The organism is Escherichia sp. KTE52, from assembly GCF_000408325.1.
GTDB classification, from domain to species: Bacteria; Pseudomonadota; Gammaproteobacteria; order Enterobacterales; family Enterobacteriaceae; genus Escherichia; species Escherichia marmotae.
The window spans coordinates 1,599,313-1,656,327 of record NZ_KE138680.1; the positions used below are offsets into that span (position 1 = coordinate 1,599,313).

The window sequence follows — 57,015 nt, forward strand, 5'->3', positions numbered from 1 at the left end:
AAATCGTTGATACCGATCCAGGTCTGAAAGGTGATACCGCAGGTACTGGCGGCAAACCAGCTACCCTGTCCACTGGCGCTGTGGTTAAAGTTCCGCTGTTCGTACAGATTGGCGAAGTTATCAAAGTGGATACCCGCTCTGGTGAATACGTATCTCGCGTGAAGTAATACGGTTGTGGTGCGGCCTGCTGGCTGCACCATCACTTTTCAGGTCAGAGATGATGAAACGCCTTATCCTTCTTGTTTTGCTTGCCAGTACGCTGCTCACGGGCTGTAACACCGCTCGCGGTTTCGGTGAAGATATCAAACATCTCGGCAATTCCATTTCCCGCGCTGCCAGCTAATTTCCTCTTCACTTCCGAAAAATCATCAGATTCCCGTCATTTTTGGTGATGTTGTCTATTATTAATTTGCTATAGGCAAACACAAATAACATTACCTAAAAGGAAGATATTATGGTGAAGAAGACAATTGCAGCGATCTTTTCTGTTCTGGTGCTTTCAACAGTATTAACTGCCTGCAACACCACGCGTGGCGTTGGTGAAGACATCTCTGATGGCGGTAACGCGATTTCTGGCGCAGCGACGAAAGCGCAGCAATAAGCAATAACGGTACGACAGGTTTGTCGTGCCGTTTGTTTTTCCCGGCGGTAATCACTGCTGTAACCGTTGAAATTTCCTCTTAAATCGGCAAAATGCTTCTTTCACTATCAGCTTTGCGGGACGACCCGCAAACGCATCGTTTCACCGGGGACGGCCCCATTTCTCCGGAGTATTATATGTCCTGGATTATCCTGTTTATTGCTGGTTTGCTGGAAGTCGTCTGGGCGGTAGGCCTGAAATACACCCACGGTTTTAGTCGTCTGACGCCAAGCGTAATTACCGTGACGGCGATGATTGTCAGTATGGCGTTGCTCGCCTGGGCAATGAAATCGCTACCGGTAGGTACAGCTTATGCTGTCTGGACGGGGATTGGCGCAGTCGGGGCGGCGATCACCGGTATTGTGCTGCTCGGTGAGTCTGCTAGTCCGATGCGCCTGGCGAGTCTGGCGTTAATCGTACTGGGGATAGTTGGTCTGAAACTCAGCACCCATTAACTGCCGGGTTGCTGTACCCAGATAAACTTACTGACATCAAATCCTTCCCGGGTTGCGACCGCCAGCATCTCCTGTTTAACTTCGCTAGAAATAGTTGGCGTGCGGGAGAGTATCCACAGGTAGTCGCGATCCGGGCCGCAAACCAGCGCGTGGCGATACTCCCGGTCGAGCGCAATGACGTTATAGCCGCCATAGAAAGGGCCAAAGAATGACACTTTCAGCGCTGCGCGATGCGGATCTCCGGTAAAGTACGCTTTCCCTTCGCTCTGTTGCCACATCTCCCTGTCCGGATTATAGCCTTTGTTGATGACATTCAATCCACCATCATCCCGCAGGCTATATGTCGCGGTGACTTTCTCCAGTCCGCGTTCAAAGCGGTGATCAAAACGGGCAATCTCATACCAGGTGCCAAGATAGCGCTTAGCGTCGAAATTATTCACTACGGTCACGCCACGCGGCGGCGTAGGTGAACTACAGGCAACGACAAGAAATGCTGCTGTCGCTGCGGCAACAAGAGGGAGCAGGCGCATAGATGTTTCCTTACTGGTTTTTTTCTAAGTGTAGATGACAGCAAGGAAAAGCGGAGAAAAGGCCCGTAAATTCGGGCCATCTTCGTTGTTATTGCAAAGCGTTGAGGATCTGCCAGGCGGCGGCGACTCTCACCGGGTTTGGATAGTTTTTGTTAGCCAGCATCACAATACCCAACTCTTTTTCTGGGATAAATGCGACATAGCTACCAAATCCGCCGGTCGCCCCTGTTTTATGTACCCATGATGTGCGCACAGCAGGAGCAGGGGGCGTAATCGCTTTTACTGGTCGTGCTGCCAGTGCAATTTTATTGTCGCTGCCATTAATGATGCTGTCAGGATTTACCGGCCAGTCCAGCATTTCCCAGCCCAGGCCTTGATACATATCGCCAATTTTCCAGTAGCGAGATTGCGCCAGTTGGATACCTTGCTGAAGTGTTTTGTCATTGATATTACGAGGATCTATATTGCTTTGTAGCCAGCGGGCCATGTCTTCAATCGTCGATTTCACACCGTAAGCTTCAGCATCTAACGCCCCTGGCGAAACATGCACCGCCTTACCTTCGCGATATCCCCAGGCGTAATTCTTTTCTTCTGCAGGCGGCACATTAATCCACGTATGGGTGAGTTTGAGTGGCTGGAAGACACGGGTATCCATTGCCTGTTCAAAGCTCAAACCAGACGGCTTCACAGCTAGCGAGCCGAATAAACCGATACTGGAGTTGGCATACAGACGTTGTGTTCCTGGCGTCCAGTCAGGCTGCCAGTTTTGATAGAAGCGCAGCAAGTCGCTTGAGGATTTAACGTCATCCGGCACTTGCAATGGCAGGCCGCCAGCGGTGTAGGTTGCGAGATGTAATAGCGTGATCCCGTTCCACTGTTTAGCGGTAAGTTCAGGCCAGTATTTTGTGACGGGATCGCTTAGATTTATTTCCCCTCGAGCAATAGCGTCGCCACCAAGTACGCCCGTAAATGTTTTGCTGACCGAGCCTAACTCAAACAACGTTTGCTGCGTGACGGGCTGCTTTTTATCTACGTCCGCATAGCCCCAGGTAAAGTAATAAGGTTTGCCCTGGTAAATCACTGCAACGGCCATGCCCGGGATTTTTTGTTGTTCTATAAGCGGAGTCATTGTGCGATGCACAATATCGTTGAGCTGTTGGGGGGCGGCAAGTGCGGAGCAAGAGGCGGTAATCAGTAAGGCGCAGAGCGTCATTTTGAGCATAAGGTCTGGTTCCCATACAAAACGGCCCGCCATAGGCGGGCCGGATTTACATTGGCGATGCGTTAGATTGTAACGACACCAATCAGCGTGACAACTGTCAGGATAGCAGCCAGACCGTAGAAAACCCATTTGCCCGCAGGCACGTGGATTTTCAGATCGTGCATCGCGTGGTGCATACGGTGTAAACCACACCACAGCGGCAGAACGATCATCAGGAACAGGAATACGCGACCAATGAAGCTCTGCGCGAACGCCAGAACGCGTTCGTAGCTCAGAGCATCACCCGGAAACAGTCCCAGCGGCAGCATAATGCCGACCAGCAGGATCATTACCGGTGCAATGATTGCGCTCCACATACCACCGGCCCCGAAAAGGCCCCAGAATACCGGTTCGTCAGAACGCTTTGGATTTGGATTAATCATCTCAGGCTCCTTACCAGTACAAGGCTACAAACAGGATTACGATGGTGGCAACCACGGTTACCGCCCAGAGACTTTTGATAATTGGCTCTGGTCCCATTTTTTCGTCTTTTACAATGATATTGGCCGCTTTCGGTGCCAGTTCAAACCAGGTTTTGGTGTGCAGCAGAGCTGCCGCCAGAGTGATCAGGTTAATGATCACGATAACCGGGTTTTGTAAAAAGTCGACGAATCCCGCCCAGGCTTCCGGGCCATTTTTCAGGGCAAACAGCCCGAAAATCAGTTCAATGCTGAACCACACAGCCGGAACCGCCGTGCCTTCGCGCAGCATGTAAAAGCGATAAAACGGCAATTTTTTCCACCAGGTGGACGTCATTGGCCGTACATACGGTTTACGTTTAGTCGTCATGTTGCACTCCTTAGCGTGGTTTCAGGGTCGCGATAAGAAAGTCTTTCGAACTTTCTACTTTGCCCTGCTGAATGGCCGCAGCCGGATCGACGTGTTTCGGGCAGACTTCGGAGCAGTAGCCCACGAAAGTACAGCTCCATACGCCGTTCTGGCTGTTCAACTGCGCCATACGCTCCTTCTTACCGTGGTCGCGGCTATCTTCGTTATAACGATGCGCCAGCGTAATGGCAGCCGGACCGATGAACTCTGGGTTCAGGCCAAACTGCGGGCACGCGGCGTAGCACAGACCACAGTTGATGCAACCGGAGAACTGATGATACTTCGCCATCTGCGCCGGGGTCTGGATATTAGTACCCTGATCCGCGGTGCGGGAGTTGCCAATGATGTATGGTTTGATCGCTTCCAGACTTTCGATGAAGTGGGTCATATCGACGACCAGATCGCGTTCGATCGGGAAGTTAGCTAGCGCTTCAACCTTCATACCGTCGGTGTAGTCACGCAGGAAGGTTTTACATGCCAGTTTCGGCACGTTGTTGACCATCATGCCGCAGGAACCACAAATCGCCATACGGCAGGACCAGCGGTAGCTCAGATCCGGTGCCAGGTTGTCTTTGATATAGCCCAGCGCATCCAGTAATGAGGTGGTTGCGTCATAAGGTACTTCATAAAATGCGCTATGCGGTGCGGTATCGACTTCCGGGTTATAGCGCACCACCTCGATTTTCAGGTTCTTCATCTCAGCCATTCGCCTTCTCCTTCTTATTGGCTGCTTCCGCCTTATCGGCTGCATCCGCTTCGCCACCGTAAACGCGTTTAGCTGGCGGCAGCGTAGTAATCTTCACGTCGCTGTACTCCAGGCGAGTAGTGCCATCAGCATCGCGGAAGGCGAGGGTGTGTTTGAGGAAGTTGACGTCGTCACGCTCGGTGCAACCTTCGTCCAGACGCTGGTGCGCGCCGCGAGACTCTTTACGCGCCATTGCGGAGTGCGCCATACATTCGGCAACGTTCAGACCGTGACCCAGCTCGATGGTGTAGAGCAGGTCGGTGTTGAACACGCTGGAGGTGTCGGTGATGCGCACGCGCTTGAAGCGTTCTTGCAGCTCCGCCAGTTTGTCGATGGTTTTCTGCATCAGTTCCGGCGTACGGTAGATACCGCAGCCTTCTTCCATGGCCATGCCCATTTCGTCGCGGATCTTCGCCCAGTTTTCGCCGCCGTCCTGGTTAACCAGATCTTTCAGACGCTGTTCAACGGCAGTAGCCTGTGCATTGATTGCCGCATCGTTGCCATTACCAGCGGTAGATGCGCGCTCCATAGCTTGCTCACCGGCCAGACGACCGAAGACCACCAGTTCTGCCAGTGAGTTGGATCCCAGACGGTTTGCACCGTGCAGACCTACAGAGGAACATTCACCGACGGCGAACAGACCCTTAATACGGGTTTCGCAGTTCTGATCGGTTTCGATACCGCCCATGGTGTAGTGCGCGGTCGGACGTACCGGAATCGGTTCTTTAACCGGATCGACGCCAACGTATGCTTTTGCCAGTTCGCAGATAAACGGCAGACGTTCGTGCAGTTTTTTCTCACCCAGGTGACGCAGGTCGAGGTATACCACATCGCCGCGTGGTGTGGAGATGGTGTTGCCTTTACGCCATTCGTGCCAGAAGGCCTGAGAAACTTTGTCGCGCGGACCCAGTTCCATATATTTGTTTTTCGGCTCGCCCAGCGGAGTTTCCGGGCCCATGCCGTAATCTTGCAGATAACGGTAGCCATTTTTGTTGACCAGAATACCGCCTTCACCGCGGCAACCTTCGGTCATCAGGATACCGGAACCCGGCAGACCGGTCGGGTGATATTGAACGAATTCCATGTCACGCAGCGGAACGCCGTGGCTCAGTGCCATGCCCATACCGTCGCCAGTAACAATGCCGCCGTTGGTGTTGTAGCGATATACGCGACCCGCGCCGCCGGTAGCCATAACCACCGCATTAGCACGGATTTGCACCAGCGTACCTTCCATCATGTTCATTGCCACCAGGCCGCGAACGTGACCATCATCGACCAGAATATCCAGCACGAAGTGTTCATCAAAACGCTGGATCTGCGGGAATTGCAGAGAGGTCTGGAACAGCGTGTGCAGCATATGGAAGCCTGTCTTATCGGCGGCGAACCAGGTACGCTCGATTTTCATACCGCCGAAGCGACGTACGTTGACGCTACCATCCGGGCGACGGCTCCATGGGCATCCCCACAGTTCCAGTTGAGTCATTTCAGTTGGGCAGTGGTGGACGAAATAATCCACGACATCCTGCTCACACAACCAGTCGCCACCCGCTACTGTATCGTGAAAGTGATATTCGAAGCTGTCATGATCCTGCGCGACAGCGGCGGAGCCCCCTTCTGCGGCAACGGTATGGCTGCGCATCGGGTATACTTTTGAGATTAGTGCGATTTTTGCATTTGGATTTGCCTGCGCGGCAGCAATTGCAGCACGTAATCCCGCGCCACCGGCACCTACAATGGCAAGATCGGCTTGAAAGGTTTGCACGACATTCCTCCAGATTGTTTTTATCCCGCAGCACCGTACTTCAGGGTAAGTGTCTGAAAGCTACGGTCTGCGAACGCTATTCCACTGCTCCTTTATAGGTACAACAGTATAGTCTGATGGATAAGTCTGAAATTTGACGAGATCGATTTTTTTAGCGTGCCGGGAGGCTAAATTATCACTGAAGATGATTAATTTAATTACTAAACCATCATATTGCGGTTTTTTTAGTCACAGCCCACCGTTGATTGATTTCTGCGTAAAATTTGTCTCGCCGTCGCGTTGCGAGTAGACTTCGTGCCCTTGTCAAAAACTGGAGATTTTACTATGAGCGAAACGGCATCCTGGCAGCCGAGCGCATCCATTCCTAACTTATTAAAACGCGCGGCGATTATGGCGGAGATCCGTCGTTTCTTTGCCGATCGTGGAGTGCTGGAGGTGGAGACGCCTTGTATGAGCCAGGCGACGGTAACCGATATTCATTTGGTCCCGTTTGAGACACGTTTCGTAGGCCCCGGGCACTCGCAGGGGATGAATCTCTGGTTAATGACCAGCCCGGAATACCACATGAAACGCCTGCTGGTTGCCGGTTGTGGTCCGGTATTCCAGTTGTGCCGCAGCTTCCGTAATGAAGAGATGGGACGTTATCACAACCCTGAGTTCACTATGCTGGAGTGGTATCGACCGCATTATGATATGTATCGGTTGATGAATGAGGTGGACGACCTCTTGCAACAGGTGCTGGACTGCCCGGCGGCAGAAAGCCTTTCTTATCAACAAGCTTTCTTGCGTTATCTGGAAATAGACCCGCTTTCTGCTGACAAAACGCAACTGCGAGAAGTCGCGGCGAAACTGGACTTGAGTAACGTTGCAGACACCGAAGAAGACCGCGACACGTTGCTGCAACTGCTGTTTACCTTTGGCGTGGAACCGAACATTGGTAAAGAAAAACCAACGTTTGTGTACCATTTCCCGGCCAGCCAGGCATCACTGGCACAAATTAGTACGGAAGATCATCGGGTCGCGGAACGCTTCGAGGTCTACTACAAAGGTATTGAGCTGGCGAATGGTTTCCATGAATTGACGGACGCTCGTGAACAGCAACAACGCTTTGAGCAGGATAACCGTAAACGTGCGGCGCGTGGTTTACCACAACATCCTATCGACCAGAACCTGATTGACGCCCTGGAAGTTGGTATGCCTGACTGTTCCGGCGTGGCGTTAGGTGTTGACCGCCTGGTGATGCTGGCATTGGGCGCTGAGACACTGGCGGAAGTCATTGCCTTTAGTGTCGACCGGGCATAATTCTGAAAAGCTAGCTCAATCGCAACACAGAATGGCGTAGCTGACGCCATTCTGTAGCAGATGTTTTCATTTTCCCGCTAAAGCGCACAATTTAAGACTGGATGTTTGCTATCATCCAGGTATCAATTCTGTATTAGTTTTATTGTTGCCTGCCAATCGGTGGGTAGTGCAGTTAATTGGCGCGTTTAATATATGCGCTGAAATGAAGGATGATTCCATGCCTCACACGATAAAAAAGATGAGTCTAATTGGGCTCATATTGATGATCTTTACTTCAGTATTCGGTTTTGCGAATAGCCCATCGGCTTATTATTTAATGGGTTATAGTGCGATTCCATTTTATATATTTTCTGCATTATTATTCTTTATTCCATTCGCCTTAATGATGGCTGAAATGGGGGCGGCCTATCGCAAAGAAGAGGGCGGTATCTATTCCTGGATGAATAATAGCGTTGGGCCACGTTTTGCTTTCATCGGCACCTTTATGTGGTTTTCCTCTTATATCATCTGGATGGTGAGTACTTCCGCTAAAGTTTGGGTGCCGTTCTCAACATTCCTCTATGGTAGCGACATGACTCAGCACTGGAGTATTGCCGGGCTGGAGCCTACGCAGGTTGTTGGTCTGTTGGCTGTCGCATGGATGGTTCTGGTTACCGTCGTCGCCTCAAAAGGGATTAATAAAATAGCCCGTATTACTGCGGTAGGTGGTATAGCAGTAATGTGTCTTAATTTAGTATTACTGTTAGTGAGCGTTGCTATTTTGTTATTAAATGGTGGTCATTTCGCACAGGATATTAATTTTGTGGTATCTCCAAATCCGGGATATCAGTCCGGTCTGGCGATGTTATCTTTTGTCGTATTTGCTATTTTCGCTTACGGTGGAATTGAAGCTGTTGGCGGTCTGGTTGATAAAACGGAAAATCCTGAAAAGAATTTTGCTAAAGGTATTGTTTTTGCCGCTATTGTTATTTCGATTGGTTATTCCCTGGCAATATTCTTATGGGGCGTCAGCACTAACTGGCAGCAGGTATTAAGTAATGGTTCGGTTAACCTTGGCAATATTACTTATGTACTGATGAAGAGCCTTGGGATGACGCTGGGTAATGCACTGCATTTGTCGCCCGAAGCATCATTGTCGCTGGGGGTATGGTTTGCGCGTATTACCGGACTTTCGATGTTCCTCGCTTACACGGGGGCGTTCTTTACGCTTTGCTACTCGCCGTTGAAAGCAATCATCCAGGGGACGCCGAAAGCATTGTGGCCGGAACCAATGACGCGTCTGAACGCGATGGGAATGCCGTCTATTGCGATGTGGATGCAGTGCGGGTTGGTTACTGTCTTCATCCTGCTGGTTTCGTTTGGCGGCGGCACCGCATCGGCGTTCTTTAACAAGCTGACGCTGATGGCGAATGTCTCCATGACCATTCCGTATCTGTTCCTTGCCCTGGCATTCCCGTTCTTTAAAGCGCGTCAGGATCTCGACAGACCGTTTGTTATTTTCAAAACGCACATGTCAGCAATGATTGCCACAGTGGTTGTCGTATTGGTGGTGACGTTTGCTAACGTCTTTACCATCATCCAGCCAGTAGTCGAAGCCGGAGACTGGGATAGCACATTGTGGATGATTGGCGGCCCTGTCTTCTTCTCGCTGTTAGCAATGGCGATTTACCAGAACTATTGCGGCCGCATGGCGAATAAGCCTGAGTTAACCTTAGATTGATTGTATGCAATAACAACTCATCGCCAGCCCGGCGATGAGTTGTCTGAAAAGGAAGATGTCATGGATGGCACGGGGCGGGGCCCGCTGATAACCGAAGATCAAATCAGAGCACTGCAATTTTCTGCTGGGGATGTAGCGGAAATAGAGCAGACTATTCTCTCTTTTTTCGATGCCTGCCATACCCGTAAAATAGCGATGGTGGTCGGCAATACCATTAATACCCTCAAAGATCGAGACCGGAATCGGTGGCGAAACCTGTCGGATATTTATTGCGCTTACCTTATCAGGTTCCTGGTTTTTCGTGGCGAATTGGTCGGATACGGTGATTTGTTCAGAATGCGTTTTAGCGAAATGAAACTGTCGGTTGAAACATCATGAGTGCACATCAGTTTATTTTATGCTGCATTTGGTTCTTCGTATCTGTTCTCTGGATTCTGATACTGTCCACGCTGGACAAAGAATGGATGATTGATGGACGTGGGATTAACAACATCTGCGATGTGTTGGAGCATCTGGAAAATGACGATACTCGCGATGTCGGTGTGATAATGACGTTGCCACTGTTTTTCCCTTTTCTTTGGTTCACGCAGTGGCGAAAAAAACGCGGCTGGTTTATGTACGCCACCGCACTGGCGATCTTCGGCTACTGGCTATGGCAGTTTTTCCTGCGCTATCAGTTTTGTTGGTGATTGAAACTGCCAGAGTCGCCTCCGGCAGTTTCTCACGTTACAAGCTTCCTGCCTGACGCCCTTTACCCGCAGACGTTAATGTTCTGCCCGTTTGTTTACCGTTCAGACTTTCCAGACGCATCTGGAACGGCGGGAATGGCATATCGATACCGTGGGCGTGGAAGCCCGCCAGAATTAACTGGTGGATCTCGTGGCGCAGCGGCATACGGTGACCCATTTCCGCGGCGTAAATACGCAACTCGAAAATCTGAATCCCCTGTTGTAGATCGACCAGGAAGACTTCCGGTGCCGGGTTGTCGATGACCAACGAGCAGCGACGCGCTGCGGTTAGCAAGATTTCCGTCACTTCTTCACTGTTGGCATCGGCAGGAGCCGGAATCGTCAACACCACGCGCGTGACCGAGTCAGAAAGCGACCAGTTGATAAACTGCTCAGTAATGAACGCTTTGTTCGGCACAATAATCTCTTTGCGATCCCAGTCGCTGATAGTGGTGGCGCGGGTGTTAATTTTCGTCACACTGCCAGTAAGATCGCGAATTGTCACCGTATCGCCAATGCGAATCGGTTTTTCGAACAGGATAATCAGACCAGAGATAAAGTTGGCGAAAATCTCCTGCAAACCAAAACCGAGACCAACACCGAGTGCAGCGACCAGCCACTGCAATTTCGACCACTCAATACCAATCATCGAGAAGCCGACCAGCCCGCCAATCAGCATCAGCAGATATTTGGTGATGGTGGTGATGGCGTAACCTGTACCTGGCGTTAAATCAAGGTGCTGCAAAATCGCCAGTTCCAGCAGCGCGGGCAGGTTGCGCACTAGTTGCGTGGTGATGATAAACACCAGAATGGCAATCAGCACTGCACCGAGAGTAATCGGTTCCAGACTTTCCACGCCCTGCACTGTGGAGGTGACATCCCACAGCGAAATATTTTCGAGGAAGCCAAAAGCGGAATGAATTTCTGACCACAGCACGATGACTGAAAGAAGGGCGATCAGCATCAGGATTGAACGCACCAGCCGCAAGGATTGTGCACTGATAGCATCGAGATCGACTTCGCTTTCATCCACTTCAATCGCCCCTTCCGGGCTACTGTGATGATGCGCTTCTTCTTCGCCACGCGCGCGTTGTGCCAGCATTTCAGCACGGCGATGCTTCGCCCGGTCAAACGCCAACCTGCGGCGTTGGATCAGCATCCAGCGGCGGATAACGTGATAAATCACCAGTAACAGGAACCAGATGGCGACCGATGTTTCCAGCCTTGCTAGCAGAGCCTGCGCTGTTGCCAGATAACCCACGGCTGCGGCGAGAATAGCGACCAGTGGCGCGCCAATCATCATGTTCCACAGCATATGGTTGGCAATGTTGTCACCACTGCCTTCTTTGTTAAGATACAGCGGGATCCCGGCTTTTTTCAGGCTGAGCGTGACCACTGCCAGTGCACCGCAAATGAGGATAAAGCAAAGACGTCCCAGTGAGCCGGAAAACTCGCGGTCGTCGAGATTATCAAACATCATCAGCGCCATAATCAGTGGCACGATAAGCCCAATGCTCATCAGGTAGTAGCGCATACCACGGGAAACACGTTCGCGCGGCCAGCCGAAATGGGCGATAAACAAGCCGTTCGGGCGAGCAAAGGTGGCGCAAATCATCACCACCCACAGCAGTGGCACGGTGGCCGTTACACCATCGCCAATCGCTACCGCCAGCGGATAAGGCCACGCCTCGCGCAAGCCGTAACCCAGCGTCATCCACAGCACTGGTAGCGGCGAAGCGACGAGGATCGACCAGAAAAGCGTCCGTAACGTCAGCCAGAAATGATCCTGAGTGACTTTGCCGACTTTAGCCGCCGAACGTTCAAGAAAACGGGTGAAATAGCGGCGCGAGTAAATGCTGCAACCGACCAGAATCAACGCGCCAAACAGCGGTAAAATAGTCTCTTTGCTGGTCAGCATCATCATGGTGGCTTTACCTAACTGACTGAAGGTGTCCAGCGAGATCAGACGACGCAGATCCTGGGCGATTTCCAACGGCCAGGCGATGGTCATCGGGCGCACATCAGAGGTCCAGAACAGATAGCGGTGTGTCGCTTCGTTGACCTCTTTCAGCGCATCTTCCAGTTGCCCGTTGGAAACTTTCAGCTTGGTTAGCTCAAGCAGTAGCGTGTCGCCGCCCTGGAGTAATGAGTTAAGCAACTCGCGCTGAGTACGCAATTGAGCTTCGAGTATCCGGTTTTGCTCGGCAGTCAGCGGCTGGCCGTCGGCCTGAAGGATCTGTCGCAGTTGTGGCTGTTTATTGAGGAGATCTTCATAATGCAACCGTTGCACGCGCAACTGAGCCATTTCGGTATCAAGCTGTTGCGGTTTCGGCATTTCCGGCAGGCGTGCCACCTGCGCCCGCAGTGCTTCACCGAGCAAGTTTGATGAACCCAGCCATTGCGACTGTTCACGCAGCGTATTCAGCGCCTGCCGGACTTGCAACGTCTGGCTGGCAGCCTGACGCTGCTGTGAGGCGACGAGATCCATCCGCTGCGCTTGCTGATTCAACGCTGCCGATAGTTCACGGTTAATTTTGAATTGAGCAACGATATCTTCCGGCAAATCGGCACTGCTTTCTGCCAGTAATTCAGTGCTTTCCAGCGCCCGCTCTGCCTCAAGCTGGCGTTGGCTGTTCAACTGGTTGCGCAGGGCCTGCAAATACGCATCCAGTTGCTGACTCTCTTTTTCTGCCAGTGCCGAGCGCAGACGAGCCAGTTCCTGACGGTTATTGGCAGAAAGTTGCGCCAGCTCGAGTTCATCGACCAATGATTTCAAACGTGCGGAGTCGGCCTGCAACGCGAAATTTTGTGCCTGATTAAGCGGACTATTTCCCGTGAGTGTCCCCAGTCGGCGCTCAATTTCATTCAACTGGCGGCGGGCGTCAGTTTGCTGTTGTGGTAATTGATTAAGCGAATCCGCAATCTCGCGGGCGCGTTCCTGCTCTTGCTGGGCCTGACGGCTTTTATCCAGCAACTGACTGCTGACCTGGAGTATTTCCTGATTCAGCGCGTCGGTAGACATCCCCGGCGACACGCTGCGCGGCTCATCACGCATATTGTTTAACTGTGCGCGCAGAGTAGCGGAGAGTTTCGGGTAGTTATCAATGATTTCTTGATATTGCTTGATGCGCTCAAGGGAACCTTTACGTTCCTCAAGCGCATTTAAGGCAGACTGGAGCGCCTCTACGACTTCCGGCTGCGCGGGTTTCGCCGCTTTTGCCTGCTCCAGTTCCTGGGTGATTTGTTTACTATCGGGGGCCGTCGCGGCGTACGCCCCCCAACTGAGGCACCAGGCCATCAGAAAAGTGATAATCAGGCGCACGTCAGCGTTTCCTTTGATGGATTAGACCAGGTCTTTTTTGTCGTCAACCAATGGGCTGGCGTCGTGTTCTGCCTCGATCTCTTCAGCAGGAAGCGGAGCCGGTTCAGTTTCTGGCGTAACAAAGGTTTCGGTAGATACAGCCAGCGGCTGACCAATCTTAGTGACAGAAAGGCTTGCCAGTTGCTCAACCAGATTCACTTTACCCGGCGCAAACAGGTTGATAACAGTAGATCCGAGTTTAAAGCGCCCCATTTCCTGGCCTTTCAGTAGCGCCACAGAATCGTCGTTTTCCCCGGCAGGCCAGGTCCAGCGTTTGATGATGCCTTCGCGCGGTGGCGTAATGGTGCCTGCCCAGACAGTTTCAATGCTGCCAACAATTGTCGCACCGACCAGAATCTGTGCCATCGGGCCGAATTCGGTATCGAAGAGACAGATTACGCGTTCGTTACGGGCAAACAGATTTGGCACGTTCTGGGCTGTGAGATGATTCACCGAGAAGAGATCGCCCGGCACGTAGATCATCTCACGCAGGATACCGTTGCACGGCATATGTACGCGGTGGTAGTCACGCGGGGAGAGGTAAGTGGTCACAAACGTACCGTTGCGGAAGAGATCCGCCATCAGGTAGTTACCCGCCAGCAGGGCTTCAAGACTGTAGTTGTGGCCTTTGGCTTGCAGGATTTTATCTTCTTCGATTTTACCTAACTGGCTGATAACACCATCGGCAGGCATGACCAGAACATTCGGGTCGGTATCGATCGGGCGTACATCGTCACGCAGCGGACGGACAAAAAATTCGTTAAAGGTACGGTAGCTGGCGGTGTCCGGTTTCTGCGCCTCTTTCATGTCGACCTTGTAGTATTTAACGAACAGATCGATAACCAGTTTTGTCAGCCATCCTGCCCGCTTGCTTGCACCCCAACCCGCCAGGCGAGTAAGCCATAGTTTCGGCAGAATATACTGTAGCGAAAGTTTGAATGAATTTAACAAGGTAGCCTCCAGGCCATTGTTTTGTCGTTCCTGATCCGGCGTACATGCCGGATCCTGAAAAAAAGGGGACGATTCTAACGACGGTTAGCTTAATTGTCAGTCATCCGTATCAGAAAAGTTTTTACGCGTTTTTACCTGCGCCATGCTTTCCAGAATACGGTGATAGTTTTCGAAACGAGTTTCCGCGATTTTCCCATCTTCAACCGCTTCACGGATAGCGCAGCCCGGATCGGTATCGTGTTTGCAATCGCGATACTTACACAGGCCTAAGTAATCATGAAATTCGACAAAGCCTTGAGTGATTTGTTCCGGTGCCAGGTGCCAGAGACCAAATTCACGCACGCCAGGGGAATCAATCACATCACCGCCGTGCGGGAAGTGATACAGCCGTGCGGCGGTGGTGGTGTGTTGACCCAGACCAGAGTTGTCCGAAACATCGTTGGTCAGGATCTCTTTTTGCAGCCCCAGCAACGCGTTCAGCAGACTGGATTTACCGACGCCAGACTGCCCGGCAAAGATGCTGATCCGCCCGGTCAACGCCTCTTCCAGCGGTTTCAGGCCATCCTGAGTATGGCTGGAAACCATTAATACGCGATAACCAATGTTGCGGTAAATATCCATCTGCTCGTTGACAAATGCCATACCGTCATCGTCCAGCAGGTCGATCTTGTTGAGCACAATAATCGGCTCAATCTGCAAGGTTTCGCAGGCCACCAGGTAACGGTCGATAATATTGAGCGACAGCTCCGGCAAAATGGCGGAGACAATGACGATCTGGTCGATGTTGGCGGCAATGGGCTTCACGCCGTCGTAAAAATCCGGGCGCGTCAACACCGAGGTGCGCTCATGCACCGCTTCAACGATCCCTTTGACATTAATACCTTCCGCCGCCGGTTTGCCCGGACGCCAGACAACGCGATCGCCAGTCACCAGCGAACGGATGGTGCGGCGAATATTGCAGCGGTGAACTTCGCCATCGGCGGATTCCACATCAGCATGCATGCCAAAACGGCTGATGACGATACCTTCATCAGACTCGCCAAACAGATTGTCGTCGTAGTCGGGCTTCTCCTTAGACGTTTTAAGACGACGCTGGTGATTGGCGTTCACACGGCGCTGCTGGCCTTTGGAGAGTTTATTTTTACTCAATCGTACTGACTCCTGGTCGCCCCTGATGGGCAAAACATCTATGATACACGCAATTGCGAATCAATATAGTCACTGTGAATGGGTGGAAAATAGCATGAGTGCCAATGAAAACAACCTGATTTGGATCGATCTTGAGATGACCGGTCTGGATCCCGAGCGCGATCGCATTATTGAGATTGCCACGCTGGTGACCGATGCCAACCTGAATATTCTGGCAGAAGGGCCGACCATTGCAGTACACCAGTCTGATGAACAGTTAGCGTTGATGGATGACTGGAACGTGCGCACTCATACCGCCAGTGGGCTGGTGGAGCGTGTGAAGGCGAGCACGATGGGCGATCGGGAAGCGGAACTGGCGACGCTCGAGTTCTTAAAACAGTGGGTGCCAGCAGGAAAATCACCGATCTGCGGTAACAGTATTGGTCAGGATCGTCGCTTCCTGTTCAAATACATGCCGGAACTGGAGTCGTACTTCCACTACCGCTATCTCGATGTCAGCACGCTGAAAGAGCTGGCGCGCCGTTGGAAGCCGGAAATTCTTGATGGTTTTACCAAACAGGGGACGCATCAGGCGATGGATGATATCCGTGAATCGGTGGCGGAACTGGCTTACTACCGCGAGCACTTCATCAAGATGTAAAATTTTTCCTGGTCACGTAACCGCCGAAATCCACTTGCGGCGGCGTGATTTTGACGCTAAATTGAACGTCTTGCCGATAATTTCAGCACTTGAGATAAAAACTCAAAAAATTTTTTTTAGGGGGGTTGCAGAGGGAAAGATTTCTCGTATAATGCGCCTCCCGTAACGACGCAGAAATGCGAAATTACGAAAGCAAAAATTAAGTAGTACGCGGGAATAGCTCAGTTGGTAGAGCACGACCTTGCCAAGGTCGGGGTCGCGAGTTCGAGTCTCGTTTCCCGCTCCAAATTCTCCTCTCAATAAAATATCCACAGCGACGCGATGCGTTATTGCTGGTTTTTGTTATCTCTGACAAACTCTTGTAAACAGAGTTATCCACAGTGTCGGGCTGTAATCTTAATTTCAGGAAAACTTCGCACGGTGAATAGTAATTTTTTAACGTGTTGATATTTAAGTTGAAAAATAAGGTTTTGATTTGTCGTATTGATCACTTGACGATTTTTTCTGGCTTGAATTGCAATGTGTTTTTAATTTTATTCACAAGCTGTGGATGAATCAGGCGTCACGTGGTAAGCCTTTTTCTATCACGCGAACCAGACGCTGTTTTTTCGGTAGTTGCACCTCGACCACGCAGGCATTTCGTCGCTCGATTTGCTGCGCAATCGCCCACTCTATGTGTTCATCGAGAAGTGGGTGTTCACCTTTCCGACTGTTCAGTGCCGCCAGAATCGCTTCATCCCAGGGCGCATTTCCTAGTGCTACGGCGATATTTCGCAGCCAGCGTAAGTGACCAATCCGCCTAATCGCTGATCCTTCCGTGACTTTTAAAAACTTCTCTTCGCTCCAGGCAAAAAGCTCAATGAGCTCCGGCGCATGTAACGGTTTACGCGGGCTGAAATCATCTTCAGTTGTCAGTTGTGAATAGCGATTCCACGGGCAGATAAGCTGACAATCATCGCAACCGTAAATACGGTTTCCCATTAATGGCCGTAGTTCTTCCGGGATTGCTCCTTCCAGTTCAATGGTGAGATAAGAGATACAGCGGCGAGCATCGACGGTATATGGTTCCACGATGGCTCCGGTCGGGCAAATCGTCATGCAGGCAACGCATTTACCACATCCTTCCTCAACCGGTTGATCCACAGGTAGCGGAATATCAACCAGCAGTTCGCCTAAAAAGAAGAACGAACCAGCTTCGCGATTAAGAATAAGTGAGTGCTTACCTGTCCAGCCAAGACCTGCTTTTTCAGCTAACGGACGCTCAAGAATAGGCGCAGAGTCGACAAACGGTCTAAAATTCAGCGAAACACAATGTTGCTGAATCATCTCGCCCAGCTTTTTGAGTCGGTTGCGCAGAAGTTTGTGATAGTCACGGCCCAGCGCATAACGGCTAACATAGCCGAGTTTGGGATTTTTCAGCGTGCTGGCAAATGCGGCGTTGGCAGGAAGATAATTCATCCGCACGCTGATCACGCGCAGTGTACCGGGCAATAACTCGTGGGGGCGGGCGCGCAGCATACCGTGACGCGCCATCCAGTCCATTTCGCCATGGTATTGTTTGTCCAGCCATGCTTGCAGTTTTGGCTCGGACTCGCTGAGATCGGTATCGGTAATACCTACTTGCTGAAAGCCCAGTTCCAGCCCCCACTGTTTAATTTTTTGCGCTAACTGATTGAGATCGAGGGGCTCTGACATGACGGACCATACAATGAAGAAAAACCCCGTAAGTATACCACACACCGTCTGGCACGCCGACGATATCCGCCGTGGCGAACGCGAGGCGGCGGATGCGCTGGGGCTAACGCTCTATGAACTGATGCTTCGTGCGGGGGAAGCCGCGTTTCAGGTGTGTCGTACAGCTTATCCTGACGCCCGTCATTGGCTGGTGCTGTGCGGTCATGGCAATAACGGTGGCGATGGGTATGTGGTCGCGCGGCGGGCAAAAGCCATCGGCATTGAGGTCACGCTGCTGGCCCAGGAGAGCGACAAACCGTTGCCAGAAGAGGCCGCACAAGCGCGCGATGCATGGTTAAACGCGGGAGGCGAGATTCATGCTTCGAATATTGTCTGGCCTGAGTCGGTGGATCTGATAGTTGATGCGCTGCTCGGCACCGGATTGCAGCAAGCGCCCCGTGAACCCATCAGTAAATTAATCGATCATGCCAATACTCATCCTGCGCCGATTGTGGCAGTTGATATTCCTTCCGGCCTGTTAGCACAAACCGGAGCCACGCCAGGTGCGGTGATCAACGCCTCTCACACCGTGACCTTTATTGCCCTGAAACCAGGCTTGCTAACCGGGAAAGCGCGGGATGTAACCGGGGATCTGCATTTTGACTCGCTGGGGCTGGATAGGTGGCTGGCAACTCAGGAGGCGAAAATTCAGCGCTTTTCCGCATCGCAACTTTCTCACTGGCTGAACCCGCGTCGCCCGACATCACATAAAGGCGATCACGGGCGACTGGTGATTATCGGTGGCGATCACGGCACGGCGGGCGCGATCCGTATGGCGGGCGAAGCGGCGCTGCGTGCTGGCGCTGGTTTGGTCAGAGTGCTGACGCGCAGTGAAAACATTGCGCCGTTGCTGACCGCGCGCCCGGAATTGATGGTATACGAACTGACTGCGGAATCCTTAGCTGATAGCCTGGAATGGGCCGATGTGGTGGTGATTGGCCCTGGTCTGGGTCAGCAAGAGTGGGGGAAAAAAGCCCTACAAAAAGTCGAGAATTTTCGCAAACCGATGTTGTGGGATGCTGATGCATTGAACCTGCTGGCAATCAATCCCGATAAGCGTCACAATCGCGTGATCACGCCGCATCCTGGCGAGGCTGCACGGTTGTTGGGCTGTTCCGTGGCTGAAATTGAAAGTGACCGCTTACATTACGCACAACGTCTGGTACAACGTTATGGTGGTGTAGCGGTGCTGAAAGGTGCCGGAACCGTGGTCGCTGCACATCCTGATGCGTTAGGTATTGTTGACGCCGGAAATGCAGGTATGGCCAGTGGCGGCATGGGCGATGTGCTCTCTGGTATTATTGGCGCATTGTTAGGGCAGAAACTGGCGCCGTATGATGCTGCCTGTGCCGGTTGTGTTGCGCACGGTGCGGCGGCCGATGTGCTGGCAGCGCGTTTTGGTACGCGCGGGATGCTGGCAACCGATCTCTTTTCCACGCTACAGCGTATTGTTAACCCGGAAGTGACTGATAAAAACCATGATGAATCGAGTAATTCCGCTCCCTGACGAGCAGGCAACATTAGACCTGGGCGAACGGGTAGCTAAAGCCTGCGATGGCGCTACCGTAATCTATCTGTATGGCGATTTAGGGGCAGGTAAAACCACCTTCAGCCGGGGTTTTTTACAAGCTCTGGGCCATCAGGGTAATGTCAAAAGCCCCACCTATACGCTGGTCGAACCCTATACGCTCGACAAATTAATGGTTTATCACTTTGATTTGTACCGCCTTGCCGATCCCGAGGAGCTGGAGTTTATGGGGATCCGCGATTATTTTGCCCACGATGCCATCTGCCTGGTGGAATGGCCACAACAAGGTACAGGTGTTCTTCCTGACCCGGATGTCGAAATACACATTGATTATCAGGCACAAGGCCGTGAGGCGCGCGTGAGTGCTGTTTCCTCTGCGGGTGAATTGTTGCTGGCGCGTTTAGCCGGTTAACCTTTAAAAGGTGGCGGGATGATGTATCGCATCAAAAATTGGTTGGTGGCGGCATTGGTGCTGTTGTGCGCACAGGCTGGTGCCGCTACGCTCTCTGATATTCAGGTTTCTAATGGCAGTGAGCAGGCGCGGATAACGTTGAGTTTTATTGGCGATCCTGATTATGCCTTTAGCCATCAAAGCAAACGCACTGTGGCGCTGGATATTAAACAAACCGGTGTAATTCAGGGGCTACCGTTGTTGTTCAGTGGCAATAATTTGGTAAAAGCTATTCGCTCTGGCACGCCAAAAGATGCGCAAACGCTGCGGTTGGTGGTCGATCTTACCGAAAACGGTAAAACCGAAGCGGTGAAGCGGCAGAATGGTAGCAATTACACAGTCGTCTTTACGATTAACGCCGATGCACCGCCACCGCCCCCTCCGCCGCCTGTGGTTGCTAAACGCGTTGAAACACCTACGGTTGTCGCACCGCGCGTAAGTGAACCTGCGCGCAATCCGTTTAAAACTGAAAGCAACCGTACAACAGGTGTCATCAGCAGCAATACGGTAACGCGTCCGGCAGCGCGCGCGACGGCTAACACTGGCGATAAAATTGTCATCGCCATTGATGCCGGGCACGGCGGTCAGGACCCTGGCGCTATCGGCCCTGGCGGTACGCGGGAGAAAAATGTCACCATCGCCATCGCGCGTAAATTGCGTACTTTGCTCAATGCCGATCCGATGTTTAAGGGGGTTTTAACCCGTGACGGGGATTACTTTATTTCGGTGATGGGGCGTAGTGACGTCGCACGTAAGCAAAACGCCAATTTCCTCGTGTCGATTCACGCCGATGCCGCACCGAACCGCAGTGCCACCGGCGCTTCTGTATGGGTGCTCTCGAACCGTCGCGCAAACAGTGAAATGGCAAGCTGGCTGGAACAGCACGAGAAACAGTCAGAGTTGCTGGGCGGTGCTGGTGATGTGCTGGCAAACAGCCAGTCGGATCCGTACTTAAGCCAGGCTGTGCTGGATTTACAGTTCGGTCATTCCCAGCGGGTAGGGTATGATGTGGCGACCAGTATGATCAGCCAGTTACAACGCATTGGCGAAATTCATAAACGTCGACCAGAACACGCCAGCCTTGGCGTTCTGCGTTCGCCGGATATCCCGTCAGTACTGGTCGAAACCGGTTTTATCAGCAATAACAGCGAAGAGCGTTTGCTGGCGAGCGACGATTATCAACAGCAGTTGGCAGAAGCCATTTACAACGGCCTGCGCAATTATTTCCTTGCGCATCCGATGCAGTCTGCGCCGCAGGGCGCAACTGCGCAGACAGCCAGTACTGCCACGACGTCAGATCGCACGCTGCCAAACTAAGGATTATTGATGCCAATTCAGGTCTTACCGCCACAACTGGCGAACCAGATTGCCGCAGGTGAGGTGGTCGAGCGACCTGCGTCGGTAGTCAAAGAACTGGTGGAAAACAGCCTCGATGCGGGGGCGACGCGCATTGATATTGATATCGAACGTGGTGGGGCGAAACTTATCCGCATTCGTGATAACGGCTGCGGTATCAAAAAAGATGAACTGGCGCTGGCGCTGGCGCGTCATGCCACCAGTAAAATCGCCTCTCTGGACGATCTCGAAGCCATTATCAGCCTGGGCTTTCGCGGTGAGGCATTGGCGAGTATCAGTTCGGTTTCCCGCCTGACACTCACTTCGCGCACCGCGGAACAGCAGGAAGCCTGGCAGGCTTATGCCGAAGGGCGTGATATGGATGTGACGGTTAAACCTGCTGCCCATCCGGTGGGAACGACGCTGGAAGTGTTGGATCTGTTCTACAACACCCCGGCGCGGCGCAAATTCATGCGCACCGAGAAAACGGAATTTAACCATATTGATGAGATTATCCGGCGTATTGCACTGGCGCGTTTCGATGTGACCATCAACCTGTCACATAACGGCAAAATCATGCGCCAGTACCGCGCGGTGCCGGAAGGCGGGCAAAAAGAGCGCCGTTTAGGGGCGATTTGTGGCACCGCTTTTCTCGAACATGCGCTGGCGATTGAATGGCAGCACGGTGACCTCACGCTGCACGGCTGGGTCGTAGATCCGACTCATACCACGCCCGCGCTGGCAGAAATTCAGTATTGCTACGTGAATGGGCGCATGATGCGCGATCGCCTGATCAATCACGCGATCCGCCAGGCCTGCGAAGATAAACTGGGGGCCGACCAACAACCGGCGTTTGTGTTGTATCTTGAGATCGACCCGCATCAGGTGGATGTTAACGTGCACCCTGCCAAACACGAAGTGCGTTTTCATCAGTCGCGCCTGGTGCATGATTTTATCTATCAGGGCGTGTTAAGCGTGCTGCAACAGCAACTGGAAACGCCTTTGCCGTTGGAGGGTAACGCTCAGCCAGCACCGCGTCCTGTACCAGAAAACCGCGTGGCAGCAGGGCGTAATCATTTCGCTGAACCGGCAGTTCGTGAGCCAGCAGCCCAGCGCTACTCTCCTGCTCCAGCAACAGGCAGCCGCCAGGCCGCTCCGTGGCCGAACGCACAGCCAGGCTACCAGAAACAGCAAGGCGAAGTGTATCGCCAGCTTTTGCAAACGCCTGCGCCAATGCACAAACCAAAAGCGTCAGAACCGCAGGAACTTACGCTGGCAGCGAATGGTCAAAGCTTTGGTCGGGTGCTGACTATCGTCCATTCTGACTGTGCGCTGCTGGAACGCGACGGCAAAATTTCACTTTTAGCCCTGCCGGTAGCGGAACGCTGGTTGCGTCAGGTGCAACTGACGCCGGGTGAATCGCCAGTTTGCGCCCAGCCGTTGCTTATTCCGTTGCGGCTAAAAGTCTCTGGCGAAGAAAAATCGGCATTAGAAAAAGCGCAGTCTGCACTGGCAGAGTTAGGCATTGAATATCAGTCCGATGCGCAGCATGTGACCATCAGGGCCGTGCCTTTACCCTTACGCCAACAAAATTTACAAATCTTGATTCCTGAACTGATAGGCTACCTGGCAAAGCAGTCCGTATTCGAACATGGCAATATTGCGCAGTGGATTGCACGAAATCTGACGAGCGAACATGCACAGTGGTCAATGGCACAAGCCATTACCCTACTGGCGGACGTAGAACGGTTATGTCCTCAGCTTGTGAAAACGCCGCCGGGTGGTCTGTTACAATCTGTTGATTTACATCCGGCGATAAAAGCCCTGAAAGATGAGTGATATCAGTAAGGCGAGCCTGCCTAAGGCAATTTTTTTGATGGGGCCAACGGCCTCCGGTAAAACGGCGCTGGCTATTGAGCTGCGTAAAATTTTACCAGTAGAGTTGATAAGCGTTGATTCTGCCCTTATTTACAAAGGGATGGATATCGGGACGGCGAAGCCGAACGCTGAAGAGTTACTCGCCGCGCCGCACCGATTGCTGGATATTCGCGATCCGTCGCAGGCTTATTCGGCTGCTGATTTTCGCCGCGATGCGCTGGCGGAAATGGCCGATATCACCGCGGCGGGGCGGATCCCGCTGTTGGTAGGCGGTACGATGTTGTATTTCAAGGCGTTACTGGAAGGGTTGTCGCCGCTACCGTCGGCGGACCCGGAAGTACGGGCCAGAATTGAGCAACAGGCGGCAGAGCAAGGTTGGGAGTCATTGCACCGTCAACTTCAGGAGATCGATCCGGTTGCGGCAGCAAGGATTCATCCAAATGATCCACAAAGGCTTTCCCGGGCACTGGAAGTTTTTTTCATTTCGGGTAAAACTTTAACGGAACTGACGCAAACGTCAGGAGACGCTCTACCGTATCAGGTGCATCAGTTCGCCATCGCCCCGGCGAGCCGTGAACTGCTCCATCAACGAATTGAGCAGCGTTTTCATCAGATGTTGGCTTCAGGTTTTGAAGCAGAAGTCCGGGCGCTTTTTGCCCGAGGAGATTTGCATACGGATTTGCCTTCCATTCGTTGCGTGGGTTATCGCCAGATGTGGTCTTACCTTGAAGGCGAAATCTCATACGATGAAATGGTTTATCGAGGTGTTTGCGCCACGAGACAGTTGGCGAAGCGGCAAATAACCTGGCTGCGTGGTTGGGAAGGGGTTCACTGGCTTGACAGTGAAAAACCAGAACAGGCGCGTGACGAAGTATTACAGGTTGTTGGTGCTATCGCAGGCTGAATGTGTACAATTGAGACGTATCGTGCGCAATTTTTTCAGAATCGAAAGGTTCAAAGTACAAATAAGCATATAAGGAAAAGAGAGAATGGCTAAGGGGCAATCTTTACAAGATCCGTTCCTGAACGCACTGCGTCGGGAACGTGTTCCAGTTTCTATTTATTTGGTGAATGGTATTAAGCTGCAAGGACAAATCGAGTCTTTTGATCAGTTCGTGATCCTGTTGAAAAACACGGTCAGCCAGATGGTTTATAAGCACGCGATTTCTACTGTTGTCCCGTCTCGCCCGGTTTCTCATCACAGTAACAACGCCGGTGGCAGTACCAGCAGTAACTACCATCATGGTAGCAGCGCGCAGAATACTTCCGCGCAACAGGACAGCGAAGAAACCGAATAAGGTTTTGGGCTGTTTTTTTACACGGGGAGCCAGCGATCCTGCGTTCCCCGCTGATCTATTTAGAGGGTTATACGCTTGTTTGACCGTTATGATGCTGGTGAGCAGGCGGTGCTGGTACACATCTATTTTACGCAAGACAAAGATATGGAAGACCTCCAGGAGTTTGAATCTCTGGTCTCTTCCGCCGGTGTCGAAGCATTGCAGGTGATTACCGGTAGCCGTAAAGCGCCGCACCCAAAGTATTTTGTTGGTGAAGGTAAAGCCGTTGAAATTGCGGAAGCCGTAAAAGCGACGGGTGCTTCGGTCGTTCTTTTTGACCATGCACTGAGTCCGGCGCAGGAGCGTAACCTGGAGCGTTTGTGCGAATGTCGTGTTATCGACCGCACTGGTCTTATTTTAGATATTTTCGCCCAACGTGCACGTACTCATGAGGGTAAGTTGCAGGTTGAGCTGGCGCAGTTGCGCCATCTGGCCACGCGCCTGGTGCGTGGTTGGACCCACCTTGAAAGACAGAAAGGCGGGATCGGTTTGCGTGGGCCGGGCGAAACCCAGCTCGAAACCGACCGTCGTTTGTTGCGTAATCGCATTGTGCAGATACAGTCGCGCCTGGAAAAAGTTGAAAAGCAGCGTGAGCAGGGGCGGCAATCGCGCATCAAAGCTGACGTTCCTACAGTTTCGCTGGTGGGATATACCAACGCCGGTAAATCTACCCTTTTCAATCGCATCACCGAAGCACGGGTTTATGCGGCAGACCAGTTGTTTGCCACCCTCGACCCTACGTTGCGGCGTATTGACGTCGCGGATGTCGGTGAAACCGTACTGGCGGATACCGTAGGGTTCATTCGCCACTTGCCGCACGATCTGGTGGCGGCGTTTAAAGCCACGTTGCAAGAGACGCGGCAAGCCACATTGCTGCTGCACGTCATTGATGCGGCAGATGTGCGCGTACAGGAGAACATCGAAGCGGTGAATACGGTTCTTGAAGAGATCGATGCTCACGAGATCCCAACCCTGCTGGTGATGAACAAGATCGATATGCTGGACGATTTCGAACCGCGTATTGATCGAGATGAAGAGAACAAACCGATTCGTGTCTGGCTTTCCGCGCAGACCGGAGCGGGGATACCACAGCTTTTTCAGGCTTTGACGGAGCGGCTTTCCGGTGAGGTGGCGCAGCATACATTGCGTTTGCCGCCGCAGGAAGGGCGTCTGAGAAGCCGTTTTTATCAGCTTCAGGCAATAGAAAAAGAGTGGATGGAGGAGGACGGCAGCGTAAGTCTGCAAGTTCGTATGCCGATCATTGACTGGCGTCGCCTCTGTAAACAAGAACCGGCGTTGATCGATTACCTGATCTAACCGGCAAAGCGTCTGAAGCGTGGAGTCATATCCTCTGGCGTCGAAAGACAACAGGGATCACCGCATAACAAATATGGAGCACAAACATGGCGTGGAATCAGCCCGGTAATAACGGACAAGACCGCGACCCGTGGGGAAGCAGCAAACCTGGCGGCAACTCTGAGGGAAATGGAAACAAAGGCGGTCGTGATCAAGGGCCACCTGATTTAGATGATATCTTCCGCAAACTGAGCAAAAAGCTCGGTGGACTGGGCGGCGGCAAAGGCACTGGATCTGGCGGTGGTAGTTCATCGCAAGGTCCGCGCCCGCAGCTTGGCGGTCGTGTCGTTACCATCGCAGCGGCAGCGATTGTCATTATCTGGGCGGCCAGTGGTTTCTACACCATTAAAGAAGCCGAACGTGGCGTGGTAACACGCTTTGGTAAATTCAGCCATCTGGTTGAGCCGGGTCTGAACTGGAAACCGACGTTTATCGACGAAGTCAAACCGGTGAACGTAGAAGCCGTGCGTGAACTGGCTGCTTCCGGTGTGATGCTGACGTCGGACGAAAACGTGGTGCGCGTTGAGATGAACGTGCAGTACCGCGTAACCAATCCGGAAAAATACCTGTATAGCGTGACCAGCCCGGATGACAGTCTGCGTCAGGCTACCGACAGCGCCCTGCGTGGAGTTATCGGTAAATACACCATGGACCGCATTCTGACGGAAGGTCGTACTGTGATTCGTAGCGATACCCAGCGCGAACTGGAAGAGACGATTCGTCCGTATGACATGGGTATCACGCTGCTGGACGTCAACTTCCAGGCCGCTCGTCCGCCGGAAGAAGTAAAAGCCGCGTTTGACGATGCGATTGCTGCGCGTGAAAACGAACAGCAATACATTCGTGAAGCAGAGGCGTATACCAACGAAGTTCAGCCGCGTGCGAACGGTCAGGCGCAACGTATCCTCGAAGAGGCGCGTGCGTACAAGGCTCAGACTATCCTGGAAGCCCAGGGTGAAGTGGCGCGCTTTGCTAAACTTCTGCCGGAATATAAAGCCGCGCCGGAAATTACTCGCGAGCGTCTGTATATCGAGACGATGGAAAAAGTGTTGGGTAACACCCGCAAAGTGCTGGTTAACGATAAAGGTGGCAACCTGATGGTTCTGCCGTTAGACCAGATGCTGAAAGGCGGCAACGCGCCTGCGGCGAAGAGCGACAACGGTGCCAGCAACTTGCTGCGTCTGCCGCCAGCCTCTTCCTCCACAACCAGTGGAGCAAGCAACACGTCGTCCACCAGTCAGGGCGATATTATGGACCAACGCCGCGCCAACGCGCAGCGTAACGACTACCAGCGTCAGGGGGAATAACGATGCGTAAGTCAGTTATCGCGATTATCATCATCGTGCTGGTAGTGCTTTACATGTCTGTCTTTGTCGTCAAAGAAGGTGAGCGCGGTATTACGCTGCGTTTTGGTAAGGTACTGCGTGACGATGACAACAAACCTCTGGTTTATGAACCGGGTCTGCATTTCAAGATACCGTTCATTGAAACGGTGAAAATGCTCGACGCGCGTATTCAGACCATGGACAACCAGGCAGACCGCTTTGTGACCAAAGAGAAGAAAGACCTGATCGTCGACTCTTACATCAAATGGCGCATCAGCGATTTCAGCCGTTACTACCTGGCAACGGGCGGCGGCGATATTTCGCAAGCAGAAGTGCTGCTGAAACGTAAGTTCTCTGACCGTCTGCGTTCTGAAATTGGTCGTCTGGATGTGAAAGACATCGTCACTGATTCTCGTGGTCGTCTGACCCTTGAAGTGCGTGACGCGCTGAACTCTGGTTCTGCGGGGACGGAAGATGAAGTGTCTACGCCTGCGGCAGATAACGCTATCGCAGAAGCCGCTGAACGTGTAACGGCTGAGACGAAGGGCAAAGTTCCGGTCATCAACCCGAACAGTATGGCGGCGCTGGGTATTGAAGTTGTCGATGTGCGTATTAAGCAGATCAACCTGCCGACCGAAGTGTCTGAAGCGATCTACAACCGTATGCGCGCCGAGCGTGAAGCGGTAGCGCGTCGTCATCGTTCGCAAGGTCAGGAAGAAGCGGAAAAACTGCGTGCGACTGCTGACTATGAAGTCACCAGAACGCTGGCAGAAGCAGAGCGTCAGGGCCGTATCATGCGCGGTGAAGGCGATGCCGAAGCGGCTAAACTGTTTGCTGATGCATTCAGCAAGGACCCAGACTTCTACGCGTTCATCCGTAGCCTGCGTGCCTACGAGAATAGCTTCTCCGGTAATCAGGACGTGATGGTCATGAGCCCGGACAGCGATTTCTTCCGCTATATGAAGACGCCGAGCTCCGCGACGCGTTAAGATAACGACCGCGGTACAGGTAAATAAAGCCACCGCATCCTCAGGGATGCCGGTGGTTTTCTTTTTCTATAAGGACAATGAATGAATTCGACAATCTGGCTGGCGCTTGCTCTGGTTTTGGTGCTGGAAGGTTTAGGGCCGATGCTTTACCCACAGGCGTGGAAGAAGATGATCTCCGCGATGACCAATTTACCCGATAATATTTTACGCCGTTTTGGCGGTGGACTTGTGGTTGCGGGCGTTGTGGTCTACTACATGTTGAGGAAAACGATTGGCTGAGCAAAAAATAGACTGACTAAGGTCATTTTTGGATGCAAAAAGTGCTGTAACTCTGAAAAAGCGATGGTAGAATCCATTTTTAAGCAAACGGTGATTTTGAAAAATGGGTAACAACGTCGTCGTACTGGGCACCCAATGGGGTGACGAAGGTAAAGGTAAGATCGTCGATCTTCTGACTGAACGGGCTAAATATGTTGTACGCTACCAGGGCGGTCACAACGCAGGCCATACTCTCGTAATCAACGGTGAAAAAACCGTTCTCCATCTTATTCCATCAGGTATTCTTCGCGAGAATGTAACCAGCATCATCGGTAACGGTGTTGTGCTGTCTCCGGCAGCGCTGATGAAAGAGATGAAAGAACTGGAAGACCGTGGCATCCCCGTTCGTGAGCGTCTGCTGTTGTCTGAAGCATGTCCGCTGATCCTTGATTATCACGTGGCGCTGGATAACGCACGTGAGAAAGCGCGTGGTGCGAAAGCGATCGGCACCACGGGTCGTGGTATCGGGCCGGCCTACGAAGATAAAGTAGCACGTCGCGGTTTGCGTGTTGGCGACCTTTTCGACAAAGAAACCTTCGCTGAAAAACTGAAAGAAGTGATGGAATATCACAACTTCCAGTTGGTTAACTACTACAAAGTTGAAGCGGTTGATTACCAGAAAGTTCTGGATGATGTGATGGCTGTTGCCGACATCCTGACTTCTATGGTGGTTGACGTTTCTGACCTGCTCGACCAGGCGCGTCAGCGTGGCGATTTCGTCATGTTCGAAGGTGCGCAGGGTACGCTGCTGGATATCGACCACGGTACTTATCCGTACGTAACTTCTTCCAACACCACTGCAGGTGGCGTGGCGACCGGTTCCGGCCTGGGCCCGCGTTATGTTGATTACGTTCTGGGTATCCTCAAAGCTTACTCCACTCGTGTAGGTGCAGGTCCGTTCCCGACCGAGCTGTTTGATGAAACTGGCGAGTTCCTCTGCAAGCAGGGTAACGAATTTGGCGCGACAACGGGTCGTCGCCGTCGTACCGGCTGGTTGGACACCGTTGCTGTTCGTCGTGCGGTACAGTTGAACTCTCTGTCTGGCTTCTGCCTGACCAAACTGGACGTTCTGGACGGCCTGAAAGAGGTGAAACTCTGCGTGGCCTACCGTATGCCGGATGGTCGCGAAGTGACCACCACTCCGCTGGCAGCAGATGACTGGAAAGGCGTTGAGCCGATTTACGAAACCATGCCGGGTTGGTCTGAATCCACCTTTGGCGTGAAAGATCGTAGCGGTCTGCCGCAGGCAGCGCTGAACTACATCAAGCGTATTGAAGAGCTGACCGGTGTGCCGATCGATATCATCTCTACTGGTCCGGATCGTACTGAAACCATGATTCTGCGCGACCCGTTCGACGCGTAATTCTGGTACGCCCGGCAGATCTTTTGCCTGCCGGGCTAGCAGTGTGATACATTACTGTGTCGGGTAAGCCATTACGCTATCCGACACAGTGTTAAATCCTCGCTTTTTTCCTTCCCCAAACTGAAATAAATTAGCGACACAGCTTGTGGCTGGTTTATCATCAATGTAAATGTATTTTTTCCCGCTTTCCCTTTTTTGAGGTTGATGTGCAGTTAACGAGTTTCACTGATTACGGATTACGCGCGCTGATCTACATGGCATCATTGCCAGAAGGGCGGATGACCAGCATTTCTGAAGTGACTGACGTCTACGGCGTTTCCCGTAATCATATGGTCAAAATAATCAATCAACTTAGTCGTGCCGGCTACGTGACTGCTGTTCGTGGAAAAAATGGCGGCATTCGCCTGGGTAAACCGGCGAGTGCTATACGTATTGGTGATGTGGTGCGCGAGCTGGAACCCTTATCGTTGGTGAATTGCAGCAGTGAGTTTTGCCACATCACACCTGCCTGTCGGTTGAAACAGGCACTTTCAAAGGCCGTGCAAAGTTTTCTTACGGAACTGGATAACTACACGCTTGCCGATTTGGTTGAAGAGAATCAACCGCTTTATAAATTATTGCTGGTGGAGTGACGAAAATCTTCATCAGAGATGACAACGGAGGAACCGAGATGTCACAAGATCCTTTCCAGGAACGCGAAGCTGAAAAATACGCGAATCCCATCCCTAGTCGGGAATTTATCCTCGAACATTTAACCAAACGTGAAAAACCGGCCAGTCGTGATGAGCTGGCGGTAGAGCTGCACATTGAAGGCGAAGAGCAGCTTGAAGGCCTGCGTCGTCGCCTGCGCGCGATGGAGCGCGACGGTCAACTGGTCTTCACTCGCCGTCAGTGCTATGCGCTGCCGGAACGTCTCGATCTGGTGAAAGGTACTGTTATTGGCCACCGTGATGGCTACGGCTTTCTGCGGGTTGAAGGGCGTAAAGATGATTTGTATCTTTCCAGCGAGCAGATGAAAACCTGCATTCATGGCGATCAGGTTCTGGCGCAACCGCTTGGTGCTGACCGTAAAGGCCGCCGTGAAGCGCGTATTGTCCGCGTACTGGTGCCAAAAACGAGCCAGATTGTGGGTCGTTACTTTACCGAAGCGGGCGTCGGCTTTGTGGTTCCTGACGACAGCCGTTTGAGCTTCGATATCTTAATCCCACCTGATCAGATCATGGGCGCACGCATGGGCTTTGTCGTTGTTGTCGAACTGACTCAACGCCCGACACGTCGTACCAAAGCGGTGGGTAAAATCGTCGAAGTACTTGGCGACAATATGGGCACCGGCATGGCGGTTGATATCGCCCTGCGCACCCATGAAATTCCGTACATCTGGCCGCAGGCTGTTGAGCAACAGGTTGCCGGGCTGAAAGAAGAAGTGCCGGAAGAGGCAAAAGCAGGCCGTGTCGATCTGCGTGATTTACCGTTGGTCACCATTGATGGCGAAGACGCCCGTGACTTTGACGATGCGGTTTACTGCGAGAAGAAACGCGGCGGTGGCTGGCGTTTATGGGTCGCAATTGCCGACGTCAGTTACTATGTGCGTCCACCAACACCGCTGGACAGAGAAGCACGTAACCGCGGTACGTCGGTCTACTTCCCGTCGCAGGTTATCCCGATGCTGCCGGAAGTACTCTCTAACGGCCTGTGCTCGCTCAATCCGCAGGTAGACCGCCTGTGTATGGTGTGCGAGATGACCATTTCGTCGAAAGGTCGCCTGACCGGCTATAAATTCTACGAAGCGGTGATGAGCTCTCATGCGCGTCTGACTTACACCAAAGTTTGGCATATTCTGCAGGGCGATCAGGAACTGCGTGAACAATACGCGCCGCTGGTTAAGCATCTCGAAGAGCTGCATAACCTCTATAAAGTGCTGGATAAAGCCCGCGAAGAGCGCGGTGGGATCTCGTTTGAGAGTGAAGAAGCGAAGTTTATTTTCAACGCTGAACGTCGTATTGAACGTATCGAACAGACTCAGCGTAACGACGCGCACAAATTAATTGAAGAGTGTATGATTCTGGCGAATATCTCGGCGGCACGTTTCGTTGAGAAAGCGAAAGAACCGGCATTGTTCCGTATTCACGACAAGCCGAGCACCGAAGCGATTACCTCTTTCCGTTCAGTGCTGGCGGAACTGGGGCTGGAATTGCCGGGTGGTAACAAGCCAGAACCGCGCGACTACGCAGAACTGCTGGAGTCGGTTGCCGACCGTCCTGACGCAGAAATGCTACAAACCATGCTGCTGCGCTCAATGAAACAGGCGATTTACGATCCGGAAAACCGCGGTCACTTTGGTCTGGCATTGCAGTCTTATGCCCACTTTACCTCACCGATTCGTCGTTATCCTGACCTGACGCTGCATCGTGCCATTAAGTATCTGTTGGCGAAAGAGCAGGGGCTTCAGGGGAACACGACTGAAACCGGTGGCTACCATTATTCAATGGAAGAGATGCTGCAACTGGGTCAGCACTGTTCGATGGCGGAACGTCGTGCCGATGAAGCAACGCGTGATGTGGCAGACTGGCTGAAGTGTGACTTTATGCTCGACCAGGTGGGCAACGTCTTTAAAGGCGTAATTTCCAGCGTCACTGGATTCGGTTTCTTTGTTCGCCTGGATGATCTGTTTATTGATGGCCTGGTCCACGTTTCTTCGCTGGATAACGACTACTATCGCTTTGATCAGGTTGGTCAACGTCTGATGGGGGAATCCAGCGGCCAGACTTATCGCCTGGGCGACCGCGTGGAAGTTCGCGTCGAAGCGGTTAATATGGACGAGCGCAAGATCGACTTTAGCCTGATCTCCAGCGAACGCGCGCCACGCAACGTCGGTAAAACGGCGCGCGAGAAAGCGAAAAAAGGTGATGCAGGTAAAAAAGCCGGTAAGCGTCGTCAGGTGGGCAAAAAGGTAAACTTTGAGCCAGACAGTGCTTTCCGTGGTGAGAAAAAAGCGAAGCCGAAAGCGGCGAAAAAAGACGCGAGAAAAGCGAAAAAGCCATCGGCTAAAACGCAGAAAATAGCTGTAGCGACCAAAGCGAAGCGTGCAGCGAAGAAAAAAGTAGCTGAGTGATCAAAACCCTCTTCAAAAAGAAGAGGGTCAGATTGCTGACAAAGTGCGCTTTGTTCATGCCGGATGCGGCGTGAACGCCTTATCAGGCCTACATAATCACGCAAATTCAATATATTGCAGAATCATGTAGGCCTGATAAGCGTAGCGTATCAGGCAAAACGTTAACAACGAGTACATTAATGAGCGAAATGATTTACGGCATCCACGCAGTGCAGGCCCTGCTGGAGCGCGCCCCTGAACGTTTTCAGGAAGTCTTTATTTTAAAAGGCCGTGAAGATAAACGTCTGTTACCGCTGATTCACGCCCTCGAATCTCATGGCGTGGTTATCCAGTTGGCAAATCGTCAATATCTCGACGAGAAAAGCGACGGTGCCGTGCATCAGGGCATTATCGCCCGCGTGAAGCCTGGACGTCAGTATCAGGAAAGCGATCTGCCGGATCTGATCGCTTCGCTCGAACAACCGTTCCTGCTGATCCTCGACGGCGTTACCGATCCACACAACCTCGGTGCGTGCCTGCGTAGCGCAGACGCCGCTGGCGTTCATGCGGTGATTGTACCGAAAGATCGTTCCGCTCAACTCAATGCAACGGCGAAAAAAGTGGCCTGTGGCGCGGCAGAAAGCGTTCCTCTGATTCGGGTGACTAACCTGGCGCGCACCATGCGTATGTTGCAGGAAGAGAATATCTGGATCGTCGGTACGGCGGGTGAAGCGGATCATACTCTCTATCAGAGCAAAATGACCGGGCGTCTGGCACTGGTGATGGGCGCGGAAGGTGAAGGCATGCGTCGCCTGACCCGTGAACATTGCGATGAGTTGATCAGCATCCCGATGGCAGGAAGCGTTTCTTCCCTGAACGTTTCGGTAGCGACCGGCATTTGTTTATTTGAAGCAGTACGCCAGCGTAGCTAATTCCTCTGAATTATGAAAAACCATCCATATTTGGATGGTTTTTTTTTACCTGGAGCTGGTAAGATAATTACGTGCTACAAATATTCATATTATTAATATTTTAACTTAATCACTATGGAATAATATATGACATGGAATCCGTTGGCGCTGGCGACGGCGCTGCAAACTGTACCTGAACAAAATATTGATATAACAAATAATGAAAACGCATTAATTATTAAAATGAATGATTATGGCGATTTGCAAATCAATATTCTTTTTACTTCCCGCCAGATGATTATCGAAACATTTATTTGCCCGGTAAGTTGTATCAGTAATCCAGATGAATTTAATACCTTCTTATTAAGAAATCAGAAGATTATGCCACTGTCATCGGTAGGGATCTCCAGTGTGGAGCAGGAAGAGTATTACATTGTTTTTGGTGCATTATCGCTTAACTCTTCCCTTGATGATCTCCTGCTGGAGATAACCACGCTGGTAGATAATGCATTGGATTTAGCTGAAATTACTGAAGAATATTCATATTAATCACGAAGACAGGTATTTATGGGGATTTTAAAAAGTTTATTTACATTAGGTAAGTCTTTTATTTCACAGGCGGAAGAATCCATTGAAGAAAACCAGGGTGTGCGGATGCTGGAACAACATATTCGCGACGCCAAAGCTGAACTGGATAAAGCCGGAAAATCACGCGTCGATCTGCTGGCGCGAGTGAAATTAAGTAACGATAAACTGAAAGATTTACGTGAGCGTAAAGCCACTCTGGAAGCCCGTGCGCTGGAAGCATTAAGTAAGAACGTCAACCCGTCGTTGATTAACGAAGTCGCTGAAGAAATCGCGCGCCTTGAGAATCTCATTACCGCTGAAGAGCAAGTGTTGTCGAATCTTGAAGTCTCCCGTGATGGTGTGGAAAAAGCGGTAACGGCAACGGCACAGCGTATTGCTCAATTTGAGCAACAGATGGAAGTCGTTAAGGCCACTGAAGCCATGCAGCGTGCGCAACAGGCAGTAACGACCTCTACCGTTGGAGCATCTTCCAGCGTCTCTACAGCGGCTGAATCCTTAAAACGCCTGCAAGCGCGTCAGGCTGAACGTCAGGCACGGCTGGATGCCGCTGCACAACTGGAGAAAGTGGCAGACGGCCGCGATCTCGACGAAAAACTGGCGGAAGCGGGGATTGGTGGAGTTAACAAAAGCAGTGCTCAGGATGTGCTGGCAAGGCTGCAACGCCAACAGGGTGAGTAATTTTTTTGCCAGCCTCACTAAAAGGCTGGCAGCTATTTTAAGGGTAAAATATGTCTGGTTTTTTCCAGCGCCTGTTTGGCAATGATGATAAGCCTGCTGTCGCTCGTGGTCCGCTGGGGTTGCATCTCCATAATGGTTTTACGCTCGATACGTTAGCGTTGCGTTTACTGGAAGATGAATTACTGATTGCGTTACCGGGGGAAGAATACACTGTAGCTGCAGCCAGTCGCATCGATCTGGGGGGCGGTAGTCAGATATTCCGTTACTACACTTCCGGTGATGAATTCCTGCAAATCAATACCACTGGCGGCGAAGACATTGATGACATTGATGATATCAAGCTCTTTGTCTATGAAGAGAGTTACGGTATCAGCAAAGAGAGCCACTGGCGCGAGGCAATTAATGCCAAAGCAATGGGGATGATGACCTTAAACTGGCAGGGAAAACGCTGGCAGCGATTTTTTAATAGCGAAGAACCAGGTAATATTGAGCCGGTCTACATGCTGGAAAAAATAGAAAATCAAAACCATACCAAATGGGAAGTGCATAACTTTATGATGGGTTACCAGCGACAGGTGACCGAAGATACTTACGAATATTTGCTGTTAAATGGTGAGGAATCCTTTAACGAACTCGGTGAACCGGAGTGGTTATTTTCGCGTGCGCTGGGTGTCGATATCCCACTAACATCACTTCATATTATTGGTTAATTACAGGGAAGTTTATAATGCATATTCTTGATTCACTCCTTGCTTTTAGCGCCTATTTTTTTATTGGCGTGGCTATGGTGATTATCTTTCTGTTTATCTATTCCAAAATTACTCCGCATAATGAATGGCAGTTAATCAAAAACAATAATATCGCGGCGTCACTGGCGTTCAGCGGGACATTGCTGGGTTATGTTATTCCATTATCCAGTGCGGCAATCAATGCGGTGAGTATTCCTGATTATTTTGCCTGGGGTGGGATCGCACTGGTGATTCAATTACTCGTTTTTTCTGGCGTCAGACTTTATATACCCGCATTAAGCGACAAAATTATTAATCACAATACCGCCGCAGGAATGTTTATGGGAACCGCCGCGCTGGCTGGTGGTATTTTTAACGCAGCTTGTATGACATGGTAATGGACGATCATGGCCAGAAAACGCAAATCAAGAAATAGCAGTAAACCAGCTCACGGAGCCATCAGCCGTATTAATCGACCGAATAATCCCTTCGCGCCGCAGCGAAATCGCTACGCACATAAATACTTAACGTTGGCGCTAATGGGGGGAGCCGCTTTTTTCGTATTGAAAAGTTGTGGCGATAGTGGCGATGTCGATAACGACGGCGACGGAACGTTTTACTCGACAGTGCAGGATTGCATTGATGACGGTAATAATTCAGATATCTGTGCTCATGGCTGGAACAACGCCAAAGCGGCATTTTATGCCGATGTTCCGAAGAATATGACTCAGCAGAATTGTCAGTCTAAGTACGAAAATTGCTATTACGACAACGTCGAACAGAGTTGGCTCCCGGTCATTTCTGGATTTTTATTAAGTCGGGTTATTCGTAAAGATCGCGATGAGCAGTTTGTTTATAACAGTGGCGGCTCCTCTTATGCTTCGCGCCCCGTCTGGCGCAACACTTCCGGTGATTACTCCTGGCGCTCCGGTTCTGGCAAAAAAGAGTCTTACTCTTCGGGCGGCTTTACCACCAGAAAAGCATCAACCGTTTCTCGCGGCGGCTATGGTCGTTCTTCCAGCGCCCGTGGGCATTGGGGAGGCTAATCATGCTGAGACACAACGTTCCTGTGCGGCGGGATCTGGATCAGATCGCTGCCGATAACGGATTTGACTTTCATATCATCGACAATGAAATCTATTGGGATGAGAGTCGTGCTTATCGCTTTACCCTGCGGCAGATTGAAGAGCAGATCGAAAAACCGACTGCGGAACTGCATCAGATGTGCCTTGAGGTGGTGGATCGTGCGGTTAAAAATGAAGAGATCCTGACGCAACTGGCGATCCCCCCGCTGTACTGGGATGTAATTGCTGAAAGCTGGCGCGCGCGCGATCCTTCGCTGTATGGCCGTATGGATTTTGCCTGGTGTGGTAATGCGCCGGTGAAGTTGCTGGAGTACAACGCCGATACGCCGACCTCGCTGTATGAATCGGCTTATTTTCAGTGGTTGTGGCTGGAAGATGCCCGGCGCAGCGGCATTATTCCGCGTGACGCTGATCAGTACAATGTCATTCAGGAGCGTCTGATTTCGCGCTTTAGCGAGATTTATAGCCGTGAACCGTTTTATTTTTGTTGCTGTCAGGATACCGACGAAGACAGGACTACCGTGCTGTACTTGCAAGACTGCGCCCAGCAGGCAGGACAGGAATCGCGGTTTATCTATATTGAAGATCTCGGCCTGGGCGTCGGCGGTGTGCTGACCGATCTCGATGATAACGTCATCCAGCGTGCGTTTAAGCTGTATCCGCTGGAGTGGATGATGCGTGACGATAACGGCCCGCTGCTGCGCAAGCGTCGTGAGCAATGGGTGGAACCGTTATGGAAAAGTATCTTGAGCAACAAAGGGTTAATGCCGCTATTGTGGCGCTTTTTCCCTGGTCATCCTAATCTTCTGGCATCCTGGTTTGAGGGCGAGAAACCGCAGATTGCTGCGGGCGAAAGCTACGTGCGTAAACCGATCTACTCACGGGAAGGCGGTAACGTCACCATTTTTGACGGTCAGAACAACGTCGTTGACCATGCTGAGGGTGATTACGCCGATGAACCGATGATCTACCAGGCTTTTCAGCCTTTGCCGCGCTTTGGCGATAGCTACACATTGATTGGTAGCTGGATTGTCGATGATGAAGCGTGCGGTATGGGGATTCGCGAAGATAACACGCTGATCACTAAAGATACTTCGCGTTTTGTTCCGCATTACATTGCGGGTTAAGAATGTTTTAGCAATCTCTTTCTGTCAGGAATCCGTGGCAGTGACCATACTAATGGTGACTGCCATTGATGGAGGGAGACACAGTGCACTGGCAAACTCACACCGTTTTTAATCAACCGATACCTTTAAATAACAGCAATCTATACCTGTCCGATGGCGCGCTTTGCGAAGCGGTAACACGTGAAGGTGCGGGCTGGGATAGTGATTTTCTCGCCAGTATTGGTCAGCAGTTAGGGACGGCTGAATCCCTTGAACTGGGGCGACTGGCGAATGTGAATCCGCCAGAATTGTTGCGCTACGATGCTCAGGGACGCCGTCTGGACGATGTGCGTTTTCATCCGGCATGGCACTTGCTGATGCAGGCACTATGTACCAATCGGGTGCACAATCTGGCCTGGGAGGAAGATGCTCGTTCTGGCGCATTTGTGGCGCGCGCGGCGCGTTTTATGTTGCACGCACAGGTTGAGGCCGGATCGTTATGTCCGATAACCATGACTTTTGCCGCCACCCCATTGTTATTGCAGATGTTACCTGCACCATTCAAGGATTGGACCACGCCGCTGTTGAGCGATCGCTACGATTCCCATTTGCTGCCAGGCGGGCAAAAACGCGGTCTGTTGATTGGCATGGGAATGACAGAAAAGCAGGGCGGCTCTGATGTGATGAGCAATACTACCAGGGCAGAGCGTCTGGACGATGGTTCTTATCGGCTGGTGGGGCATAAATGGTTTTTCTCGGTGCCGCAAAGCGACGCGCATTTGGTGCTGGCACAGACCACGGGCGGATTGTCCTGCTTCTTTGTGCCGCGTTTTTTGCCTGATGGACAACGTAACGCGATTCGCCTGGAACGCCTGAAAGATAAGCTGGGCAATCGCTCTAATGCCAGTTGCGAAGTGGAGTTTCAGGATGCTATCGGCTGGCTGTTAGGCCAGGAGGGAGAAGGCATCCGCCTGATCCTGAAAATGGGCGGGATGACGCGTTTTGATTGTGCCCTGGGTAGCCATGCCATGATGCGCCGTGCATTTTCGCTGGCGATTTATCACGCTCATCAACGACATGTATTTGGCAATCCGTTGATCGAACAGCCCCTTATGCGTCATGTCTTAAGTCGCATGGCGCTTCAGCTTGAAGGGCAAACGGCGCTGTTGTTTCGTCTGGCACGGGCGTGGGATCGGCGTGCCGATGCTAAAGAAGCCCTGTGGGCGCGTTTATTTACGCCAGCAGCGAAGTTTGTGATTTGCAAAAGTGGCGTCCCATTTGTGGCCGAAGCGATGGAGGTGTTGGGCGGTATTGGCTATTGCGAGGAGAGCGAGTTGCCGCGGCTGTACCGGGAGATGCCGGTGAACAGTATCTGGGAAGGCTCCGGCAATATTATGTGTCTGGATGTGCTGCGCGTTCTTAATAAGCAGGCTGGCGTATACGAGTTATTGACGGAAGCGTTTATGGAAGTGAAAGGACAGGATCGCTATTTTGATCGCGCGGTTCGTCGTTTACAGCAGCAACTGCGCAAACCGTCTGAAGAGCTGGGGCGAGAGATTACTCATCAGCTATTCTTGCTGGGTAGTGGCGCGCAAATGTTGAAATATGCTTCTCCGCCAATGGCGCAGGCGTGGTGTCAGATGATGTTAGATACGCGCGGTGGTGTGCGGTTGTCAGGGCAGATCCAGAATGATTTGTTACTGCGGGCGACTGGTGGTGTGTGTTTGTAAGCGTTTACGCTTAATGAAATATATAGAATTTATAGGCCGGATAGGGCGCTCGCGCCGCATCCGGCATTGTTCATTCGCTGTTGATAACACTCATGCATACAGTATCGCCTGTACACGCCAGTTATCGGGCTGCTGATCCTCGTACATGGTAATAATGCGATACCATGACGCCCCCTGTTCATCGGCCTTTAACGCCACGATACGTTCCACGTCCTGCGGATCCCCTGAAATATTGCTAACTGAGATCTGACCTATTTCATTCAGGCCCGTCACGCAGTCAGCACTGGCGAATTCTGCAGACTGTGCCGTGGCGCTCGCGGGACACGTAACTAATTGCAGCGAGGGTGAGGCAAGTAATTGTTTCATCGTCAGCTCCATTTTTCGTTTCCCCACATGTTGCAGGGCATTCCATCGCGGTAATAAACGCCCGAGCTTCCAGCCGGTAATTTATTGTGCACAGGTAAACGCATAGGGACGCAAAGCAATGTAAAGCTTACTGTATAAGTTGTCTGATTTATTTACGGTACAAAATGGCTTGTGAATACCACTGTCCTGTCACAATGGTTTCATCCACCATTACGACGACGTAATAATCAGCTTTTGCCGCGGCAGCTTTCGCTCTGATTTCTGCTAATGCGTCATCCGGTGAGCCACGGACCATTGTGCTTACCGTTCCAATTCGCTGTAGCCCTTGGGTTTGGTCGCGGCGAATTTCCTGCGGATGATCCGTTACTGGTGGCGCTGGCTGTGGCGTACCTTGCAGTGCGCTACAGGCGCTTAACATCAACACCAATAATAAACTGGCAAACCGGTAAACAACGCTATTACGTTTCCTGCTAACCATAGTGTAGTGCCTTATTAATTTAACTTTGGGGGAATGTTCCCGAATTGTTACCTGGTACGCGATTTTCGAATGAAAACGTGGTGAAAGCGTAACCCATATCTCAACATTATGAACTAATACTGCCAGCGGAAACTTGTGCTAAGGATTTCTTCATGTCATACCAGACAAAAAGGAGGAATAGATGATTGAATTAGAATCGCTCGTACTGGCAGATATTCCCGTTCTACATGCTTATCCCGTTGGGCAAAAAGAAACTCCGTTACCGTGCGTGATTTTTTATCACGGTTTTACTTCATCCAGTCTGGTGTATAGCTATTTTGCCGTTGCGCTGGCACAGGCCGGTATGCGGGTAATCATGCCAGACGCACCCGATCACGGTATCCGTTTTAGTGGCGACACACCGCGACGGTTAAATCAGTTCTGGCAAATATTGCGGCAAAATATGCAAGAATTTACGCCATTACGTGCGGCTATTGTTAAAGAAAACTGGCTGCTTGATGACCGTCTGGCAGTCGGCGGCGCATCGATGGGCGCGATGACGGCCTTGGGAATTACCGCTCGCCACTCCACGGTGAAATGTACCGCCAGCATGATGGGATCGGGCTATTTCACATCGCTTGCCCGTTCACTGTTTCCACCGCTGATACCTGAAACGGCAGCGCAGCAGCGCGAATTTAATAACATTATCGCTCCGCTGGTGGAGTGGGAAGCGACAAACCACCGGGAAGAGCTGGGAAACAGACCACTGCTCTTATGGCATGGTCTTGATGATGATGTCGTACCTGCCGACGAATCAGTACGTTTGCAGCAGGCACTAAGAGAAGCGGGGCTGGATAAACAGTTAACCTGTTCATGGCAGCCAGGCGTGCGTCATCGCATTACGCCAGAAGCGTTAGATGCCGCGGTGAAATTTTTCCGCCAGCATCTTTAAACGCGCAGAATGCTGACCCCTTGCTCTTCCAGTTGTTGCAGGATTTCCGGGTTAGCATTTTTGCCAGTGATCAGCATATCGATTTGATCGGCGCGGCTAAAGAGCATACCCGCGCGCTCACCAATCTTGCTGCTATCGACCAGAACCACCAGTTTCCCCACCACGCTCAGCATCTTCTGCTCTGCCATCGCTGTTAGCATATCGGTTTTATACAACCCTTCTGCCGTCAGCCCTTTGCCACTGGTAAACATCCAGTGGCCGGCATACAAGCTGTTCTCACTGCCCTGCGGGCTTAAGGTGATGGACTGGCTTTTATTGTACTGCCCGCCCATGATGATCACGCTCTCATGTTCCTGATCGATCAGGTAATTTGCCAGCGGTAAATAATTGGTGATGATTTGCACAGGCTTGCCACACATTTCCCTTCCGAGCAGGAATGCGGTGGAACCACAGTTGATGACCACACTTTCGCCCGGATTGACCAGTTGCGATGCCGCTTTGGCGATACGCACTTTTTCATCGTGGTTCTGTGCCTGGTGGAGATTCATTGGTGTCCAGCGAGGACGCTGTTGGGTGATGGCTTCCGCGCCATTGCGCACTTTTTTCAGTTTGCCGCTCTCGTCGAGTTTATTAATGTCCCGTCGTGCGGTAGCAGGCGAAATTCCCAGGCGCTCAACAACTTTCTCTACGGTCACAAAGCCCAATTGTGCGAGCATTTCCAGGAGGATTTGATGTCTTTGTGCTTCAGTCATGAGCTATTCCGATAAAATTTGATTTTTTTAGATGATATTTGAAATAGCCAGGAAATACTACGCCGGATAGCGGGAACATCTCCACGCTATCCGGTAAAAGCGACGGATTACAGGAACGATTTGAACGGCAGATCCGGTTCAATGGTGAAGCAATCGTCAAAACCACGCGGATAGTGGTATTCGAAGTTGTCTTTATCCAGCGGCCAGGTGAACTTGCCGCCAACCTGCCAGATAAACGGCTTAAAACCATACTTCAGACGATCTTTTTTCATCTCCCACAGTACGCGAATTTCCTGCGGATCGGCCTGGAAGTTTGACCAGATATCGTGGTGGAACGGGATCACCACTTTTGCATTTAACGCTTCACCCATACGCAACATATCGGCGCTGGTCATTTTGTCGGTAATACCGCGCGGGTTCTCGCCATAAGATCCTAACGCCACATCGATCTGATACTCATTACCATGTTTTGCATAGTAGTTGGAGTAGTGGGAGTCGCCGCTGTGATACAGGGAACCGCCCGGCGTTTTGAACAGATAGTTCACTGCGCGATCATCCATCCCGTCCGGCAGTACGCCAGCCGCTTTTTGATCCGCAGGCAGGGTAATCAGTGCAGTACGGTCGAACGCGTCAAGGGCATGAATTTCAATGTCTTTCACTTTTACCACATCGCCTGGTTTGACCACGATGCAGCGTTCTTTCGGCACGCCCCAGCCAATCCATAAATCCACACAGGTTTTCGGCCCGATAAATGGCACATCGTCGGCGCAGTTTTGCATTACGGCTGCAGCGACGTTCACGTCGATATGATCGTTGTGATCGTGAGTCGCCAGCACAGCGTCGATCTGGCGAATGGCAAACGGATCAAGGACAAATGGTGTGGTGCGCAGGTTCGGTTGCAGTTTTTTCACCCCTGCCATGCGCTGCATCTGGTGACCCTGTTTCATCAGTGGGTTACCGTGACTTTGTTTGCCAGTACCGCACCAGAAATCGACGCACACGTTGGTGCCGCCTTCCGATTTCAACCAGATCCCGGTGCAGCCGAGCCACCACATCGCAAAGGTGCCTGGTGCGACCTGTTCTTGCTCTATTTCTTCATTCAGCCAGCTACCCCATTCCGGGAAGGTGCTCAGGATCCAGGATTCACGGGTGATACTTTTCACTTTACTCATCGCCATTTACCTTCATGATAGTTCAATTTGAATCAATGTGTGATTGGTTTTGATTAATCCTGACACTGTTTTTTCAGGAAGGCAATGACCATTTTTTGACTTTTCACCGAAAGCGTTGTTGATGATTTTGAGTATGGAAAGATTTAAAGGAGTGTGTAATTTAATTAACTAAATGAATTTAAATAAGTAATTGTTTCGTCTTGTGAACACCATACTTTCTATGTGGAATTATTTGCGTGCCGCGTCACATTTAATCACAAATAATCTTGTTGTGATTACTTTTGAAAATTAGAGTGAGTGCACAACATTCCGGGTGTGCGGAATTCCCGGTTACCTCTTCTTCAGGAGATCGTTATGGAGATCCTCTACAGCATCTTTACCGTGTTCTTTAACCAGGTCATGACCAATGCCCCGTTATTGCTGGGTATTGTGACCTGCCTGGGCTACATCCTGCTGCGTAAAAGCGTCAGCGTGATTATCAAAGGCACCATCAAAACGATTATCGGTTTTATGTTGCTGCAAGCAGGGTCCGGCATCCTGACCAGCACTTTTAAACCGGTGGTGGCAAAAATGTCGGAAGTCTATGGCATTAATGGCGCGATTTCAGATACCTACGCATCGATGATGGCAACTATTGAGCGTATGGGCGATGCCTATAGCTGGGTGGGTTATGCGGTGTTGTTGGCACTGGCGCTAAACATCTGTTACGTGCTGCTGCGTCGCATTACTGGTATTCGCACCATCATGCTGACCGGCCACATCATGTTCCAACAGGCGGGTCTGATAGCTGTCACGCTGTTTATTTTCGGCTACTCCATGTGGACTACCATTATCTGCACTGCGATTCTGGTTTCGCTTTACTGGGGCATCACCTCCAACATGATGTACAAGCCGACTCAGGAAGTGACGGACGGCTGCGGTTTCTCCATCGGTCACCAACAGCAGTTTGCTTCCTGGCTTGCCTATAAGGTCGCGCCGTATTTGGGCAAAAAAGAGGAAAGCGTTGAAGACCTCAAATTGCCCGGTTGGCTGAACATTTTCCACGACAACATCGTCTCCACGGCGATTGTGATGACCATCTTCTTTGGTGCCATTCTGCTCTCTTTCGGTATCGATACCGTGCAGGCGATGGCAGGCAAAGTGAACTGGGTGGTGTACATCCTGCAAACCGGTTTCTCCTTTGCGGTGGCGATCTTCATCATTACTCAGGGCGTGCGCATGTTTGTCGCGGAACTCTCTGAAGCATTTAACGGTATCTCCCAGCGTCTGATCCCGGGTGCGGTTCTGGCGATTGACTGTGCGGCTATCTATAGCTTTGCGCCGAATGCCGTGGTCTGGGGCTTTATGTGGGGCACCATCGGGCAACTAATAGCGGTTGGTATTCTGGTCGCCTGCGGTTCCGCGATTCTGATCATTCCTGGTTTTATCCCGATGTTTTTCTCCAACGCCACCATCGGCGTATTCGCGAACCACTTCGGCGGCTGACGTGCGGCGCTGAAGATTTGTCTGGTGATGGGGATGATTGAAATCTTTGGCTGCGTCTGGGCGGTGAAACTCACCGGTATGAGTGCCTGGATGGGCATGGCGGACTGGTCGATTCTGGCACCGCCGATGATGCAGGGCTTCTTCTCCATCGGTATCGCCTTTATGGCCGTCATCATCGTTATTGCATTGGCTTATATGTACTTCGCTGGCCGCGCGCTGCGCGCAGAAGAAGATGCAGAAAAACAACTGGCAGAACAGTCTGCTTAATAAGGAGTTTTGATTATGACCGTACGTATTCTGGCTGTGTGTGGCAACGGACAAGGCAGTTCCATGATCATGAAAATGAAAGTGGACCAGTTTTTAACCCAATCAAACATTGACCACACGGTAAATAGCTGCGCGGTTGGCGAGTACAAAAGCGAGTTGAGCGGCGCGGATATCATCATCGCTTCTACCCATATTGCGGGCGAAATCACTGTTACCGGCAACAAATATGTGGTTGGCGTGCGCAACATGCTCTCACCCACAGACTTTGGCCCGAAACTGCTGGAAGTGATCAAAGAACATTTCCCGCAGGACATGAAGTAAGGACGCGCCATGAAATTACGTGATTCGCTGGCAGAAAATAAATCTATCTGTTTGCAGGTAGAAGCAGAGACCTGGCAGGACGCGGTAAAAATTGGCGTTGACCTGCTGGTGGCGGCGGATGTTGTTGAGCCGCGTTACTACCAGGCGATTCTGGATGCGGTTGAACAGCACGGCCCGTACTTTGTGCTCGCGCCAGGCCTGGCAATGCCACACGGACGCCCGGAAGAGGGGGTTAAGAAAACCGGTTTTGCGCTGGTGACGTTGAAAAAGCCGCTGGAGTTCAACCACGAAGATAACGACCCGGTGGATATCCTCATCACGATGGCGGCAGTCGATGCCAATACTCATCAGGAAGTGGGCATCATGCAAATCGTCAACCTGTTTGAAGATGAAGAGAATTTCGACCGTTTACGCGCCTGCCGTACCGAGCAGGAAGTACTGGATTTAATTGACCGCACCAACGCGGCTGCTTAAGAAGGAATTGAAGATGTCATTACCCATGTTGCAAGTCGCGCTGGACAACCAGACTATGGATAGCGCCTATGAAACCACTCGTCTGATTGCTGAAGAAGTCGATATTATCGAAGTGGGCACCATTCTGTGTATGGGGGAAGGTGTGCGTGCGGTGCGCGATCTGAAAGCACTCTATCCACACAAGATTGTGCTGGCAGACGCCAAAATTGCTGATGCGGGCAAAATCCTTTCTCGTATGTGCTTTGAAGCCAACGCTGACTGGGTCACCGTGATTTGCTGTGCGGATATCAACACCGCCAAAGGCGCGCTGGATGTGGCAAAAGAGTTTAACGGCGACGTACAGATTGAACTGACTGGTTTCTGGACCTGGGAACAGGCGGATGCATGGCGTGAAGCGGGCATCCAGCAGGTGGTGTATCACCGCAGCCGTGATGCGCAAGCAGCCGGTGTAGGCTGGGGCGAATCAGATATCGCCGCGATCAAACGCCTTTCTGATATGGGCTTCAAAGTAACCATTACCGGTGGCCTGGCGCTGGAAGATTTGCCACTGTTCAAAGGTATTCCGATTCATGTCTTTATCGCTGGTCGTAGCATCCGTGATGCCGCGTCTCCGGTTGAAGCTGCGCGTCAGTTCAAACGTTCCATCGCCCAACTGTGGGGCTAAGGAGCGGATATGTTGTCCAAACAAATCCCGCTTGGCATCTATGAAAAAGCACTCCCCACCGGGGAGTGCTGGCTGGAACGGCTGCAACTGGCAAAAACGTTGGGCTTCGATTTTGTTGAGATGTCAGTAGATGAAACGGACGCTCGCCTGTCTCGCCTTGACTGGAGCCGCGAACAACGTCTGACGCTGGTGAATGCGATTGTTGAAACTGGCGTGCGCGTACCGTCCATGTGCCTTTCTGCCCATCGTCGTTTTCCGCTGGGCAGCGAAGATGACACAGTGCGGGCGCAGGGGCTGGAGATTATGCGTAAAGCTATCCAGTTCGCCCAGGATGTCGGCATTCGCGTGATCCAACTGGCGGGCTATGACGTCTACTATCAGGAAGCCAATAACGAAACGCGTCGTCGTTTTCGCGAAGGGCTGAAAGAGAGTGTTGAGATGGCGAGCCGTGCGCAGGTGACGCTGGCGATGGAGATCATGGATTACCCGTTGATGAACTCCATCAGCAAGGCGCTGGGCTATGCACACTATCTCAACAACCCGTGGTTCCAGCTCTATCCGGATATCGGCAACCTGTCGGCGTGGGATAACGACGTGCAGATGGAATTACAGGCTGGAATAGGGCACATCGTCGCGGTGCATGTGAAAGACACCAAACCGGGCGTCTTTAAAAATGTGCCGTTTGGCGAAGGCGTGGTGGACTTCGAACGTTGCTTTGAAACGCTCAAACAGAGTGGTTATTGCGGGCCTTATCTGATTGAGATGTGGAGCGAAACGGCGGAAGACCCGGCGGCAGAAGTGGCGAAAGCGCGTGATTGGGTGAAAGCGCGCATGGCCAAAGCGGGCATGGTGGAGGCCGCATAATGCAAAAGCTGAAACTACAGGTATTTGAAGCCAACATGGATCTGCCGCGTTACGGACTGGTGACCTTTACCTGGGGCAACGTCAGCGCCATTGATCGCGGACGCGGGCTGGTGGTAATTAAGCCCAGCGGCGTCGCCTACGAAACCATGCAAGTGGACGATATGGTGGTGGTTGACATGAGTGGCAATGTGGTGGAAGGGCAGTATCGTCCATCGTCAGACACTGCAACGCATCTCGAGCTTTACCGTCGTTATCCATCTCTCGGTGGAATCGTGCATACCCACTCAACCCATGCCACCGCATGGGCGCAGGCGGGGATGGCGATCCCGGCGTTAGGCACCACACACGCTGACTATTTCTTTGGCGATATTCCGTGTACGCGCGGATTAAGCGAAGAAGAGGTGCAGGGCGAGTATGAACTGAACACCGGCAAAGTGATCATCGAAACGCTGGGCGATGCCGAGCCGCTGCATACGCCGGGGATTGTGGTTTACCAGCACGGGCCGTTCGCCTGGGGTAAAGACGCTCATGATGCGGTGCATAATGCGGTGGTGATGGAAGAAGTGGCGAAAATGGCGTGGATTGCGCGCGGCATTAACCCGCAACTAAATCCCATCGATAGTTATCTGATGAATAAGCACTTTATGCGTAAGCATGGTCCCAACGCTTATTACGGGCAGAAGTAAAACACGCGCTGCGGAAATATCCTTCTTCGGGAGATAACTGGTCTGATTCCGCAGCCGTTTTTCATAAAAAAGCCCCCGGTGAAGGGGGCAATGCAAACTATGACAATGTTTCGTTGGTTATACCTGGTGCTAGCGATAAATATCCGCGCTGGCGTGCATGTTGCCGTTACTCCCCGGTTCCCGCATCAGAATCACGTGGTAGTACGTTGCGCCCTGCGCATCGGTTTCTTCGTTTAATGCCTGACGTGCTTCACTTTCAGTGGCAAAGTTATGATTGATATAAATCACGCCTAAGCTCTGCACATCGTCCATATTTCTGGCCTGGTGGTTATTGATTTCAATGGCTGCCCATGTATTTGCACTTAGCAAAAGCACAGCCAGAAGGGCTAAAACACGACTGAACATAAATACCTCCTCGACGGCTGTCTTTGTATGCGCTCCTCTGTGATGATCTTCTGATTTAATTTTAATCAATGATAAAGAAGTTGATGGTGACCATTTCTGATGCAGTTGTTCAAAAAAACACCGTAATGGAATGTGATGAACTTCAAATCAGCGGGTTAGTACGATTTAGCGAAAGATGAGAATTATTTGTCGGCTGGCCTTGAGTTTAGTGGGGTATACCAGTACTATAACGCGTCATTTTTCAGCCGCCCTTTAACACGTTCCTTGCCTCCATGGGCTGCGGCTGACCCAGACAGGAGGCTGAATAATCCGTAAGGAGCAATTCGATGCGTCATTACGAAATCGTTTTTATGGTCCATCCTGACCAGAGCGAACAGGTTCCGGGCATGATCGAGCGCTACACTGCTGCCATCACTGGTGCAGAAGGCAAGATCCACCGTCTGGAAGACTGGGGCCGCCGTCAGCTGGCTTACCCGATCAACAAACTGCACAAAGCTCACTACGTTCTGATGAACGTTGAAGCGCCGCAGGAAGTGATCGATGAGCTGGAAACTACCTTCCGCTTCAACGACGCCGTTATCCGTAGCATGGTAATGCGTACTAAGCACGCCGTTACCGAAGCATCTCCGATGGTTAAAGCGAAAGACGAGCGCCGTGAGCGTCGCGATGATTTCGCAAACGAAACCGCTGATGATGCTGAAGCTGGGGATTCTGAAGAGTAATTTCTGATGACCAACCGTCTGGTGTTGTCCGGCACCGTGTGCAGGATGCCCCTTCGAAAGGTCAGTCCATCAGGAATTCCTCACTGCCAGTTCGTGCTTGAGCATCGTTCTGTGCAGGAGGAAGCCGGTTTTCATCGGCAGGCGTGGTGCCAAATGCCCGTTATTATTAGCGGACACGAAAACCAGGCCATTACTCACAGTATAACGGTCGGCAGTCGCATAACCGTTCAGGGGTTCATTTCATGCCACAAGGCAAAGAACGGTCTGAGCAAAATGGTTTTGCATGCCGAGCAGATTGAATTGATAGATTCTGGAGACTAGCCATATGGCACGTTATTTCCGTCGTCGCAAGTTCTGCCGTTTCACCGCGGAAGGCGTTCAAGAGATCGACTATAAAGATATCGCTACGCTGAAAAACTACATCACCGAAAGCGGTAAGATTGTCCCAAGCCGTATCACCGGGACCCGTGCAAAATACCAGCGTCAGCTGGCTCGCGCTATCAAACGCGCTCGCTACCTGTCCCTGCTGCCGTACACTGATCGCCATCAGTAATCGGTCACGGTCCATTAATACGACTTTGAGAGGATAAGGTAATGCAAGTTATTCTGCTTGATAAAGTAGCAAACCTGGGTAGCCTGGGTGATCAGGTAAATGTTAAAGCGGGCTACGCTCGTAACTTCCTGGTACCACAGGGTAAAGCTGTTCCAGCTACCAAGAAAAACATTGAATTCTTCGAAGCACGTCGCGCTGAACTGGAAGCTAAACTGGCTGAAGTTCTGGCAGCAGCTAATGCTCGCGCTGAGAAAATCAATGCACTGGAAACTGTTACCATCGCGTCTAAAGCTGGCGACGAAGGTAAACTGTTCGGTTCCATCGGTACTCGCGACATCGCTGACGCTGTAACTGCAGCAGGCGTTGAAGTGGCTAAGAGCGAAGTTCGTCTGCCGAACGGCGTTCTGCGTACCACTGGCGAACACGAAGTAAGCTTCCAGGTTCACAGCGAAGTATTCGCGAAAGTGATCGTAAACGTAGTAGCTGAATAATTCGTTATTCAACGAGACGTAAAAACGCCGGCCATGTGCCGGCGTTTTGCTTTATTGTTGAAGCGCCATAACCATAATTACAGCGCACTCATCTTAAATATTAGCTCGTAGCTAATTGTACGTGCGGTTCTTCATCTTTGACTTTGATAAGCGCCCACAGCGCAATTGCCCCCAGGATGTCAAAGAAAGCCAGAGCAATAAAGAACGGCGCGAAGCCGATAATGTGAACGAATGCCCCGATAAACAGGTTGAAAATCAACTGACCACTCCACGCACAGGCACCCGCCATACCAACGGCGGTGGCAACTTCATCTTTTTTGAACAAATCGCCGCCCAGTGTTGCCGCAACAGTAGAAAGACATTGATGCGAGAACGCGCCAATACTAATCAGCAATACGGCAATGTAGGGATTTTCGACAATACTCACCAGGCCGATTGTCATCATAATGACCGCAGCAATAGTGAAGGTAATTCTTCGCGAGTTAATTAAACTCACGCCGCGATCGTGGAAGAACTTCGCCACAAAACCGCTGGCTAAACAGCCGAGGTCGCCCAGCAGGAAAGGTAGCCAGACAAACATGGCAATTTCTTTCAGGCTAAAATGCAGCGTTTCAACGAAGAATATAGGCACCCAGAAATTAATGGTTCCCCATGCCGGGTCTGCGAGAAAACGCGCGATGCCGATACCCCAGAAATTACGTTGGCTGAGGATATGTTTGATTGACGTTTTTTCTTTTTTACCTGTTTTAAGATGCTGCTCTTGTCCTGATTCAATATATTGACGCTCTTCATCAGAAAGGCGTTTGGCATCTTTCGGATCTTTATAACAAAAGAACCAAAATATAGCCGCGAGCAAAGCAAGGCTACCCGAGACAATAAACGCAAATTGCCAGCTATGAAACATAATGCACCAGGCAATCAGCGGTGGCGCAAGCATTGCACCGAGTGAAGTTCCCATATTGAAAACCCCCGTAGCCACACCGCGCTCTTTTGCCGGGAACCATGTTGATGCTGTTTTAACACCCGCCGGAATTGCCGATGCTTCGCTGAAACCCATCAGGGCGCGCATAAATGCCAGACCTGACCATGTTCCGGTCAGTGCATGACCCATTGTCGCCAGGCCCCAGATTGCGGCGCAAATCGCAAAGCTTAATTTCAGACCAACGGTATCAATAAAGAAACCCATCACCGGTTGCCCTAATGTATAGGCCAACTGGAACGCACTGACGATCCATGAATATTGCTCTTTGGTTATTCCGGTGGTCTCCATAATGGTTGGAGCCGCAATACCTAATGCAGTTCTGTCCAGATAATTGATTACAGTGATAAAACATACGAGGGCAATCATATGCCACCGATAATTCTTTATTTTATTCATGTTTAAACCTTTTAATTATATTAATAAACCCTGGTTGTTGGTATTTCCGTGTAATAGGTAATAAAATCAGGTACAGAGAACATATTAAAAATTATTGTGTGTAAATCTCTCCATTCAGAAAATCTGGCCAGTTTTTTTCAAAGAAAATACCGTTAATATGCGGTTGTTTGCGTAAAGACTTAACTTCGGTAATAAAAGAACCTTGTGAATATTGAATCGTTAATTTGTGATTTTTATCGTCGGCTTGCTCAGAGCGAAAACGCCATTCTTCTTTTGCGCCGCGACGAGTTTGTGGCAGGCATTCGCCTTGCGGATCAATAACCATCCGCGCCCCACGACTGCCGCCACCTGCGTCAATATAATGTGTGAGTTGCGTTAAAACGGCGGCAGAGGTCAGCGCCATATGCCGCCACATAAATAATTCAGCAACTTCGCCTGCGTGGTTGATGGTTAAACCGTGTTGCTGGGCAAATTCACTCAACAGCAGGGCATCGCGGGTGGCGTGGCGAACTTTATCGGCATGACAAATAAATCCAGCGTAATCAGACATTCGCGTCTGGATTTTTTCTTTCACCGTTGCCAGCGTCATACCGTTTTCGTTTGCCAGCGCCTGGGTGATGACCTCTCTTACGGTAGTCAGGGGCGAAGCTACCCGTTGCGCGATATCTCCCTCAACAGACCGCATTTGCGTACAGCCAATAAAGCGCGCCAGGCGCACGGCAAAAACCTGCCCGGCATTCAGCGCTGCGCCGCCGGGGCGAGTGACGCCGTGAGTTCCGGCCACTTCTCCCACGGCAAAACAGCCGGGGAGAGAGGTTTGCCCCCAGATATCCACCTCAATGCCGCCGTTCATGTGTTGATTATTCATGGCGAACTGCAGTGGTTGCGTGGTGAGCCCGTAACCGTGCATCTGGTACAACGAGATAGACAGCGGATTCATTCGTTGCAGGCGTTCGATGGGCGATGGTGCCAGCGCGCCGTTGTTTTCCAGATACGCGTGAACGTCAGCATCCAGTCGCGCTAATGAGAATGGCAAATCACCAGGCACCGCTTCAGGATTGCGATTGAAATCCATAAACACCAGGCGGCCTGATTGCTGCTCTTTTGCCACCGCCATATCCAGCAGGCTGGAGCCAAAATCCATCACCCGTGTGGCGTGGAACGGCCACTGATAGCCTTTACGGAAGATATTTGAAGCCAGTTCCTGGGTAGTGCGATAGTAATCCGCAAGGAAATTATACTCGTTACCCTCTGTATCCACAGAATAGATATACGGGATCACCTGCACATAGGTGCCGGATAAATTCCACGGAAACGTGCTGCGCGGCGTGCCTATACCAAACTGGCTTTCGGTCAGATTGGTTAGCGTCAAACCTTCTTCCAGCGCCAGCCCCAGCGAGCCAAAGCATTTATGCGGATAAACACTGTCGCGATAAAGCTCGCCCGGTCCGCCCGTTGCCAGTACCACATTGGGCGCAGTCACAATTGCCAGCCCCCACGGGTTATGGGCGCGGGAACCGGTTGCGAGGATAGCCCCCGCCACGCGATCTTCGCCATTCTCACCGCGTTGATGCAGCAGTTTAATCACCGTTGCACTGGTCAGCAGTGGAATGGAGAGGCGCTGCACTTCTTCCAGCAGCACTTTCACCATCAGGCGAGAAGTGCGTGGTCCACAGGACGTCGCGCGTCCGGCTTCGTCATGGTCGGTCTGATAACGGAGAATTGCGCCATAGCGATCTTCCGGCAATTCCAGACCAAGATATTGCAGCCCACCAAGGGTATGTAGGGAACCGACCGCTTCGACATATGCCGTGTCGTGATCCATCGCGCCGCCACTCGCCAGTGCCTCGGCCAGTTTTGCGAAGTTGTCGCCGTTGCCCGCAGTAGCAGCGGTAAACAGCGTCTGTTTATCGGAACCGGAGCAGGCTGACGTTCCCATGTATAACCCGGCGGTAGCAAGCAGCACATTTTGCTGGCGACGTTTCAGCTCAACCGCTGCACGTAATCCAGCCGCGCCGCTACCAACGACCAGTGCATCAACTTGCCAGGTTGGGTAATCAACATCCTCCACGGTGACAATTGAGTGCGGTTCTGCTGGCGTAAAACCTTTCGGAAAGGTGACGTGCGTCAGCGCCTCGAGGATGGCGTCATCAGGCTGGCTCATGCGTCCTCCATCGGCGTAAACAGGCTACTTTCCATCAGACGCGGCTGCCTGATAATCGGACGGAAGGCCATGAACGGCAGAATGTCGCGGTCAATCTCCACGCCCGGGGCAATCTCAATTAATTCAACACCTTCTGTCGTTAACTGAAAAACCGCGCGTTCGGTGATGTACAGCACTTCCTGACCACTTTGCTGTGCGTAAGCGGCGCTAAAGGTGATTTTTTCCACCTGAGTAACCAGTTTGGGTATTTGACCTGACTGGGTGATATGCAGACCATCTGGCGTCACGTCGATCTTGCTGCCTTTGGCGTCGAATGTGCCGCAGAACACCACTTTACGGGCATTTTGTGCAATTTCGAGGAAGCCGCCAGGGCCGATCAGATTGCCGTTCAGGTGTGAGACATTGACGTTACCGTGCTGATCCATCTCGCCCATGCCGAGGAAAGTAATATCAATGCCGCCGCCGCTGTAGAACTCGAATTGATCCAGCGAAGGGATAATCGCGTCAGCGTTACGGGCGCAGCCGAAAAACGCGTCATCCAGCATCATGCCGTTATGCACGCCTTGCTCGACACTCAACCATAAACTTTGATAAGGAACACCTTCGCGCAGTGCAACCCCAGGAATACCGCCCGGAATACCAAAGCCAAAGTTGGTAGAAGCGCCAGCCACCAGTTCGCGTGCCGCCCGACGGGCAATCAGACGGCGCACCGGATGGCTAACCAGTTCAATAGCGCCGGTAGAACTCAGACGGCGATGCTGACCGCTAATTGTCAGGTCGTAGCCGCCAAGATAGGTTTGCGGTTGTTCGCGGTGCTCAACGATGCCATCGACCAGAATCCCCGGCAGCTTGACCCGGCGTGGTTCGATGGCGCCAGCTTCCAGCACATCGCGCACCTGGACGAATACTTTGCCGCCGCTGTTGTGTGCTGCCAGCGCCATCGAATAGCTATCCATATCAATCGCTTCTTCTTCGAGGCTAACGTTGCCACGCGGATCGGCATAAGTGCCGCGCAAAATGGCATAGTCCACTTTGAAAGGGCGATATCGGAGTTTGGTTTCGCCATCAATTTCAATCAGTTCTACCAGATCGTCAGTGGTGCAAGCGTTCGACTTTCCGCCACCATTGCGTGGATCAACAAACGATCCCAGCCCTACGTGGGTAAAAAGCCCAGGACGTCCGGCACCGATCTCCCGCAGCAGTGCCTGAATTACACCGCCAGGAAAGCAATACGCTTCGATGGCGTTATTTTTTACCAACTCCTGCATTTTGGGGGACCAGGTAAAGTGTCCGGCAATTATGCGTTTGAGCATTTCGGCATGAGCGAGGCGGTTAGTGCCTTTGCTGTCGCGATCGCCAATGCCCAGCGAGTGGATTAGTGTCAGGTTGCGGGGGTGTCCGGTTTGCAGGAAACGCGCTTCAATGGCTGCCAGAATATGGTCAGCTTCCACCATGCCGCCGCCGTTACCGCTAATGGCAATGGTTGCGCCGTCCTGAATTTGCGCCGCCAGTGCCCCGGCGGTTGTTATCTTACGCATACAATTTCCTTATTGATTATGGAAGCTGACGCTGCCTTTTTCGGCAAATGCGCGCGTGGCTTGCTGGCAATCGTGGGTGGCGGACATTAATCCCGCCAGTAACTGGTGTGAGTAATCGGCATGTTTATTTTCCAGCGCCAGAATCAGTTGCTTAATATGCGCCAGCGCCACCGGGCCACATTTTTCCAGGTGCGCTAACTGATTCGCCATCCAGCTTTCTATCTGTTCTTTTTCTACCACTTCATCAATCAAATTCGCCGCCAGGGCTTCCTGCGCCGTCAGGCGTTTACCCAACATCAGCATCTGGCGACCAACCACCGGACCGACCTGATTAAGCACACGTTCGATGCCCATCCAGCCAGGCACCATGCCAAGCATCACTTCCGGGTTAGAGAATTTTGCGTTGGGGCGAGCGATACGAATATCGCAGCACAAGGCAAGTTCAATACCGCCGCCGATGGTGTGACCGTTTAGATTCGCAACCGTTAATTGCGGTAAATTGCGTAGGCGATTAAAAACATCATTACCGCGTTTAATCCACTTTCTGCCCATATCTAATGGAGAATAAGTCGACCATGATTTAATATCGCCGCCCGCACAAAAGAATTTATCGCCGGTTGCGGTTAATTCGACTAATCGTAATGTGGTGTCGTTTTCAATTTCATTTAAATAATGATCGAGAGATTCAATCATCTCTTCATTAATGGCATGACATTTATCTTCACGGTTCAACGTCAGACGGCAGGAAGCCGCCGCTCTGCTGAACAGAACGGGTTGGTCATTCATGATCATTCCTTAACAATAATGCGCGATGCGATCGACGCTAATATCCAGCGTGCTGTTTATATCTTGCTGCCACCAGTACGGTGAGAATATTTCCAGCTCTATAGCGCCATTAAATCCGGCGTTTTCAACCAGGCGACGGATTGACGGAATATTGATGATGCCATCTCCCGGCATTCCCCGATCATTGACCAGATCGGTGGTTGGCACTAACCAGTCGGAAACATGAAATGCGAGAATTCGTTTTCCGGCACGCAGGATTTGGCTGGCCAGTTCCGGGTCCCACCAGACGTGGTAGACATCCACCGCCACGCCGAGACCAAACTCACCATCGGGATCGAGTTCATCACACCAGTCCAGTGCCTGGCGTAGCGTACACAAACAGGAACGATCGGCGGCAGTCATCGGGTGCAGTGGCTCCAGCGCAATTGGCACGCCGACTTCTTTCGAATGTGGCAGCAACTGGCGAATCCCTTGTTTCACCTGTTCCCGCGCCTCATACAGATCTTTTGTGCCAGTTGGTAACCCGCCAACCACCTGCATGTAACAGGCGGCGTTCAGCGCAGCGGCATCGTCCAGCGCCTGACGGTTATCATCTACTGCCAGTTTGCGCTCCGCCAGCGTCGGCGCGGTGTAATAGGTGCTACGACACAAACCGGAAACGCTCATGTTACTGGCGGCAAGCTGGCGGGCGATCTGCTGGAGATCTTCGCCCTGCAACTCTCTGCGCCAGGGGGCGAGCGCGCCGATACCGCGTGCGGCGCAGGCATCAATAATGGCGGGTAGCGGCATTTTATAGCCCAGCGTCGCGGTATTAATGCTGAATAAATCCGGGCGTTGTAACAGATCTCTCATGATTCAGCCTCAGAAGCGCGGCATACTTAAGCCGCCGTCGATAGCGACCGCCTGGCCACAGGT

61 protein-coding genes, 1 tRNA gene and 1 pseudogene (2 of these 63 cut by a window edge) are annotated in these 57,015 nt (G+C 51.7%); 42 read left to right on the plus strand and 21 right to left on the minus strand.

The genetic code is table 11. The features are described from left to right. The 4 genes from efp to sugE form a co-directional block, all read left to right on the plus strand. Positions 1-167, plus strand: partial view of an elongation factor P gene (gene efp / locus A1SC_RS04220; protein ID WP_000257278.1) — the end only. 400 nt of this gene lie to the left of the window's left edge; the window shows 167 of its 567 coding nt (coding positions 401-567); its start codon lies beyond the left edge, outside the window; the stop codon is at positions 165-167. 50 nt (positions 168-217) lie between these two features. After that, complete coding sequence (gene ecnA, locus A1SC_RS0122365; protein ID WP_000977753.1) at positions 218-343, plus strand: lipoprotein antitoxin entericidin A; 126 nt, start codon at positions 218-220, stop codon at positions 341-343. 111 nt (positions 344-454) lie between these two features. Beyond that, positions 455-601 (plus strand): lipoprotein toxin entericidin B, encoded by a 147-nt coding sequence (gene ecnB / locus A1SC_RS04215; protein ID WP_000239596.1) that lies wholly within the window; start codon positions 455-457, stop codon positions 599-601. Positions 602-777: 176 nt separating this feature from the next. Then, complete coding sequence (sugE, locus tag A1SC_RS04210; protein ID WP_000118465.1) at positions 778-1,095, plus strand: quaternary ammonium compound efflux SMR transporter SugE; 318 nt, start codon at positions 778-780, stop codon at positions 1,093-1,095. Here the strand turns inward: sugE and blc are convergent. The 6 genes from blc to frdA all read right to left on the minus strand — a co-directional run bounded on the left by blc (position 1,092) and on the right by frdA (position 6,221). Continuing rightward, positions 1,092-1,625 (minus strand): lipocalin Blc, encoded by a 534-nt coding sequence (gene blc, locus A1SC_RS04205; protein WP_001238372.1) that lies wholly within the window; start codon positions 1,623-1,625, stop codon positions 1,092-1,094. The two genes, sugE and blc, sit on opposite strands and share 4 nt — an antisense overlap. An 88-nt stretch (positions 1,626-1,713) precedes the next feature. Then, entirely contained in the window at positions 1,714-2,847 is a 1,134-nt protein-coding gene (locus A1SC_RS04200; RefSeq protein WP_016262796.1) for a BlaEC family class C beta-lactamase, read from the minus strand. A gap of 62 nt (positions 2,848-2,909) precedes the next feature. Then, complete coding sequence (gene frdD, locus A1SC_RS04195) at positions 2,910-3,269, minus strand: fumarate reductase subunit FrdD (protein ID WP_000609664.1); 360 nt, start codon at positions 3,267-3,269, stop codon at positions 2,910-2,912. Between the two features lie 10 nt (positions 3,270-3,279). Further along, positions 3,280-3,675 carry a fumarate reductase subunit FrdC gene (gene frdC / locus A1SC_RS04190; protein ID WP_000208757.1) on the minus strand — a complete coding sequence of 132 codons (396 nt, stop codon included), beginning with the start codon at positions 3,673-3,675 and terminating at the stop codon, positions 3,280-3,282. A 10-nt stretch (positions 3,676-3,685) separates the two neighbouring features. Next, positions 3,686-4,420 carry a fumarate reductase iron-sulfur protein gene (gene frdB, locus A1SC_RS04185; RefSeq protein WP_000829498.1) on the minus strand — a complete coding sequence of 245 codons (735 nt, stop codon included), beginning with the start codon at positions 4,418-4,420 and terminating at the stop codon, positions 3,686-3,688. Further along, positions 4,413-6,221 (minus strand): fumarate reductase (quinol) flavoprotein subunit, encoded by a 1,809-nt coding sequence (gene frdA / locus A1SC_RS04180; protein WP_001517616.1) that lies wholly within the window; start codon positions 6,219-6,221, stop codon positions 4,413-4,415. The genes frdB and frdA overlap by 8 nt, the downstream gene beginning before the upstream one ends. 324 nt (positions 6,222-6,545) lie before the next feature. On the opposite strand from frdA, the gene epmA reads away from it, so the two are divergent. The 4 genes from epmA (at position 6,546) to A1SC_RS04160 (ending at position 9,932) form a co-directional block, all read left to right on the plus strand. Beyond that, entirely contained in the window at positions 6,546-7,523 is a 978-nt protein-coding gene (gene epmA / locus A1SC_RS04175; RefSeq protein WP_000004769.1) for an elongation factor P--(R)-beta-lysine ligase, read from the plus strand. Positions 7,524-7,740: 217 nt separating this feature from the next. Beyond that, entirely contained in the window at positions 7,741-9,243 is a 1,503-nt protein-coding gene (gene yjeM / locus A1SC_RS04170; protein WP_016262797.1) for a glutamate/gamma-aminobutyrate family transporter YjeM, read from the plus strand. Positions 9,244-9,303: 60 nt separating this feature from the next. Further along, positions 9,304-9,621: a protein YjeN gene (yjeN, locus tag A1SC_RS04165; protein WP_016262798.1), complete on the plus strand. Its 318-nt coding sequence runs from the start codon at positions 9,304-9,306 to the stop codon at positions 9,619-9,621. Further along, positions 9,618-9,932, plus strand: a complete 315-nt coding sequence (locus tag A1SC_RS04160) for a YjeO family protein (protein ID WP_001272717.1) — start codon at positions 9,618-9,620, stop codon at positions 9,930-9,932. Before yjeN ends, A1SC_RS04160 begins: the two co-directional genes overlap by 4 nt. 37 nt (positions 9,933-9,969) lie before the next feature. Here the strand turns inward: A1SC_RS04160 and mscM are convergent, their stop codons facing one another. The 3 genes from mscM to rsgA all read right to left on the minus strand — a co-directional run bounded on the left by mscM (position 9,970) and on the right by rsgA (position 15,432). After that, complete coding sequence (mscM, locus tag A1SC_RS04155) at positions 9,970-13,293, minus strand: miniconductance mechanosensitive channel MscM (RefSeq protein WP_001517619.1); 3,324 nt, start codon at positions 13,291-13,293, stop codon at positions 9,970-9,972. 21 nt (positions 13,294-13,314) lie between these two features. After that, positions 13,315-14,283, minus strand: coding sequence for an archaetidylserine decarboxylase (asd, locus tag A1SC_RS04150; RefSeq protein ID WP_016262799.1), 969 nt, complete (start codon positions 14,281-14,283; stop codon positions 13,315-13,317). 96 nt (positions 14,284-14,379) lie between these two features. Further along, positions 14,380-15,432, minus strand: a complete 1,053-nt coding sequence (rsgA, locus tag A1SC_RS04145; protein WP_016262800.1) for a small ribosomal subunit biogenesis GTPase RsgA — start codon at positions 15,430-15,432, stop codon at positions 14,380-14,382. A 94-nt stretch (positions 15,433-15,526) separates the two neighbouring features. Here rsgA and orn point away from each other — a divergent pair, with 94 nt between their 5' ends. Beyond that, the gene (orn, locus tag A1SC_RS04140; protein ID WP_001517620.1) at positions 15,527-16,072 is read left to right on the plus strand and encodes an oligoribonuclease; all 546 of its coding nucleotides are present in this window, start codon (positions 15,527-15,529) and stop codon (positions 16,070-16,072) included. Positions 16,073-16,282: 210 nt separating this feature from the next. Continuing rightward, a tRNA-Gly gene (locus A1SC_RS04135) sits at positions 16,283-16,358 on the plus strand. Positions 16,359-16,627: 269 nt separating this feature from the next. On the opposite strand, the gene queG is transcribed toward A1SC_RS04135, so the two are convergent. Next, complete coding sequence (gene queG / locus A1SC_RS04130) at positions 16,628-17,767, minus strand: tRNA epoxyqueuosine(34) reductase QueG (RefSeq protein WP_001294210.1); 1,140 nt, start codon at positions 17,765-17,767, stop codon at positions 16,628-16,630. On the opposite strand from queG, the gene nnr reads away from it, so the two are divergent. The 21 genes from nnr to A1SC_RS04025 all read left to right on the plus strand — a co-directional run bounded on the left by nnr (position 17,766) and on the right by A1SC_RS04025 (position 39,603). Beyond that, positions 17,766-19,313 (plus strand): bifunctional ADP-dependent NAD(P)H-hydrate dehydratase/NAD(P)H-hydrate epimerase, encoded by a 1,548-nt coding sequence (gene nnr, locus A1SC_RS04125; RefSeq protein ID WP_077767243.1) that lies wholly within the window; start codon positions 17,766-17,768, stop codon positions 19,311-19,313. The genes queG and nnr overlap by 2 nt on opposite strands. Continuing rightward, positions 19,285-19,746 (plus strand): tRNA (adenosine(37)-N6)-threonylcarbamoyltransferase complex ATPase subunit type 1 TsaE, encoded by a 462-nt coding sequence (gene tsaE, locus A1SC_RS04120; protein WP_000981973.1) that lies wholly within the window; start codon positions 19,285-19,287, stop codon positions 19,744-19,746. The genes nnr and tsaE overlap by 29 nt, the downstream gene beginning before the upstream one ends. An 18-nt stretch (positions 19,747-19,764) precedes the next feature. After that, on the plus strand, positions 19,765-21,102 hold the full coding sequence (gene amiB / locus A1SC_RS04115) for an N-acetylmuramoyl-L-alanine amidase AmiB (RefSeq protein ID WP_016262802.1): 1,338 nt from the start codon (positions 19,765-19,767) through the stop codon (positions 21,100-21,102). A 9-nt stretch (positions 21,103-21,111) separates the two neighbouring features. Next, positions 21,112-22,959, plus strand: coding sequence for a DNA mismatch repair endonuclease MutL (mutL, locus tag A1SC_RS04110; RefSeq protein ID WP_001122492.1), 1,848 nt, complete (start codon positions 21,112-21,114; stop codon positions 22,957-22,959). After that, entirely contained in the window at positions 22,952-23,902 is a 951-nt protein-coding gene (gene miaA / locus A1SC_RS04105) for a tRNA (adenosine(37)-N6)-dimethylallyltransferase MiaA (protein ID WP_001280339.1), read from the plus strand. Before mutL ends, miaA begins: the two co-directional genes overlap by 8 nt. 85 nt (positions 23,903-23,987) lie before the next feature. Beyond that, entirely contained in the window at positions 23,988-24,296 is a 309-nt protein-coding gene (gene hfq, locus A1SC_RS04100; RefSeq protein WP_001051887.1) for an RNA chaperone Hfq, read from the plus strand. Positions 24,297-24,371: 75 nt separating this feature from the next. Continuing rightward, entirely contained in the window at positions 24,372-25,652 is a 1,281-nt protein-coding gene (gene hflX, locus A1SC_RS04095) for a ribosome rescue GTPase HflX (protein ID WP_000460354.1), read from the plus strand. 86 nt (positions 25,653-25,738) lie between these two features. Then, positions 25,739-26,998 (plus strand): FtsH protease activity modulator HflK, encoded by a 1,260-nt coding sequence (gene hflK / locus A1SC_RS04090; protein WP_000312488.1) that lies wholly within the window; start codon positions 25,739-25,741, stop codon positions 26,996-26,998. Between the two features lie 2 nt (positions 26,999-27,000). After that, entirely contained in the window at positions 27,001-28,005 is a 1,005-nt protein-coding gene (gene hflC, locus A1SC_RS04085) for a protease modulator HflC (RefSeq protein WP_001232407.1), read from the plus strand. A gap of 81 nt (positions 28,006-28,086) precedes the next feature. Further along, positions 28,087-28,284: a DUF2065 domain-containing protein gene (locus A1SC_RS04080; RefSeq protein WP_001089300.1), complete on the plus strand. Its 198-nt coding sequence runs from the start codon at positions 28,087-28,089 to the stop codon at positions 28,282-28,284. 103 nt (positions 28,285-28,387) lie between these two features. Next, positions 28,388-29,686, plus strand: a complete 1,299-nt coding sequence (gene purA / locus A1SC_RS04075; protein ID WP_000527967.1) for an adenylosuccinate synthase — start codon at positions 28,388-28,390, stop codon at positions 29,684-29,686. Positions 29,687-29,892: 206 nt separating this feature from the next. After that, entirely contained in the window at positions 29,893-30,318 is a 426-nt protein-coding gene (nsrR, locus tag A1SC_RS04070) for a nitric oxide-sensing transcriptional repressor NsrR (protein ID WP_001177639.1), read from the plus strand. Positions 30,319-30,356: 38 nt separating this feature from the next. Then, positions 30,357-32,798 (plus strand): ribonuclease R, encoded by a 2,442-nt coding sequence (gene rnr / locus A1SC_RS04065; protein ID WP_016262803.1) that lies wholly within the window; start codon positions 30,357-30,359, stop codon positions 32,796-32,798. A gap of 179 nt (positions 32,799-32,977) precedes the next feature. Further along, a complete protein-coding gene (rlmB, locus tag A1SC_RS04060; RefSeq protein WP_001293269.1) occupies positions 32,978-33,709 on the plus strand; it encodes a 23S rRNA (guanosine(2251)-2'-O)-methyltransferase RlmB in 732 nt (243 codons plus the stop codon). A gap of 126 nt (positions 33,710-33,835) precedes the next feature. Next, positions 33,836-34,237 carry a DUF2170 family protein gene (locus A1SC_RS04055; protein ID WP_000220117.1) on the plus strand — a complete coding sequence of 134 codons (402 nt, stop codon included), beginning with the start codon at positions 33,836-33,838 and terminating at the stop codon, positions 34,235-34,237. Positions 34,238-34,255: 18 nt separating this feature from the next. Then, on the plus strand, positions 34,256-34,954 hold the full coding sequence (locus tag A1SC_RS04050; protein ID WP_000511941.1) for a PspA/IM30 family protein: 699 nt from the start codon (positions 34,256-34,258) through the stop codon (positions 34,952-34,954). 50 nt (positions 34,955-35,004) lie between these two features. Beyond that, entirely contained in the window at positions 35,005-35,664 is a 660-nt protein-coding gene (locus A1SC_RS04045) for a YjfK family protein (RefSeq protein ID WP_016262804.1), read from the plus strand. Between the two features lie 17 nt (positions 35,665-35,681). Beyond that, the gene (locus tag A1SC_RS04040) at positions 35,682-36,080 is read left to right on the plus strand and encodes a DUF350 domain-containing protein (RefSeq protein WP_001517628.1); all 399 of its coding nucleotides are present in this window, start codon (positions 35,682-35,684) and stop codon (positions 36,078-36,080) included. Positions 36,081-36,089: 9 nt separating this feature from the next. After that, the gene (locus A1SC_RS04035) at positions 36,090-36,728 is read left to right on the plus strand and encodes a DUF1190 domain-containing protein (protein ID WP_000101693.1); all 639 of its coding nucleotides are present in this window, start codon (positions 36,090-36,092) and stop codon (positions 36,726-36,728) included. Between the two features lie 2 nt (positions 36,729-36,730). Then, a complete protein-coding gene (locus tag A1SC_RS04030) occupies positions 36,731-37,894 on the plus strand; it encodes a glutathionylspermidine synthase family protein (protein ID WP_000943972.1) in 1,164 nt (387 codons plus the stop codon). Positions 37,895-37,977: 83 nt separating this feature from the next. Next, positions 37,978-39,603: an isovaleryl-CoA dehydrogenase gene (locus A1SC_RS04025; RefSeq protein WP_001517629.1), complete on the plus strand. Its 1,626-nt coding sequence runs from the start codon at positions 37,978-37,980 to the stop codon at positions 39,601-39,603. A 90-nt stretch (positions 39,604-39,693) separates the two neighbouring features. On the opposite strand, the gene yjfN is transcribed toward A1SC_RS04025, so the two are convergent. Together yjfN and bsmA are read right to left on the minus strand one after the other, a co-directional pair. Beyond that, positions 39,694-39,969, minus strand: a complete 276-nt coding sequence (yjfN, locus tag A1SC_RS04020) for a DUF1471 family protease activator YjfN (protein WP_001517630.1) — start codon at positions 39,967-39,969, stop codon at positions 39,694-39,696. Between the two features lie 148 nt (positions 39,970-40,117). Continuing rightward, on the minus strand, positions 40,118-40,447 hold the full coding sequence (bsmA, locus tag A1SC_RS04015; protein WP_000254648.1) for a biofilm peroxide resistance protein BsmA: 330 nt from the start codon (positions 40,445-40,447) through the stop codon (positions 40,118-40,120). A 181-nt stretch (positions 40,448-40,628) separates the two neighbouring features. Between bsmA and yjfP the strand changes: the two genes are divergently transcribed. Then, a complete protein-coding gene (gene yjfP / locus A1SC_RS04010) occupies positions 40,629-41,378 on the plus strand; it encodes an esterase (protein ID WP_016262805.1) in 750 nt (249 codons plus the stop codon). Here the strand turns inward: yjfP and ulaR are convergent. Together ulaR and ulaG are read right to left on the minus strand one after the other, a co-directional pair. Beyond that, positions 41,375-42,130, minus strand: a complete 756-nt coding sequence (gene ulaR, locus A1SC_RS04005; RefSeq protein ID WP_016249503.1) for an HTH-type transcriptional regulator UlaR — start codon at positions 42,128-42,130, stop codon at positions 41,375-41,377. The genes yjfP and ulaR overlap by 4 nt on opposite strands. 107 nt (positions 42,131-42,237) lie before the next feature. Then, positions 42,238-43,302, minus strand: a complete 1,065-nt coding sequence (gene ulaG, locus A1SC_RS04000; RefSeq protein WP_001517631.1) for an L-ascorbate 6-phosphate lactonase — start codon at positions 43,300-43,302, stop codon at positions 42,238-42,240. Positions 43,303-43,656: 354 nt separating this feature from the next. Here ulaG and ulaA point away from each other — a divergent pair. The 6 genes and pseudogenes from ulaA (at position 43,657) to ulaF (ending at position 48,063) form a co-directional block, all read left to right on the plus strand. Beyond that, positions 43,657-45,054: pseudogene (gene ulaA / locus A1SC_RS03995) on the plus strand (PTS ascorbate transporter subunit IIC). Between the two features lie 15 nt (positions 45,055-45,069). After that, positions 45,070-45,375: a PTS ascorbate transporter subunit IIB gene (gene ulaB / locus A1SC_RS03990; RefSeq protein WP_000218363.1), complete on the plus strand. Its 306-nt coding sequence runs from the start codon at positions 45,070-45,072 to the stop codon at positions 45,373-45,375. 9 nt (positions 45,376-45,384) lie between these two features. Continuing rightward, the gene (gene ulaC / locus A1SC_RS03985; protein WP_016262808.1) at positions 45,385-45,849 is read left to right on the plus strand and encodes a PTS ascorbate transporter subunit IIA; all 465 of its coding nucleotides are present in this window, start codon (positions 45,385-45,387) and stop codon (positions 45,847-45,849) included. A 13-nt stretch (positions 45,850-45,862) separates the two neighbouring features. Next, a complete protein-coding gene (gene ulaD, locus A1SC_RS03980) occupies positions 45,863-46,513 on the plus strand; it encodes a 3-keto-L-gulonate-6-phosphate decarboxylase UlaD (protein WP_000056742.1) in 651 nt (216 codons plus the stop codon). Positions 46,514-46,522: 9 nt separating this feature from the next. Beyond that, positions 46,523-47,377 carry an L-ribulose-5-phosphate 3-epimerase UlaE gene (ulaE, locus tag A1SC_RS03975; RefSeq protein WP_000949556.1) on the plus strand — a complete coding sequence of 285 codons (855 nt, stop codon included), beginning with the start codon at positions 46,523-46,525 and terminating at the stop codon, positions 47,375-47,377. After that, entirely contained in the window at positions 47,377-48,063 is a 687-nt protein-coding gene (gene ulaF / locus A1SC_RS03970) for an L-ribulose-5-phosphate 4-epimerase UlaF (RefSeq protein WP_001517633.1), read from the plus strand. The genes ulaE and ulaF overlap by 1 nt, the downstream gene beginning before the upstream one ends. Before the next feature lie 129 nt (positions 48,064-48,192). Here the strand turns inward: ulaF and yjfY are convergent, their stop codons facing one another. Next, positions 48,193-48,468: a DUF1471 family protein YjfY gene (gene yjfY / locus A1SC_RS03965; RefSeq protein WP_000492914.1), complete on the minus strand. Its 276-nt coding sequence runs from the start codon at positions 48,466-48,468 to the stop codon at positions 48,193-48,195. 326 nt (positions 48,469-48,794) lie between these two features. On the opposite strand from yjfY, the gene rpsF reads away from it, so the two are divergent. The 4 genes from rpsF to rplI are packed head-to-tail and all read left to right on the plus strand — an operon-like array spanning position 48,795 to position 50,234. Next, complete coding sequence (gene rpsF, locus A1SC_RS03960; RefSeq protein ID WP_001216676.1) at positions 48,795-49,190, plus strand: 30S ribosomal protein S6; 396 nt, start codon at positions 48,795-48,797, stop codon at positions 49,188-49,190. Between the two features lie 6 nt (positions 49,191-49,196). Then, positions 49,197-49,511: a primosomal replication protein N gene (priB, locus tag A1SC_RS03955; RefSeq protein WP_001517634.1), complete on the plus strand. Its 315-nt coding sequence runs from the start codon at positions 49,197-49,199 to the stop codon at positions 49,509-49,511. Positions 49,512-49,515: 4 nt separating this feature from the next. Next, on the plus strand, positions 49,516-49,743 hold the full coding sequence (gene rpsR, locus A1SC_RS03950; protein ID WP_000135199.1) for a 30S ribosomal protein S18: 228 nt from the start codon (positions 49,516-49,518) through the stop codon (positions 49,741-49,743). 41 nt (positions 49,744-49,784) lie between these two features. Beyond that, the gene (gene rplI, locus A1SC_RS03945) at positions 49,785-50,234 is read left to right on the plus strand and encodes a 50S ribosomal protein L9 (RefSeq protein ID WP_001196062.1); all 450 of its coding nucleotides are present in this window, start codon (positions 49,785-49,787) and stop codon (positions 50,232-50,234) included. 100 nt (positions 50,235-50,334) lie between these two features. On the opposite strand, the gene A1SC_RS03940 is transcribed toward rplI, so the two are convergent. The 6 genes from A1SC_RS03940 to A1SC_RS03915 all read right to left on the minus strand — a co-directional run. Continuing rightward, complete coding sequence (locus tag A1SC_RS03940) at positions 50,335-51,612, minus strand: MFS transporter (protein WP_001033611.1); 1,278 nt, start codon at positions 51,610-51,612, stop codon at positions 50,335-50,337. A gap of 91 nt (positions 51,613-51,703) precedes the next feature. Then, positions 51,704-53,776 (minus strand): FAD-dependent oxidoreductase, encoded by a 2,073-nt coding sequence (locus A1SC_RS03935; protein WP_001517635.1) that lies wholly within the window; start codon positions 53,774-53,776, stop codon positions 51,704-51,706. Then, a complete protein-coding gene (locus A1SC_RS03930; protein WP_001517636.1) occupies positions 53,773-55,314 on the minus strand; it encodes an acyl CoA:acetate/3-ketoacid CoA transferase in 1,542 nt (513 codons plus the stop codon). The genes A1SC_RS03935 and A1SC_RS03930 overlap by 4 nt, the downstream gene beginning before the upstream one ends. Positions 55,315-55,323: 9 nt before the next feature. Continuing rightward, the gene (locus A1SC_RS03925; RefSeq protein WP_016249507.1) at positions 55,324-56,100 is read right to left on the minus strand and encodes an enoyl-CoA hydratase/isomerase family protein; all 777 of its coding nucleotides are present in this window, start codon (positions 56,098-56,100) and stop codon (positions 55,324-55,326) included. A 9-nt stretch (positions 56,101-56,109) separates the two neighbouring features. Further along, entirely contained in the window at positions 56,110-56,952 is an 843-nt protein-coding gene (locus A1SC_RS03920) for a sugar phosphate isomerase/epimerase family protein (RefSeq protein ID WP_016262809.1), read from the minus strand. Between the two features lie 9 nt (positions 56,953-56,961). After that, a protein-coding gene (locus A1SC_RS03915) for a 3-ketoacyl-ACP reductase (protein ID WP_000843394.1) crosses the window boundary here: on the minus strand, positions 56,962-57,015 show its final stretch. 738 nt of this gene lie beyond the right edge of the window; only the last 54 of its 792 coding nucleotides appear in the window; its start codon lies beyond the right edge, outside the window; its stop codon occupies positions 56,962-56,964.

Coding starts and splice junctions, on each gene's coding strand:
- yjfP (WP_016262805.1), top strand. CDS start 40,629: ATGATTGAATTAGAATCGCTCGTACTGGCAGATATTCCCGTTCTACAT.
- A1SC_RS04055 (WP_000220117.1), top strand. CDS start 33,836: ATGACATGGAATCCGTTGGCGCTGGCGACGGCGCTGCAAACTGTACCT.
- A1SC_RS03930 (WP_001517636.1), bottom strand. CDS start 55,314: ATGCGTAAGATAACAACCGCCGGGGCACTGGCGGCGCAAATTCAGGAC.
- miaA (WP_001280339.1), top strand. CDS start 22,952: ATGAGTGATATCAGTAAGGCGAGCCTGCCTAAGGCAATTTTTTTGATG.
- A1SC_RS04035 (WP_000101693.1), top strand. CDS start 36,090: ATGGCCAGAAAACGCAAATCAAGAAATAGCAGTAAACCAGCTCACGGA.
- ecnA (WP_000977753.1), top strand. CDS start 218: ATGATGAAACGCCTTATCCTTCTTGTTTTGCTTGCCAGTACGCTGCTC.
- frdD (WP_000609664.1), bottom strand. CDS start 3,269: ATGATTAATCCAAATCCAAAGCGTTCTGACGAACCGGTATTCTGGGGC.
- ulaB (WP_000218363.1), top strand. CDS start 45,070: ATGACCGTACGTATTCTGGCTGTGTGTGGCAACGGACAAGGCAGTTCC.
- queG (WP_001294210.1), bottom strand. CDS start 17,767: ATGTCAGAGCCCCTCGATCTCAATCAGTTAGCGCAAAAAATTAAACAG.
- yjfN (WP_001517630.1), bottom strand. CDS start 39,969: ATGAAACAATTACTTGCCTCACCCTCGCTGCAATTAGTTACGTGTCCC.
- A1SC_RS04030 (WP_000943972.1), top strand. CDS start 36,731: ATGCTGAGACACAACGTTCCTGTGCGGCGGGATCTGGATCAGATCGCT.
- yjeN (WP_016262798.1), top strand. CDS start 9,304: ATGGATGGCACGGGGCGGGGCCCGCTGATAACCGAAGATCAAATCAGA.
- rplI (WP_001196062.1), top strand. CDS start 49,785: ATGCAAGTTATTCTGCTTGATAAAGTAGCAAACCTGGGTAGCCTGGGT.
- ulaG (WP_001517631.1), bottom strand. CDS start 43,302: ATGAGTAAAGTGAAAAGTATCACCCGTGAATCCTGGATCCTGAGCACC.
- yjeM (WP_016262797.1), top strand. CDS start 7,741: ATGCCTCACACGATAAAAAAGATGAGTCTAATTGGGCTCATATTGATG.
- bsmA (WP_000254648.1), bottom strand. CDS start 40,447: ATGGTTAGCAGGAAACGTAATAGCGTTGTTTACCGGTTTGCCAGTTTA.
- rpsR (WP_000135199.1), top strand. CDS start 49,516: ATGGCACGTTATTTCCGTCGTCGCAAGTTCTGCCGTTTCACCGCGGAA.
- ulaR (WP_016249503.1), bottom strand. CDS start 42,130: ATGACTGAAGCACAAAGACATCAAATCCTCCTGGAAATGCTCGCACAA.
- orn (WP_001517620.1), top strand. CDS start 15,527: ATGAGTGCCAATGAAAACAACCTGATTTGGATCGATCTTGAGATGACC.
- A1SC_RS04080 (WP_001089300.1), top strand. CDS start 28,087: ATGAATTCGACAATCTGGCTGGCGCTTGCTCTGGTTTTGGTGCTGGAA.
- A1SC_RS04045 (WP_016262804.1), top strand. CDS start 35,005: ATGTCTGGTTTTTTCCAGCGCCTGTTTGGCAATGATGATAAGCCTGCT.
- blc (WP_001238372.1), bottom strand. CDS start 1,625: ATGCGCCTGCTCCCTCTTGTTGCCGCAGCGACAGCAGCATTTCTTGTC.
- frdB (WP_000829498.1), bottom strand. CDS start 4,420: ATGGCTGAGATGAAGAACCTGAAAATCGAGGTGGTGCGCTATAACCCG.
- A1SC_RS03925 (WP_016249507.1), bottom strand. CDS start 56,100: ATGAATGACCAACCCGTTCTGTTCAGCAGAGCGGCGGCTTCCTGCCGT.
- A1SC_RS03940 (WP_001033611.1), bottom strand. CDS start 51,612: ATGAATAAAATAAAGAATTATCGGTGGCATATGATTGCCCTCGTATGT.
- priB (WP_001517634.1), top strand. CDS start 49,197: ATGACCAACCGTCTGGTGTTGTCCGGCACCGTGTGCAGGATGCCCCTT.
- sugE (WP_000118465.1), top strand. CDS start 778: ATGTCCTGGATTATCCTGTTTATTGCTGGTTTGCTGGAAGTCGTCTGG.
- rlmB (WP_001293269.1), top strand. CDS start 32,978: ATGAGCGAAATGATTTACGGCATCCACGCAGTGCAGGCCCTGCTGGAG.
- frdC (WP_000208757.1), bottom strand. CDS start 3,675: ATGACGACTAAACGTAAACCGTATGTACGGCCAATGACGTCCACCTGG.
- mutL (WP_001122492.1), top strand. CDS start 21,112: ATGCCAATTCAGGTCTTACCGCCACAACTGGCGAACCAGATTGCCGCA.
- ulaC (WP_016262808.1), top strand. CDS start 45,385: ATGAAATTACGTGATTCGCTGGCAGAAAATAAATCTATCTGTTTGCAG.
- purA (WP_000527967.1), top strand. CDS start 28,388: ATGGGTAACAACGTCGTCGTACTGGGCACCCAATGGGGTGACGAAGGT.
- A1SC_RS04200 (WP_016262796.1), bottom strand. CDS start 2,847: ATGCTCAAAATGACGCTCTGCGCCTTACTGATTACCGCCTCTTGCTCC.
- tsaE (WP_000981973.1), top strand. CDS start 19,285: ATGATGAATCGAGTAATTCCGCTCCCTGACGAGCAGGCAACATTAGAC.
- ulaF (WP_001517633.1), top strand. CDS start 47,377: ATGCAAAAGCTGAAACTACAGGTATTTGAAGCCAACATGGATCTGCCG.
- A1SC_RS04160 (WP_001272717.1), top strand. CDS start 9,618: ATGAGTGCACATCAGTTTATTTTATGCTGCATTTGGTTCTTCGTATCT.
- ulaD (WP_000056742.1), top strand. CDS start 45,863: ATGTCATTACCCATGTTGCAAGTCGCGCTGGACAACCAGACTATGGAT.
- rnr (WP_016262803.1), top strand. CDS start 30,357: ATGTCACAAGATCCTTTCCAGGAACGCGAAGCTGAAAAATACGCGAAT.
- amiB (WP_016262802.1), top strand. CDS start 19,765: ATGATGTATCGCATCAAAAATTGGTTGGTGGCGGCATTGGTGCTGTTG.
- hflC (WP_001232407.1), top strand. CDS start 27,001: ATGCGTAAGTCAGTTATCGCGATTATCATCATCGTGCTGGTAGTGCTT.
- ecnB (WP_000239596.1), top strand. CDS start 455: ATGGTGAAGAAGACAATTGCAGCGATCTTTTCTGTTCTGGTGCTTTCA.
- A1SC_RS04050 (WP_000511941.1), top strand. CDS start 34,256: ATGGGGATTTTAAAAAGTTTATTTACATTAGGTAAGTCTTTTATTTCA.
- hflK (WP_000312488.1), top strand. CDS start 25,739: ATGGCGTGGAATCAGCCCGGTAATAACGGACAAGACCGCGACCCGTGG.
- nnr (WP_077767243.1), top strand. CDS start 17,766: ATGACGGACCATACAATGAAGAAAAACCCCGTAAGTATACCACACACC.
- yjfY (WP_000492914.1), bottom strand. CDS start 48,468: ATGTTCAGTCGTGTTTTAGCCCTTCTGGCTGTGCTTTTGCTAAGTGCA.
- hfq (WP_001051887.1), top strand. CDS start 23,988: ATGGCTAAGGGGCAATCTTTACAAGATCCGTTCCTGAACGCACTGCGT.
- A1SC_RS03935 (WP_001517635.1), bottom strand. CDS start 53,776: ATGAGCCAGCCTGATGACGCCATCCTCGAGGCGCTGACGCACGTCACC.
- A1SC_RS03920 (WP_016262809.1), bottom strand. CDS start 56,952: ATGAGAGATCTGTTACAACGCCCGGATTTATTCAGCATTAATACCGCG.
- A1SC_RS04040 (WP_001517628.1), top strand. CDS start 35,682: ATGCATATTCTTGATTCACTCCTTGCTTTTAGCGCCTATTTTTTTATT.
- epmA (WP_000004769.1), top strand. CDS start 6,546: ATGAGCGAAACGGCATCCTGGCAGCCGAGCGCATCCATTCCTAACTTA.
- ulaE (WP_000949556.1), top strand. CDS start 46,523: ATGTTGTCCAAACAAATCCCGCTTGGCATCTATGAAAAAGCACTCCCC.
- rpsF (WP_001216676.1), top strand. CDS start 48,795: ATGCGTCATTACGAAATCGTTTTTATGGTCCATCCTGACCAGAGCGAA.